This window comes from Paramesorhizobium salinisoli, assembly GCF_003335045.1.
GTDB lineage: Bacteria > Pseudomonadota > Alphaproteobacteria > Rhizobiales > Rhizobiaceae > Paramesorhizobium > Paramesorhizobium salinisoli.
In genome coordinates, this window is sequence record NZ_QOZG01000009.1 from 1 (window position 1) to 55,962 (window position 55,962).

The 55,962-nt window shown below is 59.8% G+C and carries 59 protein-coding genes and 2 pseudogenes (1 of these 61 only partly in view); 36 read left to right on the plus strand and 25 right to left on the minus strand.

The features are described 5' to 3' along the window. A partial coding sequence (locus tag DUT91_RS19075) for an IS5 family transposase (RefSeq protein WP_210207966.1) occupies positions 1-489 on the plus strand: 489 nt, incomplete at its 5' end. A 10-nt stretch (positions 490-499) separates the two neighbouring features. On the opposite strand, the gene DUT91_RS19080 is transcribed toward DUT91_RS19075, so the two are convergent. The 4 genes and pseudogenes from DUT91_RS19080 to DUT91_RS19095 all read right to left on the minus strand — a co-directional run bounded on the left by DUT91_RS19080 (position 500) and on the right by DUT91_RS19095 (position 2,780). Then, positions 500-868, minus strand: a complete 369-nt coding sequence (locus DUT91_RS19080) for a type II toxin-antitoxin system VapC family toxin (RefSeq protein WP_114442107.1) — start codon at positions 866-868, stop codon at positions 500-502. After that, positions 865-1,065, minus strand: coding sequence for a type II toxin-antitoxin system VapB family antitoxin (locus DUT91_RS19085; RefSeq protein WP_114442108.1), 201 nt, complete (start codon positions 1,063-1,065; stop codon positions 865-867). The genes DUT91_RS19080 and DUT91_RS19085 overlap by 4 nt, the downstream gene beginning before the upstream one ends. A 121-nt stretch (positions 1,066-1,186) precedes the next feature. Further along, positions 1,187-2,194 (minus strand): annotated as a pseudogene (locus tag DUT91_RS19090) (nucleotidyl transferase AbiEii/AbiGii toxin family protein). Beyond that, entirely contained in the window at positions 2,187-2,780 is a 594-nt protein-coding gene (locus DUT91_RS19095; RefSeq protein WP_114442109.1) for a DUF6088 family protein, read from the minus strand. Before DUT91_RS19095 ends, DUT91_RS19090 begins: the two are co-directional and overlap by 8 nt. Before the next feature lie 253 nt (positions 2,781-3,033). Here DUT91_RS19095 and DUT91_RS19100 point away from each other — a divergent pair, with 253 nt between their 5' ends. The 6 genes from DUT91_RS19100 (at position 3,034) to DUT91_RS25565 (ending at position 6,467) form a co-directional block, all read left to right on the plus strand. Next, complete coding sequence (locus DUT91_RS19100; protein ID WP_245419805.1) at positions 3,034-3,579, plus strand: hypothetical protein; 546 nt, start codon at positions 3,034-3,036, stop codon at positions 3,577-3,579. A 135-nt stretch (positions 3,580-3,714) separates the two neighbouring features. Continuing rightward, positions 3,715-3,948 carry a hypothetical protein gene (locus DUT91_RS26710; protein WP_245419806.1) on the plus strand — a complete coding sequence of 78 codons (234 nt, stop codon included), beginning with the start codon at positions 3,715-3,717 and terminating at the stop codon, positions 3,946-3,948. Between the two features lie 87 nt (positions 3,949-4,035). After that, the gene (locus DUT91_RS19110; protein ID WP_114442110.1) at positions 4,036-4,749 is read left to right on the plus strand and encodes an antitoxin Xre/MbcA/ParS-like domain-containing protein; all 714 of its coding nucleotides are present in this window, start codon (positions 4,036-4,038) and stop codon (positions 4,747-4,749) included. Beyond that, positions 4,746-4,967: a hypothetical protein gene (locus tag DUT91_RS19115; protein ID WP_114442111.1), complete on the plus strand. Its 222-nt coding sequence runs from the start codon at positions 4,746-4,748 to the stop codon at positions 4,965-4,967. Before DUT91_RS19110 ends, DUT91_RS19115 begins: the two co-directional genes overlap by 4 nt. Positions 4,968-5,376: 409 nt before the next feature. Continuing rightward, the gene (locus tag DUT91_RS19120) at positions 5,377-5,922 is read left to right on the plus strand and encodes a protease pro-enzyme activation domain-containing protein (protein WP_114442112.1); all 546 of its coding nucleotides are present in this window, start codon (positions 5,377-5,379) and stop codon (positions 5,920-5,922) included. A 47-nt stretch (positions 5,923-5,969) separates the two neighbouring features. After that, positions 5,970-6,467, plus strand: a complete 498-nt coding sequence (locus tag DUT91_RS25565; protein ID WP_147272214.1) for an Ig-like domain-containing protein — start codon at positions 5,970-5,972, stop codon at positions 6,465-6,467. 240 nt (positions 6,468-6,707) lie between these two features. Here DUT91_RS25565 and DUT91_RS19125 read toward each other — a convergent pair whose 3' ends face one another. Continuing rightward, positions 6,708-7,247, minus strand: a complete 540-nt coding sequence (locus DUT91_RS19125; RefSeq protein ID WP_147272215.1) for a hypothetical protein — start codon at positions 7,245-7,247, stop codon at positions 6,708-6,710. Positions 7,248-7,488: 241 nt separating this feature from the next. Here DUT91_RS19125 and DUT91_RS19130 point away from each other — a divergent pair, with 241 nt between their 5' ends. From DUT91_RS19130 to DUT91_RS19165, 7 genes are all read left to right on the plus strand, one after another. After that, positions 7,489-8,454 carry a phosphoribosylaminoimidazolesuccinocarboxamide synthase gene (locus tag DUT91_RS19130; protein ID WP_114442114.1) on the plus strand — a complete coding sequence of 322 codons (966 nt, stop codon included), beginning with the start codon at positions 7,489-7,491 and terminating at the stop codon, positions 8,452-8,454. 669 nt (positions 8,455-9,123) lie between these two features. Continuing rightward, positions 9,124-10,149 (plus strand): LacI family DNA-binding transcriptional regulator, encoded by a 1,026-nt coding sequence (locus tag DUT91_RS19140; protein ID WP_114442116.1) that lies wholly within the window; start codon positions 9,124-9,126, stop codon positions 10,147-10,149. A gap of 37 nt (positions 10,150-10,186) precedes the next feature. Beyond that, positions 10,187-11,134, plus strand: a complete 948-nt coding sequence (locus DUT91_RS19145; RefSeq protein ID WP_114442117.1) for a substrate-binding domain-containing protein — start codon at positions 10,187-10,189, stop codon at positions 11,132-11,134. Beyond that, positions 11,131-11,946, plus strand: a complete 816-nt coding sequence (locus DUT91_RS19150) for an ATP-binding cassette domain-containing protein (protein WP_114442118.1) — start codon at positions 11,131-11,133, stop codon at positions 11,944-11,946. The genes DUT91_RS19145 and DUT91_RS19150 overlap by 4 nt, the downstream gene beginning before the upstream one ends. Beyond that, positions 11,943-12,944, plus strand: coding sequence for an ABC transporter permease (locus DUT91_RS19155; protein ID WP_114442119.1), 1,002 nt, complete (start codon positions 11,943-11,945; stop codon positions 12,942-12,944). Before DUT91_RS19150 ends, DUT91_RS19155 begins: the two co-directional genes overlap by 4 nt. Positions 12,945-12,950: 6 nt before the next feature. Beyond that, complete coding sequence (locus tag DUT91_RS19160; RefSeq protein ID WP_114442120.1) at positions 12,951-14,015, plus strand: phosphotriesterase family protein; 1,065 nt, start codon at positions 12,951-12,953, stop codon at positions 14,013-14,015. A gap of 31 nt (positions 14,016-14,046) precedes the next feature. Then, on the plus strand, positions 14,047-14,817 hold the full coding sequence (locus DUT91_RS19165; RefSeq protein ID WP_114442121.1) for a glutamine amidotransferase: 771 nt from the start codon (positions 14,047-14,049) through the stop codon (positions 14,815-14,817). Positions 14,818-14,840: 23 nt separating this feature from the next. Here the strand turns inward: DUT91_RS19165 and DUT91_RS19170 are convergent, their stop codons facing one another. Beyond that, positions 14,841-15,752 (minus strand): ribokinase, encoded by a 912-nt coding sequence (locus tag DUT91_RS19170; protein ID WP_114442122.1) that lies wholly within the window; start codon positions 15,750-15,752, stop codon positions 14,841-14,843. A gap of 27 nt (positions 15,753-15,779) precedes the next feature. Here DUT91_RS19170 and DUT91_RS19175 point away from each other — a divergent pair, with 27 nt between their 5' ends. The 12 genes from DUT91_RS19175 to DUT91_RS19230 all read left to right on the plus strand — a co-directional run bounded on the left by DUT91_RS19175 (position 15,780) and on the right by DUT91_RS19230 (position 26,857). After that, positions 15,780-16,622, plus strand: coding sequence for a BtpA/SgcQ family protein (locus DUT91_RS19175; RefSeq protein WP_114442268.1), 843 nt, complete (start codon positions 15,780-15,782; stop codon positions 16,620-16,622). Between the two features lies 1 nt (position 16,623). Beyond that, positions 16,624-17,268, plus strand: a complete 645-nt coding sequence (locus tag DUT91_RS19180; protein WP_114442123.1) for a TenA family protein — start codon at positions 16,624-16,626, stop codon at positions 17,266-17,268. A gap of 11 nt (positions 17,269-17,279) precedes the next feature. Beyond that, positions 17,280-18,533, plus strand: coding sequence for a Zn-dependent hydrolase (locus tag DUT91_RS19185; RefSeq protein ID WP_114442124.1), 1,254 nt, complete (start codon positions 17,280-17,282; stop codon positions 18,531-18,533). Positions 18,534-18,685: 152 nt separating this feature from the next. Further along, positions 18,686-19,471: an SDR family oxidoreductase gene (locus DUT91_RS19190; RefSeq protein WP_114442125.1), complete on the plus strand. Its 786-nt coding sequence runs from the start codon at positions 18,686-18,688 to the stop codon at positions 19,469-19,471. Between the two features lie 16 nt (positions 19,472-19,487). Further along, the gene (locus DUT91_RS19195; protein WP_114442126.1) at positions 19,488-20,195 is read left to right on the plus strand and encodes a ribonuclease activity regulator RraA; all 708 of its coding nucleotides are present in this window, start codon (positions 19,488-19,490) and stop codon (positions 20,193-20,195) included. Then, positions 20,192-21,124, plus strand: coding sequence for a dihydrodipicolinate synthase family protein (locus DUT91_RS19200; protein ID WP_114442127.1), 933 nt, complete (start codon positions 20,192-20,194; stop codon positions 21,122-21,124). Before DUT91_RS19195 ends, DUT91_RS19200 begins: the two co-directional genes overlap by 4 nt. Before the next feature lie 314 nt (positions 21,125-21,438). Next, the gene (gene nanR / locus DUT91_RS19205; protein ID WP_114442128.1) at positions 21,439-22,143 is read left to right on the plus strand and encodes a transcriptional regulator NanR; all 705 of its coding nucleotides are present in this window, start codon (positions 21,439-21,441) and stop codon (positions 22,141-22,143) included. 37 nt (positions 22,144-22,180) lie between these two features. Further along, positions 22,181-23,152, plus strand: coding sequence for a sialic acid TRAP transporter substrate-binding protein SiaP (locus tag DUT91_RS19210; protein WP_114442129.1), 972 nt, complete (start codon positions 22,181-22,183; stop codon positions 23,150-23,152). 44 nt (positions 23,153-23,196) lie between these two features. Then, on the plus strand, positions 23,197-23,727 hold the full coding sequence (locus tag DUT91_RS19215) for a TRAP transporter small permease (RefSeq protein ID WP_114442130.1): 531 nt from the start codon (positions 23,197-23,199) through the stop codon (positions 23,725-23,727). Next, positions 23,728-25,008: a TRAP transporter large permease gene (locus tag DUT91_RS19220; RefSeq protein WP_114442131.1), complete on the plus strand. Its 1,281-nt coding sequence runs from the start codon at positions 23,728-23,730 to the stop codon at positions 25,006-25,008. It abuts the gene before it with no gap. Continuing rightward, positions 25,005-25,940 (plus strand): dihydrodipicolinate synthase family protein, encoded by a 936-nt coding sequence (locus DUT91_RS19225; protein WP_114442132.1) that lies wholly within the window; start codon positions 25,005-25,007, stop codon positions 25,938-25,940. Before DUT91_RS19220 ends, DUT91_RS19225 begins: the two co-directional genes overlap by 4 nt. Before the next feature lie 11 nt (positions 25,941-25,951). Then, complete coding sequence (locus tag DUT91_RS19230; protein ID WP_114442133.1) at positions 25,952-26,857, plus strand: N-acetylneuraminate lyase; 906 nt, start codon at positions 25,952-25,954, stop codon at positions 26,855-26,857. Positions 26,858-27,086: 229 nt separating this feature from the next. On the opposite strand, the gene DUT91_RS19235 is transcribed toward DUT91_RS19230, so the two are convergent. Together DUT91_RS19235 and DUT91_RS19240 are read right to left on the minus strand one after the other, a co-directional pair. Then, positions 27,087-27,449 carry a VOC family protein gene (locus DUT91_RS19235; protein ID WP_114442134.1) on the minus strand — a complete coding sequence of 121 codons (363 nt, stop codon included), beginning with the start codon at positions 27,447-27,449 and terminating at the stop codon, positions 27,087-27,089. A 19-nt stretch (positions 27,450-27,468) separates the two neighbouring features. Further along, positions 27,469-27,963 (minus strand): SRPBCC domain-containing protein, encoded by a 495-nt coding sequence (locus tag DUT91_RS19240; protein ID WP_114442135.1) that lies wholly within the window; start codon positions 27,961-27,963, stop codon positions 27,469-27,471. A 49-nt stretch (positions 27,964-28,012) separates the two neighbouring features. Here DUT91_RS19240 and DUT91_RS19245 point away from each other — a divergent pair, with 49 nt between their 5' ends. Then, positions 28,013-28,336, plus strand: a complete 324-nt coding sequence (locus DUT91_RS19245) for an ArsR/SmtB family transcription factor (protein ID WP_114442136.1) — start codon at positions 28,013-28,015, stop codon at positions 28,334-28,336. A gap of 61 nt (positions 28,337-28,397) precedes the next feature. On the opposite strand, the gene blaPAD is transcribed toward DUT91_RS19245, so the two are convergent. Then, positions 28,398-29,291, minus strand: a complete 894-nt coding sequence (blaPAD, locus tag DUT91_RS19250) for a PAD family carbapenem-hydrolyzing class A beta-lactamase (protein ID WP_114442137.1) — start codon at positions 29,289-29,291, stop codon at positions 28,398-28,400. Between the two features lie 150 nt (positions 29,292-29,441). On the opposite strand from blaPAD, the gene DUT91_RS19255 reads away from it, so the two are divergent. Continuing rightward, a complete protein-coding gene (locus DUT91_RS19255; protein WP_114442138.1) occupies positions 29,442-30,314 on the plus strand; it encodes a LysR family transcriptional regulator in 873 nt (290 codons plus the stop codon). Positions 30,315-30,328: 14 nt separating this feature from the next. Here the strand turns inward: DUT91_RS19255 and DUT91_RS19260 are convergent, their stop codons facing one another. Together DUT91_RS19260 and DUT91_RS19265 are read right to left on the minus strand one after the other, a co-directional pair. Further along, complete coding sequence (locus DUT91_RS19260; protein ID WP_114442139.1) at positions 30,329-30,532, minus strand: hypothetical protein; 204 nt, start codon at positions 30,530-30,532, stop codon at positions 30,329-30,331. A gap of 158 nt (positions 30,533-30,690) precedes the next feature. Then, positions 30,691-31,590 (minus strand): LysR family transcriptional regulator, encoded by a 900-nt coding sequence (locus DUT91_RS19265; RefSeq protein WP_114442140.1) that lies wholly within the window; start codon positions 31,588-31,590, stop codon positions 30,691-30,693. A gap of 104 nt (positions 31,591-31,694) precedes the next feature. Between DUT91_RS19265 and DUT91_RS19270 the strand changes: the two genes are divergently transcribed. Then, positions 31,695-32,684 (plus strand): zinc-dependent alcohol dehydrogenase family protein, encoded by a 990-nt coding sequence (locus tag DUT91_RS19270; RefSeq protein ID WP_114442141.1) that lies wholly within the window; start codon positions 31,695-31,697, stop codon positions 32,682-32,684. A gap of 6 nt (positions 32,685-32,690) precedes the next feature. Here the strand turns inward: DUT91_RS19270 and DUT91_RS19275 are convergent, their stop codons facing one another. From DUT91_RS19275 to DUT91_RS19325, 12 genes and pseudogenes are all read right to left on the minus strand, one after another. Next, positions 32,691-34,253, minus strand: coding sequence for an APC family permease (locus DUT91_RS19275; protein WP_245419807.1), 1,563 nt, complete (start codon positions 34,251-34,253; stop codon positions 32,691-32,693). Between the two features lie 311 nt (positions 34,254-34,564). Continuing rightward, positions 34,565-35,149 (minus strand): NUDIX domain-containing protein, encoded by a 585-nt coding sequence (locus DUT91_RS19280; protein WP_114442143.1) that lies wholly within the window; start codon positions 35,147-35,149, stop codon positions 34,565-34,567. A 208-nt stretch (positions 35,150-35,357) separates the two neighbouring features. Continuing rightward, positions 35,358-35,510 carry a hypothetical protein gene (locus tag DUT91_RS25845; RefSeq protein WP_160113675.1) on the minus strand — a complete coding sequence of 51 codons (153 nt, stop codon included), beginning with the start codon at positions 35,508-35,510 and terminating at the stop codon, positions 35,358-35,360. A 36-nt stretch (positions 35,511-35,546) separates the two neighbouring features. Beyond that, positions 35,547-36,397: pseudogene (locus DUT91_RS19285) on the minus strand (D-amino-acid transaminase). Positions 36,398-36,465: 68 nt separating this feature from the next. Further along, on the minus strand, positions 36,466-37,284 hold the full coding sequence (locus tag DUT91_RS19290) for a M55 family metallopeptidase (RefSeq protein WP_114442144.1): 819 nt from the start codon (positions 37,282-37,284) through the stop codon (positions 36,466-36,468). Next, entirely contained in the window at positions 37,281-38,360 is a 1,080-nt protein-coding gene (locus DUT91_RS19295; protein WP_245419808.1) for a DmpA family aminopeptidase, read from the minus strand. Before DUT91_RS19295 ends, DUT91_RS19290 begins: the two co-directional genes overlap by 4 nt. Positions 38,361-38,369: 9 nt before the next feature. Continuing rightward, positions 38,370-39,269: a glutathione ABC transporter permease GsiD gene (gene gsiD / locus DUT91_RS19300; protein WP_114442146.1), complete on the minus strand. Its 900-nt coding sequence runs from the start codon at positions 39,267-39,269 to the stop codon at positions 38,370-38,372. Positions 39,270-39,276: 7 nt separating this feature from the next. Beyond that, complete coding sequence (gene gsiC / locus DUT91_RS19305; RefSeq protein WP_114442147.1) at positions 39,277-40,197, minus strand: glutathione ABC transporter permease GsiC; 921 nt, start codon at positions 40,195-40,197, stop codon at positions 39,277-39,279. 80 nt (positions 40,198-40,277) lie between these two features. Next, entirely contained in the window at positions 40,278-41,831 is a 1,554-nt protein-coding gene (gsiB, locus tag DUT91_RS19310; protein WP_114442148.1) for a glutathione ABC transporter substrate-binding protein GsiB, read from the minus strand. Between the two features lie 37 nt (positions 41,832-41,868). Continuing rightward, entirely contained in the window at positions 41,869-43,770 is a 1,902-nt protein-coding gene (locus DUT91_RS19315) for a dipeptide ABC transporter ATP-binding protein (protein WP_114442149.1), read from the minus strand. Positions 43,771-43,786: 16 nt separating this feature from the next. After that, positions 43,787-44,758 (minus strand): isoaspartyl peptidase/L-asparaginase family protein, encoded by a 972-nt coding sequence (locus DUT91_RS19320; RefSeq protein ID WP_114442150.1) that lies wholly within the window; start codon positions 44,756-44,758, stop codon positions 43,787-43,789. Beyond that, positions 44,755-45,717: a MurR/RpiR family transcriptional regulator gene (locus DUT91_RS19325; protein ID WP_114442151.1), complete on the minus strand. Its 963-nt coding sequence runs from the start codon at positions 45,715-45,717 to the stop codon at positions 44,755-44,757. Before DUT91_RS19325 ends, DUT91_RS19320 begins: the two co-directional genes overlap by 4 nt. A 280-nt stretch (positions 45,718-45,997) precedes the next feature. Between DUT91_RS19325 and DUT91_RS19330 the strand changes: the two genes are divergently transcribed. The 5 genes from DUT91_RS19330 to DUT91_RS19355 all read left to right on the plus strand — a co-directional run bounded on the left by DUT91_RS19330 (position 45,998) and on the right by DUT91_RS19355 (position 52,549). Beyond that, positions 45,998-47,110, plus strand: coding sequence for an endonuclease/exonuclease/phosphatase family protein (locus DUT91_RS19330; RefSeq protein WP_114442152.1), 1,113 nt, complete (start codon positions 45,998-46,000; stop codon positions 47,108-47,110). A 111-nt stretch (positions 47,111-47,221) separates the two neighbouring features. Further along, positions 47,222-48,442 carry a chromate efflux transporter gene (gene chrA, locus DUT91_RS19335; RefSeq protein WP_114442153.1) on the plus strand — a complete coding sequence of 407 codons (1,221 nt, stop codon included), beginning with the start codon at positions 47,222-47,224 and terminating at the stop codon, positions 48,440-48,442. 331 nt (positions 48,443-48,773) lie between these two features. Continuing rightward, on the plus strand, positions 48,774-49,526 hold the full coding sequence (locus DUT91_RS19345; RefSeq protein WP_114442155.1) for a gluconate 2-dehydrogenase subunit 3 family protein: 753 nt from the start codon (positions 48,774-48,776) through the stop codon (positions 49,524-49,526). Positions 49,527-49,529: 3 nt separating this feature from the next. After that, on the plus strand, positions 49,530-51,296 hold the full coding sequence (locus DUT91_RS19350; protein ID WP_114442156.1) for a GMC family oxidoreductase: 1,767 nt from the start codon (positions 49,530-49,532) through the stop codon (positions 51,294-51,296). Next, the gene (locus DUT91_RS19355) at positions 51,293-52,549 is read left to right on the plus strand and encodes a cytochrome c (RefSeq protein WP_114442157.1); all 1,257 of its coding nucleotides are present in this window, start codon (positions 51,293-51,295) and stop codon (positions 52,547-52,549) included. The genes DUT91_RS19350 and DUT91_RS19355 overlap by 4 nt, the downstream gene beginning before the upstream one ends. A gap of 10 nt (positions 52,550-52,559) precedes the next feature. Here the strand turns inward: DUT91_RS19355 and DUT91_RS19360 are convergent, their stop codons facing one another. Next, complete coding sequence (locus tag DUT91_RS19360; RefSeq protein ID WP_114442158.1) at positions 52,560-53,459, minus strand: LysR family transcriptional regulator; 900 nt, start codon at positions 53,457-53,459, stop codon at positions 52,560-52,562. Between the two features lie 99 nt (positions 53,460-53,558). Between DUT91_RS19360 and DUT91_RS19365 the strand changes: the two genes are divergently transcribed. After that, the gene (locus tag DUT91_RS19365) at positions 53,559-54,302 is read left to right on the plus strand and encodes an SDR family oxidoreductase (protein WP_114442159.1); all 744 of its coding nucleotides are present in this window, start codon (positions 53,559-53,561) and stop codon (positions 54,300-54,302) included. A 24-nt stretch (positions 54,303-54,326) separates the two neighbouring features. Here the strand turns inward: DUT91_RS19365 and DUT91_RS19370 are convergent, their stop codons facing one another. Beyond that, the gene (locus DUT91_RS19370; RefSeq protein WP_114442160.1) at positions 54,327-55,763 is read right to left on the minus strand and encodes an MFS transporter; all 1,437 of its coding nucleotides are present in this window, start codon (positions 55,761-55,763) and stop codon (positions 54,327-54,329) included. A gap of 96 nt (positions 55,764-55,859) precedes the next feature. On the opposite strand from DUT91_RS19370, the gene DUT91_RS19375 reads away from it, so the two are divergent. Continuing rightward, positions 55,860-55,962 carry the 5' end (the start) of a helix-turn-helix transcriptional regulator gene (locus DUT91_RS19375; RefSeq protein WP_114442269.1) on the plus strand. 563 nt of this gene lie beyond the right edge of the window, so 103 of the gene's 666 nt are visible here — the first part of the coding sequence; it begins with the start codon at positions 55,860-55,862; its stop codon lies beyond the right edge, outside the window.

Here is a 55,962-nt window from a genome sequence, read left to right on the forward strand (position 1 = left end):
CATTGTCCGAGCACATCATTGTGCGGTCGGCATAAAAAGGGGACTCAGAAAGCCCAGGCGCTTGGCCGATCGCGCGGCGGCTTCACCACCAAGCTCCATGCCCGGTGCGATGCGCAGGGGCGGCCGCTCGGCTTCGTCCTGACGCCCGGACAAACACACGACAACCAGGGCTTTGTTCCGTTGTTCCGGATGATTTCCGACCGGATAGAGGCGTTCCTCGCCGATAAAGGCTATGACGCTGACGCCATTCGCGAAGAGATCGCCAGCGCCGATATCGAGGCGATTATACCCGCCAAAAGCAACAGACGCGACCCGATCCCCCATGACAAAACCAAATACAAATGGCGAAACCAGATCGAGCGCCTCTTCAACACGCTCAAGAACTGGCGGCGCGTTGCAACACGCTATGACAAGACCAAGGAATCATATCTCGGATTTGTCGCCATCGCAGCAGTCAAACTATGGATACCCTTTGTCCACGAGCGCTAGTTAGGTGTGTTCACTGCACATGAAGTGATGCGCCTGCCTTTTGAGCCGCTGCTGCTAGGCGCTTGTCTCTGGTCCACAAGGTCGATCGCCGGTCAAGCAGCGTCGAAGCTAGCAAGTGCGCATCCGTGTAGCCGATTCCCATGCTGAAGATCAAATGTCGATCAATCATCGTCATGACCTCGTCGTGCGTGGCGACGAATGCTTCCCGCTGTACTGCAAGGAAGGCCATCACAGCATCACGGTCCCGAAGACTGCCAAGCGCCAACTCGCCGATTACAAAAGGATGGCAGATTAGGCGATCTTCTTCAATAATTTTACGTAGCCCTGCGTTTCCATGGCGGAAGTGATCAATCCAGATTGAGGTGTCTACCAGTATCACTTGGCCGCTTCGCTCCGGCGGCGAGGAGCTGCCTCTGCGTCGGGCATAGTACCTCCGAGCGCGACGAGGCGCTTTCCAGACTCGACCCGCACAAGTGTTTCCAATGCTTGGCGGACAAGCGCAGCCGTTTCCTTCGTGCCGGTTAGGGATCTTGCCCTTTCCATGAGGTTATCGTCGAGATTAATGGTGGAACGCACGTTTAGACTCCTATGGGAAGTTCGTATATTAGCACCATTTGGTGCCAAAATCTACGCCTCGCTAGTGCGTTGCTGCTATGCTTATTTAGTCATCGATCAGAATTATCGCAGGGTCTTCGGTTCAAATACCTTCAAGGCGATTAAAGCTATTCGCCTGTATTCTCCGATCCCGATGTGTCGCGCGCGCCTGAATCTGCGCGCATCGCTCGATCAAGTGCTCGAACGGCTCGGAATCGCCGAGCAGCAAACCGTCGTCGACCATGCGCTCGTAATCCTCGCCGAGCGCACGGAGACCTTCTCCTGACGGTGTAAGAACCAGATTGCCGTTGACGGCTGCGGCGTAGTCGATCGGCAAGCGGTCAGCCGCCTTTTCCGCAAAGAACATGGATTTGTGTTTCGCCACTGCGTTGGCAAGCTCTCGATCCTTGAATGCTGCCTCGGCAAAGCCAGTGCCGTCCAACCGGATAACGTCGTGCCAGTGACGTGCAAACCGATCGCCGCGGAGGCGCTCCTGCAAACAGAAGACATGGATCGCGGTCGCTTTCTCCCAGAACGTCCGCTCGGCGTGCATAACGCGGGGACTCGCCTTCGGAAATTCGACACCATTCGCCGGTCGACGGTGCTCCGAATTCGACCGTGACGCTCGGGGCGACTTAGCCGGATCCGCTGCTCACCGCTTCATAGTCCAGGTAGAGCGTGTCGTCCTTGAGGCGGATTGCCGCCGGAAGAGATTGATCGCGCAGCGCGCCGGCGATAACCGGCTCGACTGACTCCGACACCCAGACCGGAAGCCGCTTTCGCACTTCGCTGGTCCAGCGTTTCTCCTCGCTGCGGGTTTCGGCAGCGCCTCATAGTTGTCGCCGATCAAATCCGGCGCCAAAGCCCTGATATCGTAGGTCAGATCTACATCCTCGGAGAACCTTTTGATGACGCCGTAAGCTTTCGAAAGTGGGGTGCCACCCTTGAAGACGAGATGCTCGCGGAGCATGGACGAAAAGAGCGTCTGCAGCTTCCAGACGACCCAGACATCCTTTTCGAGCAGATGAATGGGCCGTCCGGTGCGGTCGGCCGCTACGGCCAATGCTTCGCGCCGGTCATCCTTTGACAAGGTCAGGAATAGATCAGCCATGCGCAGCCTTTCCCACGCTTCTTGCCAGCCAGGTCGGGAACTGCGCCGCCGCCGCCACCAGCTCGCCGAACTCGTCCGGCGGCAGCTTTCGCTTGATCCTCGAAAGTGCTTCATCGGCCTTCTCCGGCCCAAGCCAGGCGAGCGCACGGACCGCCACGCCGGCAGGCCGATCGGCCAAGGCCAATTGCCAGCGAGGCACATGCCTGAGCTCGACCGTGTGCTTTCCAAGGTTCATCGTCCGGCTGCGGCCGGATGTCAGGTAGACGGAGCGGACCGGAATCTGGGTGGTCAGGCCCAGGGCATTCGCCGCGGCGGCGCCGTTTGAAACGATGACCTCGCCGCGATGCTGCGCCACTGCCTCCACCACCTGTTCGACCGTCGGCGGCCGGTTGCCAAAGCGGCCTTTGACAGGCCGCATATAGATGCCGCGACCGGCCCGGACGAGCTCGCCGCGCTCGGCCAGTCGCGAAAGGGCCTGGTCCAGGGCAGCACGATTTCCGAGATGCAGAAAGCTCTTTGCCGAAAGCGCGGATCCCTCCGGCAGTCGTCCGGCATGGCCCATAATTTGCGACGTCAGCTTTTGCATGGCATTTCTCCTGTCAGAAATATATTCAAATTTCTGACAGTTGCAACAGAAGGAGAAGGGCGGCGGACCCCGGCCTTGCTGACCAAATTTATGTCAAAGTATTGGTCAGTGGCCCGCTGGTCGCTCCACCAAGCGCTACTCACCTATCACGCCATCAAATACTTCCAACATCGCATCTCTGATGGCATTGCCGAGCGCGGCCACCGTACTCGAAGAGGCTGTTCACCCCCTCTCTCGGTCGGGAGAGCAGCAGTTGCAGGCGGTCGCCGCCCTCAACAAAGATTCTTGCGCGCGATGGATACGAGCTAGCGCAGGAAAGCGAACAGTCCGGTCACCCAATCTTCGTGTTCCGCCCCAGCTTGTCGCTTGGTGGGGGGATGTTACGCCGGGGGCCAACGCGGCAAATCTCGGAGCGCGTCTCCAAGAATCGCTAGCCTCAGAGGTAGAACACAAGCTCTTCGCCACATACTTCAAATCCTATCGATCCGTCCTCGGCGCGGCTCTGCCTGCACTGCTGCCGCAGGTCTATCTTCATTATGACCCAGCCATCGTGAAAACCCTGCGTCATCGCCTGCCTCTTCCGCGCCAGCGCATGGATTTTCTGCTGCTGCTCCCTGGGAGGCAGCGCGTCGTGATCGAGGTCGAATCGATCCTCCGTCGTGCCATCTTGGGCGGTTCATTCACCTACACGGCTCGTCCTGATCCAGTTCCTGGTGACCTTCGCATGTCATGGGGCATTGCCGTCCTTATCCTGGCCTTGTTCTACAGCCGTGGAAAAATCCAACTTCCAAAAGCTTGAGTTTCTGGCTCACTCGGTTCGGCTCCCGGAAGGTCGGGACGAAGACGCGGTCTCCTATCTGGGCAATATAAACCGACCGAAGTTTCAGTACGTGTCGAACCCTCCCTGAACCGCGCCGTAGCGTTAGCTCACGCCATGAAGCTGGTGAAGATCGACAAAGGGACATCAGTTTCGCTCACCGACCAAGGGATAAAGATGGCCCAAGCGATTCTGGAGGAGGGAGAGGCTTTGAGAGAAGAAGCAGGGTTTTTGAGCGAGGTGGCGCCTCGGATGACAGATGCGTTGATGAAGCGGGTGTGGCGGTTGCCGGGTCTGAAGAGCCGCTATGAGGATGCGGTCCTGTCGATAGCGAACCTAGCGTGGCCTTAAGGTGCCCGGGGTTGGGACAAATGGCTCAAACTGGACATTTGGGTGACTCGTATCTATATTCTCTGCAAAAGAAATGGAGCATGAGTCATGGTCAGCCCAAACACACAGATCGAGCGCCCACGCCGTGTCGCGCATCGTGTTGCAACCAAAGTCGCCAATGCACTTAAAACGGATGAGGCTTTTCAGTCAGGGTCCCTAGATCTGTCGGCGCACATTGCCGGCGCGGCCGCCGCTGCCGTGGTGAATCTGACGCCCGAGGCGCGGCTGGAACTCAACAAACATCGTACGGAACTCGGCAGGCGCATCCGCCAGCTGGTCGAGGCGTTCGGCGATGAACCAAAGAAAAAAATCATGCTCGAGGCCCCCGATGTAACCGAGGATGGCCATGGAGAGGGGCTTGGCGAGGTGGTCAGTGAGCAGCAGGGTGAAGGCACCCTTCGAGAACTAGCCGTAGCTCGTCGTCTGGAGGAGTGGGCTGGCGAAGTAGCCGGAGCAACCGAGCTGAGCCGAGATTACGGTGTTCCTCGGTCGAGCCTTAACCGCTGGCAACATGCCGGAGATGTCGTCGCCCTCCTCAAGGGGACAAAAAAGCATGTTTATCCAGTGGAACAATTTGTGGACGGGCGACCGGCGAGGGGGATTGGAGATGTCAGCCGATTGACGGCAAATCAACGTATCACTTGGGTCTGGCTAAGCCGTCCAAATCCGACCCTCGGCGGTCGAAAGCCGATCGACCTGCTGAAGCAAGAGCGAATTGATGATGTTCTCGAAGCGGCCAAGTCTTACTTCACGCCGCAATGACTCTGATTCAAGACGTCCTTCAAAAGCTTAGTGTTCGCATCAATGTCGGCAGCTACGTGCGGATCATAGCCCGACAGCATGCCGCGACGCCGCTCGGCATGGGCCATGGCAAGCCGAGCACCTGCGACATCGCGTTTACCACCGGCGTCGCTTTGAAAACGCTTGACGATCTGGTGCGGGCCGCCCATCTGGGCCGGCTGTTGGGCGCACCCGGCTAGCGCTGACATGCGCCGTGACGGCCATCCGGCTGATCTCCGCCCCCGTGAACGAGGCGGGCTTGCGCGAAGCCACACGTAGCCGCTCCTTTTTGCTTGACTGGAGCGGCCCCGTTACCGAAGGCTTGAGCCTAGGCGCCTTCAATGTAATCTTCTCATAGAGCAATAATTTTAGCTATAATAACGCTGCTTGTTTTAATCGATGTAAAAACGGCATTATGTACGAATGGATAATGACGACTCCTATATCTTTCATAAGATATCATGATCATATCGTCTTAACTGAACCAGAAACCATTCGTGGATTTGTTTTCTAATCGATTTTATGCTCACAAAATAACTGAATATATGCAGATTCACATGATTGGGGTGAGGACCAGCACCCAACATACATTTTACATTGGAGCGATCGATGCAACCTGAAATCAATGTTCACGGAAGACACACTCACGCCAAGCGTATCGTGAAACAACTGATTTTCGGGATGTTCTGCATTGCCTCGACGGCTTTCTGCTCCGTTGTGCAGGCGAATGAACCATCGCCGGCAAAACCGCTATTGCTTGAGCAACAAATTCCCACGGCCGTCATGTCAAAGGCAGCCCGCCTGCTGGGGGACCTGCCGGCAACGCTGAGGCTACCGCTCTCCATCGTCTTGCCGCCGCGCAATGAAGCGCAGATCGACGAATTGCTGAAGCAGTTGTATGATCCGCACAGCCCACAATATGGGCGTTATCTCACGCCCGAGCAGTTCACAGAACGCTTCGGTCCCACCCAGCGGGATTTCGACAAAGTTGTCGCGTGGGCCAGAAACAATGGCTTTGAAATCCGGCGCACCACGCCGTCCCGGCGCGTCTTGAGCATCACCGGCACGGTCGATACTATCAATCGTAGTATCGCAACGGTCCCGACGTTGCAGCCGAAGCAAGCAACAGTTTCACGGTTGAAGGACGGAAAATAAAATCTTTTGCGGGTACAAGTGTCGCCGCTCCCCGCTGGGCTGCATTTTTGGCATTGGTGAACGAGGCGCGTCAGAATAACGGCCAGCCTACGGTCGGCTTTGTCAATCCGCTGCTATATGGATTGGGCGTCAACCCGAAGAATTACCAGAATCTTTTCCACGACATCACAGACGGAAATAATGGCCATCCGGCCGTGCAGGGATACGATCTGGTGACCGGATGGGGAACTCCGAAGCCGAATTTCTTCGTGATCGGGCCGCGACCTCAGCCTCCGGTGATCCTTTCCCCAAAAGCCGAAGATTACGCATGGTTCAAACCTATTATGTTCTATGGCACCGGGCAGCCTGGAGCATCCATTAATGTAACTCTGGATGACAAATCGTTTTGCCAAGCGCAAGTTGGAAGCGATGGATGGTGGAGCTGCCCGACCCCGCGGCCGCCATTGTCCATAAGCAGCCATACGCTTTCTGCCACGCAGGGCATGAGCCCCATCATACAAAGCCCACCGGCACAGGTGAAGTTTGCCATAAAGCCAGGACCTTGATGGGAGAAGGGACAGCGACAGCCTGCATGCGCCGGAGGCCGAATGCATCGGCAAGCGCGAGGCGCACAGGCTGTACGAGTTCGGACCGGTCACTAAAAGGCAAAAATTGTGAATCTTCGCCAACAACCAGTTTCGCAAACCTCTCGTTCTGCCAGCGGATAGTCGTTCACGGCCTCAACAAGCTGCTTACCAGTTGTAGGGTCCCTATGGTCATTTGCACGGCCACGCTGATCTCCAGTGCTAAGGCTGATGCTCGACACCAGGACCTACGCCTTCGCAATCATTGAGTGGCACATAGGCTCGGCTGTTTCTGTCGCGCCAATCAAGCCTGGATTTGCCAGTCTTGCGCAGATAGGCTGCGGCTTGGATGAAAAGCGGATGATGTAAATCCCGCTTTGCCAGCAGATGGTTGTTGGGACCCTTGCTCCATACCATCAGCGCGGCCTTTTCAGGCTCATCGCTATAGGCGCGTGCCAGGAGTGTCGCAAACCCGTCCGTGAATTCAAATACATCGTATTCATAATGATAGTCGTGGAACCCTTCCGGGTCAGGCCCGGACGCATCGATGTGATGCGACACCTCCACTGTCAAGGGCCATGAAGGCACACTTAGCCCAAGAACGCTTCGGGTGCGCCACAGGGCCACTCGGGCCGGATAAATCAGCTTTTCAATCGGTGACATATTCACATTCCAGGAGGACTTGCCCGGCAGGGCGCCACCTTCAGGCCCTTGAACATCAATGGGGTGGGTATACGGCAGGCATATCAAATGATCAACCACGCCCTGCTTCCGGTCTCCTGACGGGGCCACAGTCGAAGGCCGCAGAAGGGTGAAAACCTGCAATGGACAGGCAGAGCACTGAATGGCCTCGTTTGCGGACTGTGCGGTCATTTGCTTCCCAAAGTGAATGGCTGGAACTTGGGGTTCATATAGTCCAAGATACTCTGACCTCCTGTGCAAATCTCATGCATGGGGCTGGTTCTGCCGCATCCCGAAGCATCCATTCCAGACGAAGGCTCTGATGATCATCCCAAATCGCGTCCTTGATCATGCCCACATTCCCGAACTGCCCAATCCCTATTTCGGCAAGGTTCGCGATTGCTACGACCTGCCGGATAAGCGGCGAATCCTTATTTCCTCGGACAGGATCTCGGCCTTTGATCGCATCCTAGCCGCAATCCCCTTTAAAGGGCAGGTTCTTACTCAAACTGCCCGTTTCTGGTTCGATCGCACCGGCGATATCTGCCAGAATCATGTGCTCGCCTATCCTGACCCTAACGTCGTTATTGGCCAACAGCTTAGAATCCTTCCGGTCGAAATCGTCGTGCGCGGATATCTGGCCGGAACTACCGGCACATCGATCCTGACACGCTATAAAAAGGGGGAGCGTTCGATGTATGGACATTGCTTCCCCGAAGGTCTTCGCGATAATGAAGCGTTGTCTGCGCCCATCATAACTCCAACCTCAAAAGCATTTGACGGTGGACACGACGAACCTCTGACCGCTACCGAGGTCGTCGCTCAGGGCCTGCTCAGCGCAGAGCAATGGGACCGCGTGTCCTCGATTGCCCTCGCCCTTTTTGACCGGGGCCAGAAAATGGCAGCGGACCGAGGGCTAATCCTGGCGGATACAAAATACGAATTTGGAACCGATGACGCCGGAAACATCATCCTGGCCGATGAAATTCACACGCCCGATAGCTCCCGCTTCTGGCTGGCTGATGCCTATGTACAAGCCCTGGAAAACGGCACCCGCCCGCCGTCTTTCGATAAGGATATCATCCGCGCCTGGGTCGATGCCCGGTGCGACCCCTATCGTGATCCGATTCCTGAAATACCGGCAGATTTGGTCACGGCCACCTCACAGGTCTATATCGACGCCTTCGAGGCAATTACTGGCCAAACATTTCGGCCGGATACGGCAGGCAAGACGCCATTGGCACGGATCCGTGCCAATTTGTTCCCCTATTTCACGACCCAGTCCTGACTCGCGGGGCAAAATTCAGGATGTTCTTTCGCCACTCATTGTCCTTGTTGCTGTCGGCTGCAAGGGGGCGGGAGCGGCCGAAGAAGCCGTGAAGCTGTCCGCCCTGCATGCTTCAAGGGTTCACGCTTGCGACCGGCGAGCAGTTTCTCGCCATCGGTTCTCGATTCGCCTTTCGCCTGACGAACCGGTAGCGCCTCTGCCGGGGTGATGCCGGGTTCCGCACACAGGTCAGCCAATTTTGTTTCCGGCTTGCCCATCGCCACACGGGCGAGCGGGAGCTTCGCCCCGTCATCTTGGCTTCATCTATCCGCCGATCGAGTGACGCCTTCGCCGCGATCCCGGAGGGTCACTTCCAATTTTCGTGCAAGGCGAGCGAAGCCGTTGCGAACTCTCTTGATCGTCGGGACAATTAAGTTACCTGGGTCATCTCCTTGATAGCACGTCGCCCCCTACAAGGTGGCCGCAGCCGCATTTGCGAACAAGATGGCACGCACCATTTGGGCGCTGCTTGTTAAAGGCGGTACCTATCAACAACCGGAGACACTGGTGAAACAAGCGGTGCTCCTCCAGCCACAGGAGGCTTGACAGATGGCGAGATCGTGGCATGGTAAAGCGATTTAGTAAATCGGTTTACTAAATCGAGTCAAACGTCCCTGAGGTTCCGGAAACATGACGTCGACGAAGCGTGCCACCAGCTTGAAGGACGTCGCCGACGCCGCGGGCGTATCGGTAACCACGGTGTCTCGCCTCCTCAATGGCTCGCTTCAGCTCCCGTCCGAAACGAAGCTACGCATCGACAAGGCGATCCAGGACCTCAAATACGAGCCAAATCCTCATGCCCGCCGCTTGAGCCGCGGCCGCTCGGAGACGATCGGGCTGGTCGTCCCTGACATTGCCAACCCCTTCTTCGCGACGCTCGTCTCGGCCGTCGAGGCGGCGGCGGACACACGTGGTCTCGCGCTCTCACTTCATGCGACCCTCAATCGCCCCGGCCGTGAAATCGCCTATCTCAGGTCACTGGCCCGCAATCACGTCGACGGCCTGCTCTTCATCACAAATCACCCTGATGACGGGGAACTCGCTGCACTGATCAATCAGACGGGCAAGGTCATTGTTGTCGATGAAGATGTGCCGAACGCCAGGGTGCCAAAGCTGTTTTCCGATAACGAGCTTGGCGGTTATCTCGCCGGCTGCCATCTGGCCGATCACGGCCACCGGCGCGTCATCTATATCGGAGGACCGCAGGAGATGATCAGCACCCGCCGGCGCTCGATGGGGCTCGAACGGGCTCTGCGGGAGCGCGGCGGCCCGTTTCAAGTCTTTCGTTACCAAGGCAACTATACCGTGGAGTTTGGACGGGAAGCAGCGTGCCGTTTCCTTGATGAAGGCATACAGGGGACGGCGATATTCGCCAGCTCCGACGAAATCGCCATCGGCCTCATCGAAGTTCTGCGCGCCCGAGGGATATCCGTTCCCCATGATGTTTCGGTGATTGGCTTCGATGATGTAGGGCCATTGCACCTCTTTGCGCCGCCACTGACCGCGATCCGCCAGCCTGTCAGAGCGCTCGGTGAACGGGCGCTGGCATTACTTCTGGAAACAAACTGGGCGGAACCGGAAAGTCTGGCTTTCGAAGAATTGCTGCCGGTCGAAATCGTCGTGCGAAACTCCGTTGCACCGCCGTCGAAATCATAAAAAGCAACGGCCATGAACCCAACCAGAGGACGAACACATGATTATTCTGAAACGCAGAATGTTGACCGCTGCCGTGGCAGCAACCGTCTTTGCAGGCATTTCGTTCGGCAATGCCTTTGCCGCTGAGAAGACCTTCGCGCTTGTCCAGATCAACCAGCAGGCGCTGTTCTTCAACCAGATGAATGAAGGCGCACAGAAGGCGGCCGACGCTGCCGGCGCCAAGCTCGTCATCTTCAACGCCAACAACGATCCGGCCGCGCAGAACAGCGCGATCGAAACTTATATCCAGCAGAAGGTCGACGGCCTTGCGGTTGTTGCCATCGACGTCAACGGCATCATGCCCGCCGTGCAGCAGGCGACCGCTGCCGGCATCCCGGTCGTGGCGATCGACGCGATCCTGCCGGATGGCCCGCAGAAGGCGCAGATCGGCGTCGACAATGCCACGGCCGGCGCCGACATGGGCAAGTTCTTCCTCGATTACGTGAAGAGCGACATGGGCGGAAAGGTGAAGTACGGCGTCGTCGGCGCGCTGAACTCTTTCATTCAGAATGTCCGCCAGGAAGGTTTTGAGAAGACCGTCAAGGGCGCCGGAGGCGTCGAAACGGCCGGTGTCGTCGATGGCCAGAACATCCAGGACAACGCGCTTGCCGCTGCCGAGAACCTGATCACCGGCAATCCGGACATGACCGCCATCTACGCCACCGGCGAGCCGGCGCTGATGGGCGCGATTGCTGCTGTCGAAAGCCAGGGCAAGCAGTCTGACGTCAAGGTCTTCGGCTGGGACCTCACCGCTCAGGCCATAGCCGGCATCGATGCCGGCTATGTGGCCGCCGTCATCCAGCAGGACCCGGCCGCCATGGGCGCTGCCGCGATCGACGCGCTGAAGACAATCTCGGACGGCGGTAGCGTCGAGAAGACGATCTCCGTCCCGATCACCATCGTCACCAGGGAGAATGTCGAACCCTACCGGGCCGTCTTCAAATGATCTATGACCGACAGCCTCCAACCGCTGTCGCAGGGGCCGGGGGAGGAAATATCCTCCCCCGGCAGCCCGGCGAAGGCGGCATTCGCCAGCCCCGAATTTCGTTGAGGGGCATCCGCAAGAATTTCGGTTCGCATCAGGCGCTGCGTGGCGTCGATCTCGACATCTATCCGGGCGAATGCCTGGGCTTGGTAGGGGACAACGCCGCCGGCAAGTCGACGCTGACCAAGATCATTTCCGGCACCTATATTCCGGACGACGGAACGATCTCGATCGAGGGACGGGAGGTGCGTTTCAGCGGTCCGGCCGACGCTCGCGACCGCAATATCGAAATGGTATTTCAGGACTTAAGTCTCTGCGACCACGTCGACGTCGTCGGCAATCTGTTTCTCGGCCGCGAGCTGACCAGGGGGCCGTTTCTCGATCGACGACGCATGGAAGCCGAAGCCCGCGCCATGCTGGATGCGCTCGAAATCCGCATTCCGCGTCTTGGCGCCAAGGTGGAAAAGCTATCGGGCGGCCAGCGCCAGGCAATCGCGATCGCGCGTGCCGCATCCTTCAATCCGAAGGTGCTGATCATGGACGAGCCGACATCGGCTCTGGCAGTCGCCGAAGTGGAAGCCGTGCTTAACCTGATCAACCGGGTGAAAGCCAAGGGCGTCTCGGTGATCCTGATCACTCATCGCCTGCAGGATCTCTTCCGCGTCTGTGACCGTATCGCCGTGATGTACGAAGGCACCAAGGTTGCCGAACGCGATATCGGCAAGACCGACCTCCAGGACCTCGTGCAGCTTATCGTCGGAGGCAAACATTGAGCGCCTATAGCGAACGCGCCGCCGGCTCCCCGGTCGCTGACTTGCTTTCCGAACACGCGCAGGTCCTGTCGATCGCCGTGTTCTTCCTCGCCTGCCTTATGTTTTTTTCCGCCACCACGGACACGTTTCTGACGCTCGGCAACATTTTGAACGTGCTGCGCCAGGCGGCTCCGATCCTCGTCGTGGCGGTGGCGATGACACTGGTTATCATCACCGGCGGCATCGACCTTTCGGTCGGTTCGCAGGTGGCACTGATCAACGCAGTCGCTGCGGTCATAATGGCCATGGGCTATCCTTGGCCGATGGTGGTCATCGGCATGATTGCCTTCGGCGCCCTTCTGGGCATCGCGCAGGGCTGGTTCGTCGCATATCAAGGCATTCCTGCCTTCATCGTGACGCTTGCCGGCCTCTCGATCCTGCGTGGCTTCGCGCTCTACCTCACGCAGGGCTATTCGATCCCGATCAAGGATGTGCCCGGTTTCTTCTGGCTCGGCCGTGGGGAATTTCTGGGTCTGCCGGTGCCGGCGATCATCGCGATCCTTGTGGCGGTGATCGGCTACGTGATCATCGCCTATACGAAATATGGTCGTCAGGTCGTTGCCGTCGGCTCCAATCTGGAGGCCGCCCGCCGCGTTGGCATGCCGGCGAAGTGGATCGTCGCTTCGGTCTACATGGTTTCGGGCATAGCCTGCGCGCTGGCGGGTCTTCTGATTGCCGCGCGTCTGGGTTCCGGTTCGTCCAACGCTGCCGTCGGTTTCGAGCTGCAGGTCATTGCTGCCGTTGTGCTCGGCGGTACATCGCTGATGGGCGGACGCGGCAGCATTCTCGGCACTGTGCTCGGCACGCTGACCATCGCCGTCATCGGCAATGGGCTGATCCTGATGCATATCTCGCCCTTCTTCACGCAGATCGTGACGGGCGCGATCATCCTCGTGGCCATCTGGCTCAACACGAAGATATTCACCACCAATTTCCGCTTCGGCGGAAAGAGGAAGTGAGGCGGCATGAGCGAACTTTCTGAAGCCAATATCCGTTCGGGCAAGGTGATGACGGTAGCGGGGGCAATTCCTGTCTCCGATCTCGGCGTCACCTTGATGCACGAACACATCCTCAACGATTGTCGCTGCTGGTGGCATGCGCCCAAGACGCCGGAACGTCAGTATCTGGCGGAAGGCTTCGTCTGCATCGAGATACTTGGCGAGCTGCGTCAGGATCCGTTCGTCAACAAGCATAATATCACGCTGGACGATGAGCCGCTGGCGATCACCGAGCTCAAGTATTTCGCCAGACATGGCGGGAACACGGTGGTCGAGCCCACCTGCCAGGGGATCGGCCGCGACCCCCGTGCGCTGAAGCGGATCTCGCAGGGCACGGGGCTCAATATCATCATGGGCGCCGGATATTATCTCGGCTCCTCGCATCCGGCCAAGGTCGTCGGGATGACGATCGACCAGATCGCCGACGAGATTGTTCAGGAAGCGAATGTCGGTGTCGATGGCACCGACATCAAGGTCGGGCTCATCGGCGAGATCGGCGTGTCCTCGGATTTCACCGATCAGGAGGAGAAGTCCCTGCGGGCAGCGGCGCGGGCGCAGGCCCGCACCGGCCTTCCCCTGATGGTGCATCTGCCCGGCTGGTTCCGGCTCGGGCACAAGGTCCTGGACATCGTGCAAGATGAGGGGGCGGAGCTGCGCCATACCGTGCTCTGCCACATGAACCCTTCGCATGACGATCTCGACTATCAGGGCGAGCTTGCCGCGCGGGGGGCCTTCCTCGAATACGACATGATCGGCATGGATTTCTTCTATGCCGACCAGCAGGTGCAGTGCCCGAGTGACGAGGAGGCAGCCCGTGCCATCGTCAAGCTGATCGAATGTGAGTATATCGACCGCATCCTGCTTTCCCACGACGTCTTCCTGAAGATGATGCTGACGCGGTATGGCGGCAACGGATACGCCTACATCATCAAGCACTTCCTGCCGCGGTTGAAGCGCCACGGACTGAGCGACGCTCAGCTCGATATCCTTATGCGGGACAATCCGAGATCTGTGTTCGCGGCCAAGGTCTGAGCACGCATACGACTACAGAAATGGAAAGAAAATGAACAAGAAAGTCCTCCTCGTCGGTGAGAGCTGGGTCAGCTCCGCCACCCATTACAAAGGTTTCGACCAGTTCGGCAGCGTTACCTTCCATCTCGGTGCCGAACCGCTCGTGAAGGCGCTGGAAGGCAGCGAGTACGAACTCATCTACATGCCGGCTCATGAAGCAGTGGAAAAATTCCCCTTCGAGATGGAGGGTCTCGATGCCTATGACGTCATCATCCTGTCGGATATCGGCGCGAATTCGCTGCTGCTGCCGCCGGTCGTCTGGCTGCATTCCAAGACCGTGCCAAACCGCCTGAAACTGATCAAGGCCTGGGTGGAAAAGGGCGGCGGCCTGCTGATGGTCGGCGGCTATTTCTCCTTCCAGGGTATCGACGGCAAGGCGCGCTGGCGCCGCACGGCTGTTGAAGACGTGTTGCCGGTAACCTGCCTTCCCTATGACGACCGCGTCGAAATTCCGGAAGGGGCGACCGCCGTCGTCACCAAGGCGGACCATCCGACGGTTGCCGGCATAACGGGCGAATGGCCGCTGCTGCTCGGCGTCAACGAGGTGGAAGTGCGCGACCGTGCCGATATCGAAGTCGTTGCCCGCCTGCCGGAAGATCAGGGCGGCCATCCGCTACTCGTCACCGGTCGTTTCGGCAAGGGACGCAGCGCCGCCTGGACTTCGGATATCGGACCGCATTGGCTGTCGCCGGCCTTCTGCGAGTGGGAAGGCTATGGCCGCCTCTGGAAGAACATTCTGGGCTGGCTGAGCGATAAGAGCTGAGAACGACCGGCTTGTGGCGCGTATCAGCGCGCCAGGATCGCCTGCAGTTCGTCACTGGTCGGAAAAGCTGATCGGGTGCCGCGGCGGCTGACGGTGAGGGCGGAGGCAGAGGCGGCATGGCCGATGGCGCGAATATCGAGTTCGACGTCGCGCAGTGCTGCCGAGGCCAGCGCGACCGCCATGAAGGTGTCGCCGGCGCCGGTGGTGTCGATGGCTCGGGTCACGACAGCCGGGATGGCGGCGATTGCTGTGCCGCGGCTTGCAAGCATCGCGCCCTCGCCGCCGAGCGTCAGAACGACGTGGCGTACGCCGGACTGCAGCAGCCGATCGGTCGCTGCCATATCGGACGAACCGGTGAGGCTCTGAGCCTCGCCCCGGTTCAGGAAGGCGATGTCGATGAGCGGCCAGAAGCCGGTGAAACAGGGTCGCAGCGGCGAGGGGTTGAAGGCGGTGACGAGGCCGCGGTGCCGGGCTTCGTCGAGCAGGCTGCGGGTTGTTGTCTCGCTCAAGTTGCCCTGCAGGACCATGAGGTCGCCGGCGGTGGCAGCGCCGATTGCTGCGATCGCTTCTGCCGGCGACAGCGAACCTGCGGAATCGGTGGTGGTGACGATGGCGTTTTCGCCATCCGGAGTAGTGAATATGATGGAGAAGTCGCTGGAGCGGTCAGCAAGCGTGATGAGCGTCGCCTCGACCGGTTCCGGCGCCAATTGATCGCGGATCGTCCGGGCGCGGAAATCCGCGCCCACGGCCGCGACGAGGGTCGTGGGCAGGCCGGTACGGGCCATGACGACGGCCTGGTTCGCACCTTTGCCGCCGAGATCGAAAGTTTCTTCGCGGCCGAGGATCGAAGCCCCGGCTTCCGGCATGGTCGATACGGATATGGTTTCATCGATGGCGACGTTGCCGATGACATGAGCACGAACAGGGACAGACATGGCTGGCCTTTGCAAAAGAGGATGAAAATGCAAACGATATCAGACAACAATTCGAGCGCCATAAGGGAAATATTCGGTGCTGACAAGGCGTTGATCGGCATGGTTCATTGCCTGCCCTTTCCCGGTGCTCCACGCTATCGTGGCGCGGCGATGAACGCGCTCTATGACGCCGCAATGCGCGATGCCGAGGCGCTGATCGAGGGCGGGATGCACGGCCTGATCATCGAAAATCATGGAGATATTCCGTTCTCAAAGCCCGACAATATTGGCCCGGAAACCTCTGCCTTCATGTCGGTCGTCACCGATCGGATCGCACGGGCAACCGGCATTCCGATCGGCGTCAACGTGCTGGCGAACGCGCCGATCCCGGCGTTTGCCATCGCCATGGCAGGCGGGGCGAAGTTCATCCGGGTCAACCAGTGGGCCAATGCCTATGTCGCCAATGAAGGCTTCATGGAGGGCCGGGCGGCGGAAGCGATGCGCTATCGCTCGCTCCTGCGTGCGGAGCATATCAAGGTCTTCGCTGACAGCCACGTGAAGCACGGCGCGCACGCGGTCACAGCCGACCGCTCCATCGAGGAGCTGACACGCGACCTTGCCTTTTTCGACGCCGACGCGATCATTGCCACCGGCCAGCGTACCGGCCACTCGGCAAGCATCGAGGAGATCGAGACGGTGGGTGCAGCCACGCACTTGCCGTTGCTGGTCGGTTCGGGGGTTACCAGGGACAATATCGTCGAAATCCTGAAGCGGACGGATGGCGTGATCGTCGCATCATCGCTCAAGGAGGGGGGCGTCTGGTGGAACCCGGTCGAACTCGCTCGCGTCAAGGCCTTCGTCGAAGCTGCCCGTCCCGCGCTGGGTGCTTGAGATGGCGGAGTCACTTTGCGAGCAGATCATGCGCGAAAACAAGGACGTCTTCGTTGCGATGGTCGGTCACCGCTTTGTCGAGGACATCAAGGCGGACCGGCTTTCGAAGGATGTCTTCGAACGATATCTTGTGTTCGAGGGCGCTTTCGTCGACACGGCGATCTCGATCTTCGCCTTCGCTGTCGCCAAGGCCAAAACAATCGACCAGAAGCGCTGGTTGATCGGCGTTCTGAATGCGCTCGCCAACCAGCAGATCGCCTATTTCGAGAAGACCTTCGCGGAGCGCGATATCGATGCTGCGGCTTTCGACACGTCCATCCCCGAGGTCACAGCCTTCCGCGAAGACATGCTGGCGATTGCCCGCGACGGTGAATATATCGACACGATTGCCGCGATGTTCGCGGCGGAGTGGATGTACTGGATCTGGTCGAGAGAAGCCGCCCGGCACCCGATGAGCGATCCGCTGATGAAGGAATGGGTGGATCTTCACGCACACGAGGATTTCGCCGCACAGGCGCGCTGGCTGAAGGCCGAGCTCGACGCCGCGGGTGAGGGGATGAGTGCTGAGGAACGCTCACGCCTCAGCGGCATTTTCCGCAGGACGCAGCTCCTGGAAATCGCCTTCCACGACGCGCCTTATCTTTGAGGGGAATCCATATGATAGAGATTGATGGCGAACGTCTGAATGCCCGGCTTGATGCCTTTGCCGCGATCGGTGCCACAGCAAGCGGCGGCGTCAACAGACAGGCCCTGACCGAGGGCGATCGCCAGGCGCGCCGCCTGCTGGCCGACCTTGCCTGGAAACGGGGCTTTTCGGTATTCCAGGACCCGATTGCCAACCTCTTCATTCATCGTGCGGGACGCGACGACAGTCTGCCGCCCGTGATGATTGGCAGCCATCTCGACAGCCAGCCGGCCGGCGGCCGTTTTGACGGTGCACTCGGCACGCTGTCAGCTTTCGAGGTGCTCGAGAGCCTTGATGATGCCGGTATCGAGACCGAGCGTCCCATTGTCGTTGTTGCGTGGACCAACGAGGAAGGTTGCCGGTTCGCACCGGGCTGCATGGGGTCCACAGCGTTTTCGGCGGGCGAGATTCCGGTCGGTTGGCAAGAAAAAATGACGACCGACGGGGTATCGTTTGCCGACGAACTGAAAGTCACGATTAAAAGCCTGCAGACGGCGCAGATGCTTCCGTTGGGTTTCTCGGTCCACGCCTATTTCGAAGTCCATATCGAGCAGGGCCCATCCCTGGAGGCGAGCGACATCCCGATCGGTGTCGTCGTCGGCATCCAGGGTACGCGCTGGCTTGAGGTCATCGTCAAGGGGCAAACGGCCCATGCCGGTACGACGGGGCTTTCCTTCAGGCGTGACCCCCTGCGCGCACTCGCCGGCTCTCTTTCGAGCCTTTACGAGACAATCATGCCTGCGGACCCGGATGCGCGGTTCACCGTCGGGCGGATTTCGGTCGATCCGGGTTCGGTGAATGCCATCCCTGACGAGGTGTACTGCACGATCGACATGCGTCATCCCAATCCGGCGCGCCTGGACGAAATCGAGCAACTTGCAAGGTCAAGCATTGCTGGAGAGGCTGCACGGCAGGGCTGCGTGGTTGCGATCTCGCGATCCTTCGACATGGCACCTTGCACGTTTGCCGCGGATCTGCAGCAGGCGATCGAACGGGCAGCGGCGGCGCGTGGGTTCAAAAGCACGCGCATGATGTCGGGCGCCTTCCACGATGCGCTGTTCGTCAATCGCATCGCGCCGGCGGCGATGGTCTTCGTTCCGTGTCGCGACGGGCTGAGCCATAACGAGGCGGAGCATGTCAAACCGGAGCACGCGGTTGCCGGCTGCCAGGTGCTGGCGCACGCGACACTTTTGATTGCCACCGGACCCGGCCGGGCGGGGAGCTGAAGGTTCACTAAAGAAACCCCGGGGGCAGCCGGCTCCGGTCAAACGTGATCTGACACAGCCGGTTATAGGTTCTTTATCGTTTGAATGCACAGAAAAGAAGGTATTAGTTTTTCCTGGGCGCTCCATAGTCGGTACAAAAGCGGGAGAAAATCGTGGATCTTGGATTGAATGACAAAACGGCACTTGTGTTCGGCGCCGGTGGTGGGCTGGGCGGCGCAATTGCCAGGTCGCTTGCGGCAGAAGGTGTTTGCGTCATCGTCGCCGATATCGACGGCACAAGTGCTGAAGCCACGGCGAAGGCGATCGTCAGCGAGGGTGGCCGCGCCATCCCGATGATCTGGGACATCGGCGATATTTCGCTGATCGAGGGCAAACTCGCTGAAATCAAGGCAGCTTTTGGTCCCGTCGATATCCTCGTCAACAATACTGGCGGCCCTCCGCCGACATCCGCCACGGGGCAGTCACCGGACATATGGTCCAAATATTTCGACATGATGGTGCGATCGGTGATCGCGGTCACAGATGGCGTGCTGCCGTCCATGCGCGAGCGCAAATGGGGACGAATCATCACCTCCACCTCGTCGGGTGTCGTGGCTCCGATCGCCAATCTCGCGATATCCAACAGCCTGCGCCTTGCATTGGTCGGCTGGTCCAAGACCCTGGCGCGTGAAGTGGGACGCGACGGCATCACGGCGAATATCGTACTTCCCGGACGGCTCGCTACCGGACGGATCGTCTTCCTGGACGAGCAAAAGGCCAAACGCGAAAACAGAGCCGTGTCCGATGTCACGACGGAAAGCACAGCGTCCATTCCGGTTGGTCGTTACGGCGATCCGAAAGAATACGGTGATACCGTCACCTTCCTGGCCAGTTCGCGGGCCTCCTACATCACGGGTTCCGTCATCCGCGTGGATGGCGGCCTTATCAACAGCATCTGAGACATAAGGATTCCGTATGTCCCTTGACTCCAAAGTCATCGAAATCTTGCAAGGCGTTTCCACCGCCACACTCACCACTGTGCTTCTGAAGAAGGGGCTGAGGAATGTCTGGATGCGCGGCACCAGGCCGCTGAAGCCTGGTCAGGGACGCCTTGTCGGAAAAGCCTTTACACTGCGTTTTGTTCCCGCCCGCGAGGATCTTGCCACGCCGGAGAGCTGGGCTTCGCCGATTTCCACCCGTGCGGCCATCGAGGCCATGCCAGAGGGATGCGTCGTCGTGGCCGATGCCCTTGGTGTTTCCGATGCCGGCATTTTCGGCGATATCCTTTGCGCCCGGATGGTCAAGCGCAATGTCGCGGCGCTTGTCACCGACGGTGTGATGCGCGATGCGGAAGGCGTCCTTGGCACCGGCATGAACGTCTGGTGCAATGGCGTGGCCGCTCCGCCATCCGTCGCCGGGCTCACTTTTGTAGGCTGGCAGGAGCCGATCTCATGCGGCGGCGTAGCGGTCTTCCCGGACGATATCGTCGTGGTGGACGAGGATGGAGCGGTGCTCATCCCGGCAAAGTTCCTCGATGCGGTTCTTGCCGAAGCGCCTGAACAGGAACTGATGGAAGGATGGATCATGAGCGAGGTCGATCGCGGCGTGCCATTGCCCGGCCTTTATCCGATGAATGCCGAAACAAAGATTCGCTACCAGGCTTGGAAGGATGGCCGGAAATGACATTCGGCGTTGCTTCCAGGGGCGTTTACGCGATCGCAACCACGCCTTTTCTGAAGGACGGGTCGATCGACTTCACCTCGATCGACCGGCTCACCGACTTCTATGAGGAAAGCGGCTGCACCGGCATCACCATTCTCGGCATCATGGGCGAGGCACCGAAGATGGAGCCGGACGAGAGCCGGGCGATCGTCAAGCGCGTGGTATCACGGGCAAAAGTGCCGGTCATCGTCGGCGTCTCGGCACCAGGTTTTGCCGGCATGCGCTCCTTGGCGCGCGACAGTATGGCTATGGGTGCGGCTGGCGTCATGATCGCTCCGCCGCCAGCGTTGAGGACTGACGACCAGATCGTCAACTACTTCTCGGGCGCCGTCGAAGCGGTGGGCGAGGACGTGCCCTGGGTGTTGCAGGACTATCCATTGACTCTGACCGTGGTCATGTCGCCAGGCGTGATCGCCAGGATCATCACCAATCACCCCTCCTGCCTGATGCTGAAGCACGAGGATTGGCCGGGCCTTGAAAAGATTTCAAAACTGCGCGCCATGCAGAAGGCTGACGAGCTGCGCCTGTTCTCGATCCTTTGCGGCAATGGCGGCATGTTCCTCGATTTCGAACCGGAACGCGGTGCCGATGGTGCGATGACCGGCTATGGTTTTCCCGATATGCTCGCCGAGCTGATCGGTCTTTTCGCTGCCGGAAAACGCGACGAGGCGCATGATCTTTTCGATGCCCATCTTCCGCTGATCCGCTACGAGCAACAGCCTGGCATCGGCCTTGCGATCCGCAAGCACGTGCTGAAACGGCGCGGCATCATAACCTGCGATACGCAGCGCAAGCCGGCGCAGATGCTGACGCCTGCCGCCAGGGCGGAAGTCGACTACCTGCTCGCTCGGCTTGCAAGACACGACAAACGCGCAGCACTCTTCGAATAATCCCGGGTTTCGTAGACCCGTGGGGTTGCGTTTTCCGTGGCCGCTTGAGAACGGGACGGGCGACGGCATTCCGGCTCTGACGCGCTTGCGTATCGGAATGCAGAAAATTTTCGAACACGTCGTGGCGGGCTTTGTCCTGAGAGCGGCGGACCCTGCGGCCGCCTCAGTGCCTCCCTGGCGCAGGGCGCGGCCGCTTATAACATGCCGCGCTCTCCGTGACGCGAACCAGCTCCCGTTCATGCCGTCTGATCAGCCGTTCTCAGGAAGCGGGGCTTCGGTTGACTCCGCTGGTATAACACCTTAACAGTTACACCATGACTACCGCGCTCGCTATTCGCAAGAAACTGTCCGATGAAGTTCGGCTCAAGCTCGAGGAAATGATCCGCGAGGAGGTCTATCCCGTGGGGACGGCGCTCCCATCCGAACGGGATCTGATGGAGATGTTTGGGGTCGGCCGCCCGTCGATCCGCGAGGCGCTCTATGCGCTGGAGCGTATGGGCCTCGTGAAGATCAACACGGGTGAACGTGCCAAGGTGACACGGCCGACACCCGATCACTTTCTGTCCTCGCTCGCCGGTGTGGCGCGCCAGTTGCTCGTCCGGCCGGAAGGTGTTGCCAATTTCGAGCAGGCGCGGCTCTTCCTGGAGGAGGGCTGCGCGCGTCATCTCGCGGTGCATGTCACCGCGGAGCAGATCAAGGCGATCGAGGCAGCGCTTGCCCGCAACGAGGCGGCCATCGGCAAGGCCCGCGCCTTTGCCGTCACCGATGTAGCCTTCCACCGGACACTGACGGAGATGGTTTCAAATCCCATCTTCGTCGCAGTTCACGATGCATTCGTCGATTGGCTGATTGGCCAGCGGCCACTGCCTGCCCGGCCGGAGATCTCGAACAGGGAGAGTTTTGAGGGGCACGTCGCGATCGTGGACGCAATCCGGGTCCGCGATCCAGAGCGCGCCGGGCGTGCCATGCGTGACCATCTGGAGAGTGCGGAACGCAAATACAGGCAATCGGGTCCCTAGAGGAGCCGATGCGACTGGAATAAGGGAGGAGTATCCAATGAAAACAGGTTTGATTTCGCTCGTGCTTGCGGGTCTCGTGATGGCCTGGCCGGCCTCGGCACAGGAAACGCGCACGCTGCGGCTTGGGATGCAGGGAACTGCGGGCGACCCGCAGTTCCAGGGCGTCACCGAGGCGGCGCGCATCATCAAGGAGAAATCCGGTGGCCGGCTGGCGCTGGAAATATTCCCCAACTCGCAATTGGGGACGTTCACCGAGATGATGGAGCAGGTCACGCTCGGCGAGCTCGATTTCACGCTCAATCCATTCGGCGGGATGGATGCCTGGGTTCCCCCCGCGGTGCTTGCCAGCACGGCCTATGTGGTCGGCGATTTCGACCATCTGCAAAAGATCATTGCCTCCGACTGGGGGCAGGGGATCGTCGAGGAGATGCGAACGAAGCACAATTGGCGAATGGTCGATTCCTGGTATTTCGGAACACGGCACACGACAGCGAACAAACCAATCGAAAAGCCCACCGATTTCGCAGGCATGAAATTGCGCGTGCCGAATTCGGCGCCGCTTCTCAGTTGGGCAAAGGCGATGGGCGCCAGCCCGACGCCGGTGGCTTTCGCCGAGGTCTATCTCGCTCTTCAGACCAATCAGGTCGACGGCCAGGAAAACCCGCTGCCGATCATCGATGCGATGAAGTTCACCGAAGTGCAGTCGCATGTCTCGCTGACGGGGCATCTGGTGCAGGACCAGCTTATCCTCATGTCGGAAAATACCTGGAACGCACTTGAACCCGCCGACCAAAAGATCGTGGTCGAGGCCTTCGAGACGGGTGGTGCGGTAAACAACAAACTGGTCACGGACAAGGAAGCAGGCCTCGTCGACGCCTTCCGCGCGCGCGGCATCATTGTGGTCGAGCCCGACAAGTCGGCGTTCCGCGACGCGATGAAACCCGTCTATGCCGATCTCGACAAGCAGTTCGGCGCCGACACGGTGCAATCGCTGCTCGGTCTTCGTTAACATCGGGCAGCGTCGCAGCGCTGCCCCCATCGGGATAATCAGCAATGGTCAATCCAAACAGCTGGCCGGCCCGCTGGCGGAACCTCGCCCACGTTGAAGAGACGCTGGCCGCAATCCTCCTGGTCTTCGCTTTTGTCGTGATCGCGCTGCAGATCATTACCCGCTTCGTCTTCCACGATCCGTTATTTTGGACGGAGGAAGCAGCGCGCTATGCCTTTGTATGGATCGTAGCACTCGGCGCGGCGGAAGGTGTCACCGCACGGACCCACATTACGATGGATATCGTGCCGCTGATGCTGCCGGAGCGGGCCCGGCTCGGGCTGCGGCTCGTTCTGGATATTCTGGTCCTCGCAGCGCTCCTTATCCTTGTCTATTACAGCATCTTCGGCGCGATGCGGGCTCATAAGGTGATGTCAATTGCGATCGGTGTGCCGGAATCCTGGCTCTACGGTGCCCTGCCGGTATTCGGCGTGCTTGCGGCGATCCGGATCGCGCTTGTCATGGCGCGGGATGCCCGCACCCTCTTCGGCGGCGGGCATGATGCCACGGACATTCCACCTGAAAGGTATCTCTAGATGACGGCCCTCTTCGGCGGATGGTTCGCTCTTCTCGTCTCTGGCATGCCGGTGGGGTTCACGCTCATCGTGGCGGCGCTTGCCTATATGCTGTGGCAGGGGACGGGTCTCAATTTCGCCGGGCAGCGTATGATCGCCGGTCTCAACAGTTTTCCGCTCCTTGCCGTGCCATTCTTCATCCTCACGGCTCAACTCATGAACCTTTCCGGCGTCACCGAACGCATCTTCGATTTCGCCAAAGCGCTGGTCGGCCATATTCGTGGCGGGCTCGGCCATGTGAACATCATGGCGAGCGTTATGTTCTCGGGCATGTCCGGCTCGGCAGTCGCCGATGCGGCAGGCCTTGGCCAGCTTGAGATCAAGGCCATGCGGGATGCCGGTTATGACGAGCAGTTTGCCGGATCGGTAACAGCCGCTTCCGCCATTATCGGGCCACTCATCCCGCCCTCCATTCCGCTTGTTGTCTATGGTGTGATCGCCAACACGTCGATCGGAGGCCTTTTCCTGGGCGGCATCGTGCCGGGTCTGCTCTGTGCGGGCTCGTTGATGGTGATGGTCTATTTCATTGCCTGGCGTCGCAATTATCCGACCGAGTCGCGCGCCGATCTTCGCCGGATCTGGTCCACCTTCTGGCGCGCGATCCTCCCGCTCATGACACCATTCATCATCATCGGCGGGATTTTCGCCGGGATATTCTCGCCGACCGAAGCCGCCGTTGTCGCTGCCAGCTATGCTCTGTTCCTGGGGGTGGTGGTCTATCGCGAGATCACCTTCGCCAAGCTCGTGACGGTGCTGCGCGAGACGGTGAGCCATACGGCGGCCGTCGGCCTGCTCATCATGGGCGTATCGCTGTTCGGTTATGTGATCGCGCGGGAGCAGGTGCCGCAGCATGTGGCCTCGTTCTTCCTGACCTATTCGAGCGATCCGCTCACCTTCCTGATTCTCGTCAACCTCATGCTGCTCGCGCTTGGCACCTTCATCGAGGCGCTGGCGATCCTGCTGCTCATCGTGCCGGTGCTGGTGCCGACGGCACTGCAATTCGGCATCGATCCCGTGCATTTCGGTGTCATGGTGGTGTTCAATTTGATGATCGGCATATTGACGCCGCCGATGGGCGTGGCTCTCTTCGTGGTCTCGAAGGTCGCCAATATTCCTTTCGGCGTGCTCGCCCGCGGCATCGTGCCCTTTCTCATTCCGCTCATTATCGTCCTGATGCTGATCATCTTTTTCCCACCTCTCGTCACCTTCCTTCCCGACCAGATGCTCGGAGCGGAGCGGTGAGCCTTTCCGCCCAAACTCTCGAAGGCATCTGGGGGGCGGTGCTCCTGCCTTTGGACCGTTCCGGCGGGATCGAATGGGCCGCTTTGAGCGAGCAGCTATCCGCACTTCATGAAAGCGGGCTTCACGGCGTCTACACCAACGGCACGGCAGGCGAATTCCATAGCCAGACGGAGGAGGAATTCGATCGGCTGAGCGAGACGGTCGCCATCTTCTGCCATGCCGCTGCCCTGCCTTTCCAGATCGGTGTTTCGAATATGAATGCCCGGGTCGCGCGCGAGCGGCTTGTCCGCATCGGAGCACTGCGGCCTGACGCTGTCCAGATCACCCTGCCGGACTGGTGGCCGCCCGGCTACGACGAGGCGGAGCATTTCCTCGCGGGCATGGCTGAGGCTGCGCCCGGCATTCCGCTGGTCCTCTACAATCCGCCACATGCCAAGCGCCGGCTGGAGCTCGACGAGATCGCGAGGCTGAAGCTTACAGTGCCCATGCTCATCGGCGCCAAGCTGCCGGGAGGCGATGAAGCCTGGTATCAAGAGCTTCGCCAGAAGCTGCCCGACCTCGCCGTTTTTGTCCCCGGTCATTTCATGGCGAGCGGATGCCTGGCAGGTGGGCGGGGCTCCTATTCGAATGTCGCATGCCTGAGCCCGGCGGGCGCCGTGCGATGGTGGCGGCAACTTGACGAGGATCCCGCGGGGGCACTTGCTTTCGAGCCGCGCGTCGTCCGCTTCATGAAAGAGCATGTCCTGCCGCTCGCTGCGGGTTATGGCCTGTCGAACGCGGCGCTTGACAAGGCGATGGCGGCGGCCGGCGGCTGGTGTTCCATCGGTCCGAGGCTGCTTTGGCCCTACGCTTCCGCACCCCATGAAATCGTCATGCAGCTTGGCGACACAGCTCGCCGCGAGCTGCCCGAACTCTTTTCCACCCGCCTCTGAAAGCGATCAAAATGGCAAAACTAGAAGGCATCTATTCGGCCCTCCTGACACCCTTCTTGGAAGACGAGACCATCGACCGGCGGGGCATCGGGCCGCTCGTCGATTTTCAGGTCCGGCTGGGGGTCGACGGCCTCTATGTGGGTGGCAGCTCGGGTGAAGCGATGCTGCAGTCGCTTGAGGAGCGGGCCGCCTGTCTCGCCGACGTCGCCGCTGCCGCTGACGGAAGGTTTGATCTGATCGCCCATGTCGGCACGATCGCGACGAAGGACGCGTTGCAGCTTTCGGAACATGCTGCCAAATCGGGCTACCAGGCGATCTCCGCCATCCCGCCCTTCTATTACGATTTTTCCCGGTCAGAGGTGATGGCGCACTATCGAGCGCTGGCCGATGCTTCCAGCCTGCCGCTGATCGTCTATAATTTCCCCGCCCGCACCAGTGGCTTCACGCTCCCCGAACTGATCGATCTCCTCTCACATTCCAACATCATCGGCATCAAGCATACATCGAGCGACATGTTCCTGCTCGAATGTATCCGCCATGCCGTGCCGGAGGCACTGGTCTATAACGGCTATGACGAGATGTGCCTCGCCGGCTTCGCGATGGGCGCGCAGGGGGCAATCGGCACGACCTATAATTTCATGGGGGACGTGTTCGTCGCCCTGCGCACTGCAATGGCGGAAGGCCGGATCGGCGAGGCCCGCAAGCTGCAGACCATGGCCAATCGCGTCATCCAGGTGCTGATCAAGGTGGGCGTCATGCCCGGGTCCAAGGCGCTGCTCGAAATCATGGGCGTGGTTTGCGGGCCATCGCGGCGTCCCTTCCAAAAGATGGAGTCCTTGGATCGCGCGGCCCTGCGCGACGCCATAGCGCCGGTTCTGGCATGGCGTGACGATAGCGCGGGAGCAAACCGAGGCTAAGCCTTTCAGGTTTTGACGAAAGCGTATCTTGCCAGCACGCCGAGAAGGGTCAGCGTGCACCGGTGCAGGACAAAGCCGCGCAGGCGTTTGGTTCGCGGCCCACAGCCCAGCAGCAGCGCCATTTTCCTTCCAGCATGCCCGCAAGCTGTCCGTCAGCAGGTATCCGGTTGCCCTGGCGGTGCCCGCCACACCGTGATGAGCAATTTGCCGAGCAGGGCTCGATTTGCCTCTACCAGGCGTCCGGTTCGCGCAGCATATGCACGATGCCTGCCGGATTTGTGATCCAGCCGCCCTTGAAATTTTCGGGCAATTGTTCGATGGCGTCGCAACGGACCGCGCCTGCCTGCGCGAGATGATCGGCCGCTCCGTCGAAATCATCGGTGAAGAACTCCAGCCAGACTTCGGCCTGGCTCATCGCTGGCGCCTCATCGATCCATAGCTTGTTGGGCCCAAACTCGAAGCCCACGGCAGGGGCCTTGGCGGTTATCGGCTCAAGCCCGATCACATCGCGATAGAAGGCGATGGTGGATTGATACTGATGCGGTGGCACCTTTATGGCGATATCGACGCCGCCGTAGATTTTTGCAGCCATTGCTCTTTCTCCCATGGGGTCACTGAATTTCCGGTTTGGGCTCGCACGCATAGTCGCCTCTCAGCTCACTCTGGTAATAACCTTCGCGCAGGTTGATGCCATGTTCGACGAAAGCCTTCATACAGCACAGCATCTGCGTCCAGCCTTCGCAGTTGCGATATGATGCCCGCTGACCTTCCGGGTCCTCGCGCCATCCCGTTTCGGCAATGGTGACGAGAGTTGCGCCGTCCTCGAGTGGCTCGAAATTCATTTCAATCCTCGTCTTGTAGGCGGTCTTGCCGTCGGTTGCATTCGACGCATCCCAACGCAGCACGATGCGCTTGTCTGCCAATACTTCATCAACCTCGACGGGAACTTCACCCCACCACACGACCGTCGCCCCGGGGGTGAGCGGCGCGCTGGCGCCTTTCATGGTGGTGAAATAGCTGCTGAGCTTCGTGGGGTTCACGACTGCATCGAAGACTTCGGCGATCGGCTTTGCTATGCGCGCCGAAACTCTGAATTCGGGCTTCATGATCAAACTCCCTGTTGCATGAAAAGATGATATGTTATAAAAACATAACATGTCAACCGGTATCAAAGACGATCTGATTTTCAAGGCGCTGGCACATCCGCGCCGCCGCTCCATGCTCGATCAGCTGAAGGACGAGCCACATACGACGGGGATGCTGTGCCAGGCGTTTGCGGATATGGACCGCTGCACTGTCATGCAACATCTCAAGGTGTTGGAGGAGGCCGAACTGATCATCGTCAGGCGTGAGGGGCGGGAGCGATGGAACCATCTCAACTCGCTGCCGATCAAGCAGATCCATGACCGTTGGATCAGCCAGTATGCTGCCCACGCGCTATCCATTCTCGACCAGATGAAAGCCGATCTGGAGGATTAGGTGCCGCCCTGCCTTGCAACTGCATCGGCGCCTCCCCGCCGATGCAGTTTCGTCTCTGACCTCATAGCTGCGCTGCGATCCGTCCAATCTCAGCCAGAACCGCAGCGCGCACCTTTTCGGAAACCGACGGTATCTCGCAATAGGCGGTGATCATCACGGCGCCGCGATCCGGGGACCAGGCGATGGCGACATCATTGCTATTGCCGAATTTGTCGCCATTGCCGCCCGTCTTGTCAGCGATTGTCCAATCATCGGGAAAGCCGGCCCGCAATTTTGCGTCACCTGTCTTGTTCATGATCATCCAGGCTGCGAGCTGCGCGCGTGAGGATCGTGACAGCACATTGCCGAAGAGGAGTTTCCGTAGCGTCTCCAGCATGGCAGCGGGTGTTGTGGTGTCGCGCAAGTCACCGGGTGTCTCGTGCACGTTCAAATCGGTTTCGAAACGGTCAAGCCTCGTGATCTCATCGCCGATAGAACGCAGGAAGCCGGTCAGTCCCGCCGGTCCGCCAAAGCTGGCGAGCAGAAGATTGGCGGCGGCATTATCGCTTAGAGTGAGCGTCGCCTGGCAGAGTTCCGCCACCGACATGCCGGTGCCGCCAATGCGCTCTTGCGTGGCGGGTGACCCGACAACGATGTCTTTTTTCGAAAAAACAATCCGCCGGTCAAGCTGCTCTTCTCCCTGGTCAACACGTGCAAGGATGAATCCCGCCGTCAAAGCCTTGAAGGTGCTGCACATCAAGAAGCGCTCATCGGCTCGATGCATGAGCCGCTGGCCCGTCGCGAGATCAAGCACGGCAACCCCGATGCGGCCCCCGTGTCTGCGTTCAAGCTCGGCCAACTGACCCTCCGGCGCCTCCCCGGTTTGCGCCCGTGCTGCGGCTGTCAGGGAGGTGAGCGCTGGAATGGCAAGCAAGCTGCCGGCAAGGGCTCGCCGGCGTGATATCGATGTCGTCATGTCTGTCTCTTTCTGGTGGGATGTCGGCGCCAGCTCCCGGCATTCCATCAGTTCGTCGGCGCTGGCAGGGCGAATATGGGCAAGGCATCAGTTCTGGACAAACGATGATTTCTGCCCTCTGATATGAGAAAAACTTGGGCTAGTAATGTCATGCATATATCGCAATTACCCCTTAACGCGCTTCGGGCTTTCGAGGCCTCCGCGCGACATGGCAGCTTTACGCGCGCTGGCCTGGAACTCAGGGTTACACAGACCGCCGTGAGCCATCAGGTGAAGTCGCTGGAGGAGATTCTGGGCGTGACCTTGTTCACGCGCCTCCCGCGTGGGCTTGCCCTGACCGACGAAGGCCATGCATTGCTGCCGGTGCTCACCGATGCGTTCGGCCGCATGAGCGCGACGCTCAGCCAGTTCGAGGAAGGCAATTATCAGGAGGTGCTGACCATCGGCGTGGTCGGTACCTTCGCGATCGGCTGGCTGTTGCCACGGCTGAAGTCATTCAAGGAGCAGCATCCCCATGTGGATCTTCGCCTCAAGACGAACAACAATCGCTCCGACATTCTTCTCGACGGTCTCGATTTCTTCATCCGTTTCGGCGACGGTGCCTGGCATGGAACGGATGCGGTTCATCTCATGGACGCTCCGCTGTCTCCCGTCTGTGCGCCCTCGCTTGCCCGGCGTCTTCAGAACCCCGGGGATTTGGCGAATGAGGAATTGTTGCGATCCTATCGCATGGACGAATGGGCCATCTGGTTCAGGGCTGTCGGCATGCCGCCGCCAAGCCTGCGGGGCTGGATGTTCGACTCGTCGCTGACGCTTGTTGATGCCGCAGCCCAAGGGGTTGGCATTGCGCTCGTTCCCATTTCGATGTTCCTCCGCCAGATTGAAGAAGGGCGGATCGTGCAGCCATTCGAAATAACCGCATTAACGGGAAGCTATTGGTTGACCCGCTTGAAATCCCGCTCCGAAACGCCGGCAATGCGAGCCTTTCACCAATGGCTGTTGCAAGCAGCCGGGGCGGATTAGGCAAGCTTTCCTGATCAAGATGGCGCAGCAATGGCGAGCGCTATGGCGATCAGCAGCAGCAGAGGCCCCATCCATTTGAAGTGGGTCACGAGACGCGCCCACCATGCTTGCTCGCCCGATTGGCCTTGAATGGGCGCCCGGAAGAACCCGAAGCCCACCCCGGACATCCATAGTCCGGCACATACCATGATGAATTCGTCTATGTAATCTGCAATCATGTTGGGTAATCTGCAATCATGTTGATGCTCTATATCTCGGATATGCCCACGCAAGCATACCTGCCGCTCACTGACAAGCCTTGGAGGAGCACTGCCTGCCTCGATTGGACCAAGCCTGTGGATCCGGGCAGTTGACGTGACTGACGCGGCATCAGATTTCACGTCATGTATTTGGGCAGCTCAGCCGCCACCGCATCGATAGCCAGGCGCGTCTTCAGCGGCAGGTGCGGCGCCTGCAGCCACAGTGCGTAATTGTCGAAAACATATGCCGGCTGGTCCGGCAACAGCGGGACAAGCGCACCGGTCTTTATGCGCTCACGAATGAGCCAGGATGGCAGCCAGGCGAGCCCCATTCCGGCAGCCGCGGCATCGGCAATGGCATCAAGATCGTCGAGCCGCAGACGGTTCACCGGTGTGACCTCCATCGGTGGCGCACCATCTCTGGGAAATAGCCACGAATGGACCCAGCCAGGCCGGCTATAGATGATGGCGTGATGGGCGCTGAGATCCTCGATGTGCTTGGGCAGTCCGTGCTCATCGAGATAGGATGGCGCCGCGCAAACGAGCATCGGATGTCGTGCGATGCGTCGCGCCATGATACCTGTCTTGTCTTCCAGACTGCCGGTCCGGATGGCAAGATCATACCCGTCCTCCACAAGATCGACGATGCGGTCGCCGAATGACAGATCAAGTTCCAGCATCGGATATTGCCGGGCTAGCCCCAGGAGGATCGGGGCAATACACCGCCGGCCCAACAATGCGGGCATGGTGATGCGCAGCCGTCCCCGCGGTTGGGAAAGCTGATCGGTCACGAGTGAATCCGCCGCTTCGGCTTCTGCAAGCACCAGTCGGCAGCGTTCATAATATGCGCGTCCGAAATCCGTCAGGCTTTGGCGGCGCGTCGTCCGGTTTATGAGGCGCACCTCAAGGCGATCCTCAAGAAACCGGATGTGCTTGCCGACCATCGGCCCGGATAAATCGAGCGCTTCAGCGGTGGCCGAAAACGAGCCAAGATCAACGGCTTTGACGAACACGGCCATGCTCGTGAGACGATCCATATTCAAAACTCTCAGTTTTTAGTGTTCTGCACACATGTCTATTTATCCGGTAAATCCCTGAAGGCATAGATCATTCCATTCAATCATTTTGGAGTTTCAGCCCGATGGCAAAGATTGTCCGCTTTCATGAGTTCGGTGGTCCTGAGGTTTTGCGCATCGAGAACGCCGATGTTGCGGGCCCTGGTCCCGGTGAGGTTCAAATTCGTGTCAAGGCATTGGGCCTCAACCGCGCCGAGGTGTTGTTGCGTGCGGGCACTTATATCGAGACCCCACCATTGCCCTCCAGTCTGGGACTCGAGGCCGCGGGCATCATCGAAGCGGTCGGCGAAGGTGTTGGCGGTATGGCTCCGGGCGATGCTGTCAGCATCGTGCCGCCGATGTCGATGGTCCGGTGGCCCGCTTATGGTGAATTTGCAACATTTCCTGCCGAACTCATTGTCAAGCACCCGCCATCGCTCGGCTGGGAAGAGGCGGCAGCAATATGGATGCAATATCTCACCGCCTATGGTGCGCTGATCGATATCGCCAGGCTTGGCAGAGAGGATTTCGTCGTCATTACCGCTGCATCGAGCAGCGTCGGGCTTGCCGCTATCCAGATTGCCAACATGACGGGTGCGACCGCAATCGCAGTCACGCGAACATCCCGCAAAAGGCAGGCTTTGCTTGACATGGGCGCAGCTCATGTCATCGCCTCCGCGGAGGAAAATCTGGAAGAGCGGCTAAAGGAAATTGCCGGGCCGGAAGGCATACGGGTGGTGCTCGACCCGATCGGCGGTCCCATATTCGAACCTCTCACAACTGCCATGGCGCGGGGCGGCATTCTCATAGAATATGGCGGGCTGAGTTGCGAGCCGACACCGTTCCCGCTGTTCACAGTCCTATGCAAGAGCCTGACGTTGCGGGGTTATCTGGTCCATGAAATCATCGGCGATCCGGTACGGCTGGAAACGGCCAAGGCGTTTATCCTCGAAGGGCTGGAGTCGCGTGCGCTAAAACCGACCATCGCCAGGATTTTTCCCTTCGATCAGATCGTCGAGGCACATCGCTTTTTGGAATCGAACGAACAGTTGGGCAAGATTGTCGTGACGGTTTGACCGCGTTCACTCTTTCTCGCCGGGCTCTCCGGATGGTGGCATGACGGCTTTGAGCGCCTTTATCTGCTCGACACATCGTTCGGCAGGCAGGCGGCATGCGATCGCCATAACGAAGATGGCGATCGCGAAGACCGTGATTGCGGCAATGTCCCAGCCAAATGGCAATATGCCGAGCCCGCCGAACGTGCCGAGATAAGAGAAGATTCCGATGCCCACCAGATATGGAAGGAGCCAGGCTGCTTCGCGAAAGTCGAGCGGGCCATGGGGACGCCACCGCGCGTGGGCGAGAAAGAGCCCGAATCCTACCAGCAGCGCCAGCCCCAGCCGCCACAGCGTGTCCCATCCGCTCCAGTAGATGATCAGCGTCGCCACCACAAATGCCGGTGTGGCTATCCACGTCACAGCCGCCAGGCGCAAGGGCCGCGGCTGGTTCGGCAGCAGATGGCGCAAGGCGACGACTGTCACCGGTCCGACGACGAAGGACAGAACGATCGCGGAGCTGTTGAGCTGCACCATCTCCTGGAAGGGCATCAGCAGAAAGACCAGCGCGCTGAAGACGAAATTGACCAGAAGTGCCGCCAGTGGAATGCCGCGCCTGGAAAGTGTCGTGAGGATTTTGGGAAAGAAGCCATTCCTCGCCAGCGCATAGGCAAGGCGCGCATTGGAGCCCGTGGACACCAGGCCGCCCCCGAACGGGCCGATGACGGCGCCGACATTGAGCAGACTGATCAACCACAAAAGGCCAAGCGAAGTGGCAATTGCCTCGATCGGCCCTAGGTCGGCCTTTAACAGAAGGCCATTCCAGCCATTGGACAGCATCCCGGCAGGCAGCGCGCCGATAAAGGCGATCTGAAGGCTGCCATAGACAAAAAAGCAGATTACGACCGACAGGATCAGCGCGAGCGGTATGACGACACCGGGACGGTGGACCTCCCCGGCCATATCGATCGCATGCCGAAAGCCGATGAAGGAAAAGATGATGCCGCCCGTCGACACGGCGGCAAAGATCCCGTGCAGGCCATAGGGCGAAAAGCCCCCTGCGCTGCTAAAATTGGCAGTATCGAAGCGTGTCCACAGGAGCGTGACGATGATGATCAGCGGAATGGCGATCTTGACCCAGGTCAAGGTGGAATTGACCCTGGAGAAGAATTGTACACCCACGGCATTGATAAGCGTGAAGACAGCGAGAAATCCCATCGCCAGCAAGAGGGTCGGCCAGTGCGACAGGTCGTTGCCGGCCCAGCCGAGATGAGGCGCAAGATATCGCAGCATCGCCGCCACTTCGACAGGAGCCGTGGTGTTATAGCCAATCCAGGCACTCCATCCCATCGCCATCGCCACCACATTGCCGTGGCTGAACTGCGGGACCCGGGCGATCCCTCCCGGCACCGGCAGCATGGCGGAAATCTCGGCGAATGTGAGCGCGATCAGGAGCATCGCAACTCCGCCGATGGCCCAGGCTATAATTGCCGCCGGCCCGGCCTGCTCACTGGCAAGAAGCGGTGCGAACAGCCATCCTGAACCCAGGACGGCGCTCACGGCAACGAATGTGAGGCCGATCAGCCTCATTTCTCGTTTCATGTGTCGGGTTTTATTCACGATGACTCGAAGGCTACAGGTTCATTTTTGCAATTGCACGCTCATTCGTAGCAATTCAAAGAGAGATCGAGGACATGGTGAATTTGTGCAAGAAAAGCTTTAACAAACGTCTACTTTTATTGCACAAGATGCAGGATTCCATCCGCTTGATGCGTTAGCTTGTGCAGGCATGGCGGGAACGACTTCAATGGAACTTGGTCGAGAAATACAGATTCTATTTATCGCAATTGAAGCGGCGATGGTCATTTATTGACGGCTGCTTCACAAGCTCTTGATCTAGCCTATACCCGGAAGATGCGCAGCGCGGCGTGCTGGAGGAGCATGATGGTCTTACCGTCGACGATCTCACCACTGGGGATCATCGCAAGCGCCTCATCAATGGTCACTTCCATGACCTCGATATCCTCGCCCTCGTTGGCGACGCCGCCGCCATCGGAAATGCGGTCCTTCGGCTCGTATTCGCCGACGAAAAAATAAAGGCGCTCGGTGACGGAGCCGGGACTCATGAAGGCCTCGAATACCTTCTCCACCTTGCCAATTCGGTAGCCTGTCTCCTCCTGGGTTTCTTCCTTGATACGTTCTTCCGGGCCCATCTTGTCGAGAAGCCCCGCTGGCGTCTCGATCATCAAATCGTCATAGCCGCTGACGAAAGCGGGAAAGCGGAACTGTCGGGTCAGGATCACCGTGCGGCGCGCGCGGTCATAAAGAAGAATGGTTGCGCCATTGCCGCGATCGTATGTTTCGCGGCTTTGTACCTGCCACTCGCCATTCGAGCGCTGGAAGGCAAAGCGTGTCTTCTTGAGAACGTACCAGTCGTCCGACAGCAGAGAGACTTCTTCAATACGAACGCGGTCGGCTAGACTCATGGCGGTTCCTGTGTGTTGATGGCTCATGGGGTGCGAACCCGGATGGTTCACGGACGGAAGGCGATAACGAGGCCCTGCAGGGAAGCTGCGAACAGGTCCTTGGTATCATACGGCAAATGCGCCGATCGCAGGAGGAGATTGCGCGCCGTGCGCCAGCACGAGCGCGGGTCTAGAGCGAGGCGCCGGCCCGAGCGCCACAATGTCGTGATCACGGGAATCCAAGCTCAGGCGTGGCTGCCTTCCCATTCTCATCAGCCACGGTGCTCGGTTTGGTGTCGCTCTGCAGCTTGTGCTTGGCCCAAACTGGCATGAGGACGCCAAGATCCAGCGTCTGCATCGCTGAATTGAGTTCATATTGCATCGGTTCGTCCCGGCACGATCATTGTCGAACCTGATATCACAGGTCTGCCTTATCGGCTACAAGACATACAACGAGCAGGGTTTCGATATAGAGCTCACGCAATTGCAGGGCCAGCGGCCCAGGCTTGCCGTTGCCGATGATCTGGCCGTCGATGGAGACGACAGGCGTAACGATGGTTGAGGCGCTGGTGAAGAACGCCTCGCGTGCGCGCAGTGCTTCTTCAACCGTGAAAGTGCGTTCGACGAATGTCAGGCTTCTTTCTTCCACAAGGCGCAGGACGGCGCGGCGCGTGACGCCGGGGAGAACCGCATGGGAGAGCGGACGGGAGACAATTTCGCCGGCTCAGTAACGATGAAGGCTGTCGATGAGGCTCCCTCGGTGACGTTTCCATCCTTGACCATCCAGGCCTCGTTGGTGCCGGCTTCGGCAGCTGCCCGCTTCGCCAGTACCTGCGCCAGCAGCGAGTTTGATTTGATGTCGCACCTTGCCCAGCGCAGATCGGGCACGGTGATCACATCGGCGCCTTTGGACAGGGCGGCATTGGCCCGCACCGATTTGGCCCGGGTAAACATCACCACGGTCGGCTTCAGATCGGCGGGACTGAGGAAATCGCGCTCAAAGACGCCGCGCGTCACCTCGATATAGATGAGCCCTTCGGTGAGGCCATTGCGCGTCACCAATTCCTGCTGGATCGCCGCCCATTGCTCCAGCGAATGCGGGTTGGGAATTTCGATCTCGCGCAGCAGCGAGCGATCAAGTCGTCGCAGATGCGCCTCATTGTCGGCCAAACGGCCCTCGATCAGCGCTGTCGCCTCGTAGATGCCATCGCCGAACAGGCCCCCCCGATCCATGATTGGAATAGACGCGGTCTCTACCGGGAGGTAGATGCGTCTGCCATGGGAGGACTTTTTGCTTCGTTAGCTGAATGAATGGGGCGAGGCGCCTTGCTGCGGGTTTATCGCAGCAAGGCCGACATTGCGGACAGGCAGTTGATGATACGCACCGCCGCCTCGACGGTCGGCGCACGAAAGCCCACCTCGTCGCCGGAAAGCCGGTCGAGATCGGGCCATTGGCAAAACAGATCGGCCAATGCTGGCGTCTGGGCGCGAATGCGCGCATCAATTGCGCCTGAGAGTTTGAAGGGCTGCGCCATTTCCGTCCGGCTTAGGGACATCTTCATGCCGTCTCGGATGGCCTTGCGTGCGTGTGCCGGGGACAGGCTCGTTCCGCTGTTGCACCCATGGGCGCGCTTGGTTTCCACGAAGATGGTATGCGCAAAGAGATCGCGGTTTTCGGCAATGAACACATCGTCGCCGCTGGCCAGGACGACTGGGACGCCATACTCTCCGGCAAGCGCGCCGTAGATGCCGGCTTCGCCGAGTTCCATCCCGTTGAACTCGATACGGGCAAAGGCGAAACTGTTGATCGTATGGGCGAGAATGCCGCGACCATGCGCGCGCGAATGATATCCTAACAGGCAGACGGCATCCACACCCTGCTCGACGCCGGCCATCATGCCGAGATATCGCGGCTTGCCCTGCACGACCAGTGCGCGCGGATCAATGAGATCAGGAGGCATATTGCGGAAGCCGCCATGGGAATCATTGACCAGAACTTCCGTCGCGCCTGCGTCGAAAGCGCCTGCGATTGCCGCATTGGCCTCCTCAGTCATAAGCAGGCGCGCGCGCTCATACTCACCGTGGCCGGGGCGGGTCTGCTCGGGGTGATAAACGCCAGCCACGCCTTCAATGTCGACAGAGATAAGAATTTTCACAGGGATTGCTCCGAAAAGGCCGGAATGTAGTCGGCCATCAGATCGAGAAATGCTTGGCGATGGTGCCCGTCGCGGCCAACGACCGTTGCGGCGCGCCAGAGCGAATGGACGATCGCCTGTTCGGTGCTGTCGGCGACCGCCTGGAACAGCGGGTCGAGCAGCGCGTCGTGCAGCATGGCGATATCGGGCATGGCGCGACCCACATCCTGCGGCAGCGTATAGGCGGTGGAGAAGGCGAGCGCGATATCGCCGCTGCCATGGCCGAAGACTGAACCGGTGCGTGCCAGCCCCGCTCCGGCACGCAAGGACAAGCGGCGCAACTGGCGCGCGTCGAGCGGCGCATCGGTGGCGATGATGAGGATGACGGAACCTTTTTCCGGGCCGTTCTGCGCCTGTGTCGTTGAAGCCAGTCTTGTCTCCAACGAAGGCCCGATGCGTCGGCCGGCGAGGGTCAGCTGTGATGGCCTTCCGAAGTTCGAAAGCACCAGCGCACCGACGGTGTACTGAAAACCATTGGCAATCGGCGTGTAGCGCGACGCGCTGCCAATGCCCCCCTTGACGCCGAAGCTCGACATGCCGCGCCCGGCACCCACGGCGCCTTGTACAAAAGTCGAACCAGCCGCGGCACAGGCGTTGCGATAGTGCTGTTCGGCAATTGCCATTGCCTGGATATCGTTGAGATAGCCGTCATTGCATTCGAAGACGAGCGGATTGACCGTTGGAAGCCGCTGTCCGCATTGCGGATTGGCCGCCACGCATTGGCGTATCTGTGCCTGCGCTATTGTCCCGACGGAAAAGGTGTTGGTGAGTGCGATTGGCGTTTCCAATACGCCGAGCTCTTCCACTTGCATCAGGCCGATGCTCTTTCCAAAACCGTTCAACACGGTAGCGGCTGCTGGAACCCGATCGCGATAGATATCGCCCGGATGCGGGAGCACCACCGTTACACCGGTCTGGATCGGCCCATCGGCCAGCGTCGCGTGGCCGACAGTGACATCAGCCACATCGGTGATCGCATTGCGCGGGCCGGCTTTCAGCCCGCCGATATGCGGCGGCAGGACAGGATCGTGCTTCAACGCCATCTCCTACATGCGATCGATCTTGGGATCGAGCGCATCACGCAAGCCATCTCCGAGCAGGTTGAATGCCAACACGGTGAAGAAGATAGCGAGGCTCGGAAACAGCGCCACATGCGGCGCGTTGACCATATCGGCGCGCGCATCATTGAGCATGGCGCCCCATTCCGGCGTTGGTGGCTGCGCACCCATGCCGAGGAAGGACAGGCTCGCGGCTGTGATAATGGAGGTGCCAAGCCGCATCGTGAAATAGACCACGATGGACGAAATCGTTCCAGGCAGGATGTGGCGCACGAGAATGGTCCAGTCCGACGCGCCGATGCTTTTGACTGCCTCGATATAGGTCATGTGCTTGAGCACCAGCGTGTTGCCGCGCACGAGGCGGGCGAAGGCCGGCACGGAGAACACCGACACCGCGACAACCACGTTGATCATGGAACTGCCGAGGATGGCGACGACGCCGATGGCGAGAAGAATACCGGGAAAGGCGAACAGCACGTCGGAAATCCGCATGACGATACGGTCCCACCAGCCCTCGTAATAGCCGGCGAGCAGGCCGAGCGCCGTGCCTACCAGGCCGCCGAGCGCCACCGACAGCAAGCCGGTCGCCAGCGAAATGCGCGCGCCCATCAGAATGCGGCTGAAGATATCGCGCCCGAGCGGGTCAACTCCCAGCCAGTGCGACCAGGAGGGACCGGCATTGATCTGATCGTAATCGAAATAGTTCTCCGCATCGTAGGGAACGATCCAGGGGGCCAGCACGGCGAGGACAATCAGGAGCGCCACGAAACCAAGGGCGGCAAGCGCCACCGGCTGTTTGCGGAACTTGCGCCAGAATTCACTCCACGGTGTACGGACGGCTTCGGAGGCGGCGACAGCGCCAGGGTCGAGCGAGGCGGTTTGTGTCATGGTCGTCTCATCTATAGCGGATGGTTGGGTTGATAAGGCCATAAAGCACATCCACGATGAGGTTGATTATGATGAATTCCAGCGAGAACAGGAGAACCAGTGCCTGGATCACTGGGTAATCGCGTTGGTTGACAGCGTCGACCAGCAGGCGACCGAGGCCTGGCCAGTTGAAGACCGCTTCCACGACGATCGAGCCGCCCAGCAGGAAACCGAACTGCAGGCCCATCATGGTCACGACAGGGATCAGCGCATTGCGCAGGCAGTGCTTGGCGATCACGACACGTTCGTTCAGGCCCTTGGCCCGTGCGGTGCGCACAAAATCTTCCTGGATCACGTCGACGAAAGAGGCCCGCGTGAAGCGTGCCATGACGGCGGCAACCGCTGCACCGAGCGTCAGCGATGGCAGGATATAGTTCTTCCAGCCATCGGCGCCAACAGTCGGCAGCCAGCCGAGCTGCACCGAAAAGACCTGCATTAACAGCATACCCAGTGCGAAGGCCGGAAACGAAATGCCGGATACTGCCAGCGTCATGCCGAGCCGGTCGGGCCACTGGTTGCGATAGACGGCTGAGATGATGCCAATCGCCATGCCGAAGGCAACGGCCCAGATCATGCTGGTGAGCGTCAGGAGTAGCGTCGGCATGAAACGCTCGGCGATCTCGGTCGAAACCGGGCGGCGCGTACGGATAGAGGTACCCATATCACCTTGAAGCAAATGACCGAAATAGGTGACGAATTGTTCGGGCAATGGCCGGTCAAGCCCCAGTTCGCTGCGCACCAGCGCTATCGTCTGCTCGTCGGCATCCTGTCCCGCCGCAAGCCGCGCCGGATCACCCGGCAGCATATGCACGAAAAGGAACACGAGCACCGAAACGATCAACAGCGTCGGGATCAAGCCCATGAGCCGTTTCAGCAAATATTGGAGCATAATTCAAGCCTTGGATGAGGGAGAAGCCCGGCGCGCACCACGGGGGGTTGCGGTGCGCGCCGGCCCAGCGGGAATGCCCTTTACTCGGAAACTGCAATCTCGCTGGAATTGATGTTGCCGTCGGGCTGGACATAGACGCCCGACAGGCGTTTGGAGGTAGCGTAGAGGATATTCTCCGTCACCAGCGGCGCCCAGGGCAGATCCTTCATGACCTGCTCCTGGGCCTGCTTGTAGAGATCGGCTTTCTCGTCATCCTTGGTCGTGCGCAAGGCCTTGGCAAGAAGCTCATCCACCGTCTTGTTGCTGTAATAGGCGGTGTTGCTGAGACCCGGTGCCCAAGCTTCGGTCGCGAGCAGCGGACGCAGCGCCCAGTCGGTTTCACCCGTCGAAGACGACCAGCCGATATAGTACATGCGAACTTTGGCGGTCTTCGGATCGGGCCAGCCATTGACCAACTCGGTACGCTCGCCGGGCTCGAGCGCCCGGATGGTGACCTTGATGCCGACCTGTGCCAGCTGCTGCTGCAGGAACTGAATCGTCTTCTGCGCGGTGGTGGTGTTGTAGCCGCTCCACAGCGTCGATTCGAAGCCGTTCGGGAAGCCCGCTTCCTTCAGCAGTTCCCGCGCCTTGGCCGGATCGTAGGGCAATGGTTCCATCTTGGAGGCGAAGGCCACGCCTTCCGGCACGAAGCCTTGAGCCGGCACCGCGAAGCCGTTGAAGGCCACCTTGGCCAGCGCTTCCCTGTTGATGGCATAATTGATCGCCTGGCGCACGCGGATGTCATCGAATGGCTTTTGCAGCAGGTTGAAGCTGACATAGCGCAGGATGATCGAGGGGGCGACCGTCACATTAAGCTTGTCGTTCGCCTGCAATGTCTTCGCCTGCTCGTAAGGAAGCGTGTAGGCGAAATCTGCCTCGCCCGTCTGCAGCATGGCCGAGCGGGTGTTGTTCTCGGGGACCGGCTTCCAGATGATGGCATCGACTTTCGGATAGCCCTTTTTCCAGTATCCGTCGAACTTCTTGCCCTTTATATGGTCGGTCTGCTTCCATTCCTCGAAGACGAAGGGACCGGTGCCGACCGGATGGAGGGCAATGTCCTTGTTGCCATATTTTGCGAGCGCAGCCGGCGAGATGATCGCCGCCGAGGCATGGGCGAGCGTGTTGATGAAGGGGCTGAACGGCTCCTTCAGGGTGATCTTGACCTCGTAAGGCCCGGTCGCCTCGACTTTGGCGATACGGTTGAACTGGTTGTAGCGCAGAAGCTTGTTTTCCGGGTTCATCACCCGGTCCAGCGTGACCTTGACGGCTTCCGAGTTGAAATCGGTGCCGTCATGAAACTTCACGCCCTCGCGCAGCTTGAGCGTATAGACGAGGCCATCGTCGGAGACGGTGTAGCTCTCGGCCAGCACCGGCTGGACCTTCAGATCCTTGTCGAACCCAAACAGTCCCTCGTAGAACGATTTGGTGACGGCGGTCGTCAGCGTCGTGTTGGTGTTATAGGGATCGAGCGTCTCGGGCGCCAGATAAATTGCAAGGACGGGGGCCTTCGCTGCAAGCGCCGGTCCGGCACCCAGCGCCGCCAGGGCGAGAAGTCCCAAAGCCAGTTGGCGACCTCGATAGAGCAGAGTTTTCATTGCATTGTTCCCTCTGTTGTTGGTGGTTGAAGTTGCGTCAGCGGTCGAAGACGCCGATCGGGTGATGGGCTACGAAATGGCCGGGGCCCACCTCGATGAGAGGTTCGACCACGGGCTCATCGCCGATAGTGCGTACTGGGCTTGGCAATTCGTCCGTTGCCAGATCGCGGCGGAGATGGCGGCGGCCCGGATCGGCGACCGGAACGGCTGCCATGAGCTTGCGCGTATAGGGATGTTGCGGGTTCTCGAAAATCGTGCGGCGCGGGCCTATCTCGACGATCTGGCCAAGATACATCACCGCCACGCGATGGCTGATGCGCTCGACCACGGCCATGTCATGCGAAATGAAGAGATAGGCGACGCCGAGCTCGCGCTGCAGGTCGAGCATCAGATTGACGATCTGCGCCTGGATCGAGACATCGAGCGCGGAAACTGCCTCGTCGGCAATCACCACTTTGGGATTGAGCGCGAGAGCGCGGGCGATGGCGATGCGCTGGCGCTGGCCGCCGGAAAACTCGTGCGGATAGCGCTGTGCGTGGGCAGGCGACAGGCCGACCTTCTCCAGAAGCCATTCTACCCGTTCACGCGCCTTGGAACCGCTGGCAATACCATGCACCAGAAGCGGCTCCATGATCGAGAAGCCGACGGTGACGCGGGGGTCGAGCGAGGCGAATGGATCTTGAAAGATGAACTGGATGTTGCGCCGCAAATTGCGCAGCTCGCGCTTGGGCAGGTCGAGAACATTACGGCCGTCGAATTCGATCACGCCGCTCTGACTGTTGACGAGACGCAGGAGCGAACGGCCGGTGGTGGATTTGCCGCAACCGGATTCCCCGACCAGCGACAGCGTTTCCCCGGGATAAAGATCGAAACTGACCTTCTCGACGGCATGAATCCTCCGCCTGACGCGATTGAAGAAGCCGTCGCGCAAATCAAAATGCGTCACCAGTTCCTTCACACGCAGGATCGGCTTGGCGTCCGGCATCACCGTATCTTGCGGGGGCGCTTCCTCGGTGGGGGCGTCGGCATCGGTGCTCAGCAAGTCGAATTTGCGGGGCAGGTCCGCTCCTGTCATCGCGCCAAGCCTCGGGACGGCCGACAGGAGTGCGCGCGTATAGGGATGGCGCGGCGCAGAAAACACCGGTTCAGAGGATCCTTCCTCCACCTTGTCGCCATGGCGCATTACCAGCACGCGGTCGGCGACCTCGGCGACGACGCCCATATCATGCGTGATGAACACAACGCCCATTTTCATCTCGTCCTGCAGCATGCGGATCAATTGCAGGATCTGCGCCTGGATGGTGACGTCGAGCGCAGTCGTCGGCTCGTCGGCGATCAGCAGTGACGGCTTGCAGGAGAGCGCCATCGCGATCATCACCCGCTGGCGCATTCCGCCCGAGAGTTGATGTGGATAACGGTCGAGCACGTTGCGCGCTTCTGGAATGCGCACCAGATCCAGCATGCGCAAGGCTTCCGCACGCGCCTCGGCGACGCTCTTGCCCTGGTGCACGCGGATCGCCTCGGCGATCTGGTCCCCGGCGGGGAAAACCGGGTTGAGCGAGGTCATCGGCTCCTGGAAGATCATCGCGATGTCGGCGCCGCGAATGGAGCGCATCGTTGCATTGTTCGCTCGCGCCAGATCCAGCACCGCGCCAGACCGGCGGCGCAAGATCATGCTGCCGGAAGCGATGCGACCGCCGCCGTGCTCCACGAGGCGCATCAGGGCGAGCGAGGTCACGGATTTGCCGGAACCGGATTCACCAACGATCGCGAGGGTTTCGCCATGCGAAACGTTGAAGGAGAGATCGCGCACCGCCGTCACCGTGCGCTCGGATGTCGAAAAGCGCACCGCGAGGCCTTTGACTTCCAGAACCTGGCCCGCCGCCAGGACGGGCGGGCGGATCGGAAGGGGAACGGTCAAGGTTGCAGAGGAAGTCATGGACGATCACACCCGGTCAGGACGAGGAAGCATCGGAAGGATGCCCGAAGATTGCCGTATGAGGGGGCTCACCGACGCGGGCATAGCCGCGATACATCCCCTCGGTGTTGAAGCGCTGCGAAACATTGCCCTTCGCATCAACCGCGATCAGGCCGCCGCTCCCGCCGATGTCAGGCAGTCGCTCCATGACGATCTGACAGGCCGCCTCGTCCAGCGTTGCGCCGGCATAGGCCATGCGTGCGCAAAGATCGTGGCTGGCAACGATGCGAATGAAGGCCTCGCCCGTGCCGGTGCAGGATATCGCCGCCGTGCGGTTGTCGGCGTAGGTTCCGGTGCCGATCATCGCCGAGTCACTGATGCGTCCCGGCTGCTTGTTGGTCATTCCGCCCGTGGAGGTGGCAGCGGCGAGATTGCCGTAGGCATCAAGCGCGACGGCGCCGACCGTGCCGAATTTCCTGTCCTCGTCGAGAGGCGCGCCGCCGTCGTGGTCGAGAACGGTCGTTGCCGTGCCCTGGACACGACGAAGCTGTTCGCGCCGGAACGCGGTGGAAAAGTAGAGGGGCTCCACCATCTCCAATCCCAGTTTGCGAGCGAGCGTTTCCGCTCCGCTGCCCGCCATCAGCACATGTTCGCCCTGGTCGAGGACCGCACGCGCGGCAAGAATCGGGTTGCGGATATGGCTGACGCCTGCGACGGCGCCGGCGCGCAACGTCGCTCCATCCATTATTGCGGCGTCGAGCTCATGGGTGGCGGCACGGGTGAACACGGAACCGTGGCCCGCATTGAAAAGCGGATGATCCTCCAACCGCTGCACTGCGAGGCCGACCACGTCGAGCGCCGCCACGCCATCGCTCAGCGCCTGCTGCGCTTCAGCAAGAATCTCGGCGAGCACCTCATGATACGCTGCTTCCTGCGCCGGCTCGATGGCAGTTCGGGTGAGAGTGCCGGCGCCCCCGTGAATAGCGATAATTGGTTGGATCGGGGTCATTCAGGTTCCTTGCTGGCCAATTTCTTGCGAGATACGGCGGTTTCATCGCGCTCTTTGGAAGCCGGTCCTTCGGCGACGGGGCGTAGCCTGCCGGAGTGGCTGCCGTGCAGCCAGGGAAGCACGGCTTCGGTCAGTTGTTCAGCGGCTTTGACCGATCGCTCAGAGGCATGGGCCACGGCACTGCTGAGCGCCTCGATCATGGCCAGCGCGCTTGCCTCGGAGTTGGCGTAATATTGGCTATCGGCATTGGCATAGAGCGCGATGCTCGACATTGACGCGATAGGAGAATTGGCGCTGTCGGTCAGCGCCAGCAGGCCTATTCCGGCCTCGTGCGCGCGGCTTGCCAGCAGCACCGTATCCGAGAAATAGCGTGGGAAGGCGATCGCAATCACCAGATCGTCGGGTCTCAGCCGGTGAAGGGCCCGCGCTGCATAGGAAGATCCCTCGATGCTTGTGAGCAATTGCACGTTCTCGCAGTAAAGCTCGAGATTGCGCAGGAGCAGACCACCGAGCCAGCTGCTGCTGCCGAAGCCCACGATGAAGACCCGTGACGCGCCGAGAATGGCTTCGACGGCGCGCGCGCATTCCTGCCTATCCAGCCCCTGGCGTGTCCTCTCGATGTTGCCGGCCATGTCGGCGAGCACCGCAGCAAAGACATCGGCCACGCCAGCTGACTGGTCCAGTCTGCTTCGCAGCTTTTCGACCGGCGCCAGGGCGCTCTCGAAGCCCAGCACCAGTGCCGCGCGAAACTGTGCATAGCCCTCGAAGCCGAGAGCGCGGGCAAAGCGGTTGGCCGTGGCAATCGAAACACCGGTCACCGATGCCAGTTCGTCAATGGGCATGGCGGCGACACGCAATGGATGGTCCAGCACATAATCGGCGATCTGCCGATGCGATGGCGACAGCGCGGCATGTGCAATGCGTTGTGCAATGGACGGATTGCCAGGGAGCGTCGCCATCAATGTTTTTGTTCCACCTCGCATACGCCAGTTACGAGCGTATGACCAAAAATTTTCATTTTGCAATTAGTAACGATATTTTTTTATCGTCTGCAACCGAAAATTCACCAGCTGTGCACAGGGAAGCGATGCGGCTATTTCAGGCGGATATGAGCGGGCAATGTTCAGCGGGCCAAGGCCTTTGCCCGTGCGCGGCATCGTACTGCAAATCTTACTCGCTCGACTGTCGCACCGTTGAAATATAACGATGCCACTATCCTTCGCCGCTGAGGAGAAGCGAATGCGACTTGCCGTTTACAATGTGGAAAACCTGTTTGACCGGGCCAAGGTGATGAACCACGGAAGCTGGGAAGACGGGCGTCCCGTTCTCGACCGTTTCGCTGCGCTGAACGGTCTGCTCGGGCAGCTGAGCTATGATGAAAACGACAGGGCTGGAATGGCAAGGCTGATGATCGAACTCGGGCTGGAGAAATCCGACACCGGGCCATTCGTTCTTTTGCGCCGCAATCGCGGTGGCCTGCTCAAGCGGCCGAAGACGGGCGGCATCGAGATTGTCGCCGAAGGTCGCGCCGATTGGGTCGGGTCCCTGGAACTTCGCGACGAGCCGATCAACGAGCATGCCATGCGCAATACCGCGCGGGTCATGAGCGATCTGGATGCCGATGTGCTTGGTGTTGTTGAAGCGGAAAACCGGCCGGTATTGTCGGCATTCAACCGCGAAATCCTGCCGGCGATCGGTGGTACGCCTTTTCGCCATGTGATGGTCATCGATGGCAATGACGAGCGCGGCATTGATGTCGGGCTGATGAGCCGCCAGAATTATCCGATCGGCGCGATGCGCAGCCATGTCGACGATTACCTCCCGAACGGAGAGCCCGTCTTCTCGCGCGATTGCCCCGAATTCGAGATCGTGACGCCCAGGCGCGCGCGTCTCATCGTCATGGTCAATCATCTCAAGAGCAAGGGCTATGGCGGAAAGGCCGCGTCCGACGCAAAGCGCAGGGCGCAGGCGGAGCGGATCGCGCAGATCTATGAAGGCCTCATCCGTGCGGGCGTCGAATATGTCGCCGTCATCGGCGACCTCAATGACACGCCCGGCAGTGATCCCTTGAAGCCGCTGATCGAGGGCACGTCCCTGACTGACGTGTTTGAACATGGTGCCTTCAACGACGGCGGTCATCCGGGCACCTACGGCGCGTGCACCGCCCGCAACAAGATCGACTACATGCTGCTCTCGCCGGCGCTTTACGGCAAGGTTGAGGGCGGCGGGGTTTTCCGGAAAGGGATGTGGCCCGGCGTGCGTCCGAAGAAGTGGGATACGTATGACGAACTGAAGCGCCCGGAAGAGGCGGGTTCGGACCATGCGGCGCTCTGGGTCGATCTCGATATCTGAATGCCGCTCGGCAACAGGTATGCTCGCCTTCCTCGACTAATCAACCCGAGCGACGCTCTTGGCGCTCGCGAGCTCGTCCGATACGTTTTCAACAACAGAAACGATGAAAACATGAATGATACAGCAATGGCGACTGCCGGAGATCGGGGCGACCCGAAAGGGAGCGCGGCTGAGGTCTTCGCGGCTTTCCTCAAGCTCGGCCTGACCTCCTTCGGCGGCCCGATCGCGCATCTCGGCTATTTTCGCGACGAGTTGGTGGTTCGGCGGCGCTGGATAGATGAAAAGGGCTATGCCGATCTGGTTGCGCTCTGCCAGTTCCTGCCGGGCCCGGCATCAAGCCAGGTTGGGTTTGCAATGGGCCTTCTGCGCGGCGGTCCGATGGGTGCCGCCGCTGCGTGGCTCGCCTTCACTTTGCCGTCGGCGATCCTGCTCATGCTGTTCGCCTTCGGTGCTGCGTGGTTCGGCGGCACGATCGGCTCGGGCATTATCCATGGACTCAAAATCGTCGCTGTCGCCATCGTTGCCCAGGTGGTCTGGGGCATGGCGAAAAACCTCTGCCCCGACAAGGAGCGCGCCAGTATCGCCCTGGTCGCGCTCCTCATCGTGGTTCTCGTCGCCGGATCGGTCGGACAGCTCGCGGCCATCATCGCCGGCGGCCTTGCCGGGCTATGGCTATGTCGCGCCCCGGTCGAGGCGATCACCGGTCATATGCGCTTTCCTGTTTCGCGTGCCTGGGGCGCGGCAGCGCTGGCTATTTTTTTCATCCTGCTCATCGGCCTGCCCGCCATCGCGGCCTTCTCGCAAGGCTTGGCGGTCTTCGATGGCTTCTATCGCGCCGGATCGCTGGTGTTCGGCGGCGGCCACGTCGTGTTGCCGCTTCTGGAGACGGAAACCGTGCGCTCCGGCTGGGTATCGCAAAGCCAGTTTCTCGCCGGATATGGTGCTGCTCAGGCGGTGCCCGGGCCGCTGTTCACCTTCGCCGCCTATCTCGGCACCGTGCTTCAACCCGAACCCAATGGCCTGCCCGGCGGCCTCATTGCGCTTGTCGCGATTTTCCTGCCTGGCTTTCTGCTGCTGATCGGCGTCATTCCATTTTGGGACGAATTTCGTGCGCGAACCAGCGCCCAGGCGCTTATGCGTGGCGCCAATGCGGCGGTCGTCGGCATTCTCGGTGCGGCACTTTACAATCCGGTCTGGACCAGCGCCATTGTCGGCCCCTATGAGTTTGCGCTGGCGATAACCTGCTTTGTCTTGCTTATGGCCTGGAAGTTTCCACCATGGATCATTGTGCTTGTCTCTGCGGCGGGCGGAGTATTGATCGCAATGGTGTAGTCAAGGGCGGGGGTGCAAGGTGAAGAAACATTCCTCCTCCATACACCTCGTCTGCTGGCAAGCAGAAAAATCCGGGCTCGGCTTCCAGGGATGATCGTCCGGCGGAATGCGGACAGACGACAGCTGCAATACGCTGTCTATATGATTGATCCTGCTGATAATATTTTCGATCATGGTCGGGATTATCATAAAATCTTTACTGATGCGCAGTGTTCTGCGGTTGAACTTAAATAACTCAAAGTATTTTCACAGCTTTTAGCATGGAGTAGCTTGCAAAGAGTTTCATCTCTCTTGTAACGTCTTCATCAGCCACCTCGAATCGGGGAAGCCGATGAAGAAAATTTCTGGTTCCACTTTGAGCAGGAGGCAATTTCTTGCCTCTACCGTTGTTTCAATCTCCTTTGCCTCGACCCCCGATGCTCTGGCCCGGTCCTTCTCCGGACAACTGCCCTGGAGCCCGTTTGCCGCCGATCCGCCGACACCGGCGCGACCGGGGCCCTGGCTTTTTTTTACACATGATGAAGCGCAGACGATCGAAGCAATCGTCGACCGGCTCATACCCGGAGACGATCTGAGCGTCGGCGGCAAGGCTGCCGGTTGCGCGGTTTTCATTGATCGCCAGCTTGCCGGCTTCTTCGGCAGTTCCGAACGGCTCTATATGAAAGGCCCGTTCGTTCAAGGGCTCCCGCAGCAGGGGCTGCAATCGCCGATCCTTCCGAGCGAGCGGTATCGTGCAGGCATCGCGACACTCGACGATTATTGCAGCAAGACATTCTCCGGCAGGACATTTCCCGCCCTTGCGCCGAAGGAGCAGGACGAGGTGCTGCAGGGTCTGGAGAAAGGCTCCATCGATCTCGGCGATGCCGATGCGAAGACATTTTTCGAACTGGTGCTGCAGAACACGATGGAAGGCTTTTTCGCTGATCCGATCTATGGCGGCAACAAGGACATGGCGAGCTGGAAGATGATCGGCTTTCCCGGTGCGCGATATGACTATCGCGATTTTGTCAACAAGCACAATCAGCGCTATCCGCTCCCGCCGGTCAGCATCATGGGTCGTGACGACTGGGGCGGGAAGGGGTAAGACATGGCCAGGAAACTTCCGCGCAGGGATGTCGTGATCGTTGGTCTTGGCTGGACCGGCTCGATCCTCGCCAATGAATTGACCGACGAGGGGCTGGATGTCGTCGCCATCGAGCGCGGCCCCTGGCGCAACACCGCAACCGACTTCAATGCCGGCTATATGCAGGATGAATTGCGCTATGCGATCAGAAAGGACCTTTTCTTAAGGCCGGCACAGAATACCCTGACTTTTCGCAATAATATCGATCAGGAGGCGCTGCCGGTTCGCGATTTTGGATCCTTCCTGCCGGGCAATGGTGTCGGCGGTGCGGGCGTGCACTGGAACGGGCAGACCTGGCGATTCCTGCCCAGCGATTTTCGCTGTCGCAGCCATCTCGTGGAGCGTTATGGCGCAAAAATCATTCCCGATGAATTGGCGATTCAGGATTGGGGTGTCACCTATGAGGAGATGGAGCCTTATTACGACAAGTTCGAATATCTTGCCGGCACGTCCGGCAAGGCTGGCAACATCAACGGCAAGCTGCAGGAAGGGGGCAATCCGTTCGAGGGATCGCGCGCCCGCGACTATCCGCTGCCACCGCTCGAGATGCCCTATGGACCCATGTTGTTTGCGCAAGGCGCACGCGAGGCGGGTTACCATCCTTTCCCGCAACCGGCATCCAATGCATCGCGCAACTATACCAATCCGCTGGGCATAGAGATGGGCGCTTGCAGCTATTGCGGCTTTTGCGAGCGTTTCGGATGTGCCAATTACAGCAAGGCGAGCCCACAGACGACCATTTTGCCGGTACTGATGCGCAAACCCAATTTCGAGTGCCGCACGAATAGCGAAGTGGTCAGGATCAATCTGGATAGGTTGGGCACACGGGCTACCGGCGTCACCTATGTCGATGCGCAGGGACAGGAATGGGAGCAGCCGGGCGACCTGGTGCTCATCTGCGCCTTCATCCTTTTCAACGTGCACCTGATGCTCGTATCCGGGATCGGCAAGCCCTACGATCCAAAAACAGCGACAGGCGCGGTCGGACGCAATTACGCTTATCAGACCTTTGCCAAAGTGGAGATGTTCTTCGATAACAAGAACTTCAACCCTTTCATCTCAACCGGCGCCATGGGGCAATGCATCGATGATTTCAACGGCGACAATTTCGACCATTCCAGCCTCGGTTTCGTCGGCGGCGCCGGCATCATGTGCGCCGGGACCAATGCTCGCCCCATCTTAATGCGCCCGACGCCGCCGGGAACGCCCCGCTGGGGTTCGACATGGAAGAAGGCCACCGCCGATAATTATCTAAGCAGTCTTTACCTTAACGCCCAGGGCTCAAGCTATGCCACGCGCGGCAATTATCTCGATCTCGATCCTACCTACAAGGATCGCCTGGGCCGGCCGCTCCTGCGCATGACGTTCGATTTTCCCGACAATGACATCCGCATGATCAACTACATGGCCGATAAAGCGGCGGGAATCGGCAAGCACATGAACGCGCGCCAGATTGTGCCGCATTATCAGAAAAAGCCGTACGATGTCGTGCCTTATCAGAGCACCCACAATACCGGTGGTGCGATCATGGGCAGCGATCCGGCAACGAGCGCCGTGAACAAATATCTACAAAGCTGGGATGTGCCAAATGTCTTTGTCGTTGGTGCTTCCGCCTTTCCGCAGAACGCCGGCTATAATCCGAACGACACGGTCTGCGCGCTGGCATTTAAGGCTGCGGACGCTATTCGCACCCGTTATCTGAAGAACGAAGGTCCGCTGGTGCCGGCATGAAACGAAATCTTGCTCTATTCACCGCGCTTTTGCCGCTTACGATGGCGGCTATCTTCAGCGCTACTGCCCCGGTCATGGGGCAGGGGGGGACGGACAGTCAGTCCTTCGAGCAGATCGAGCGCGGCCGCTACCTGGCGACGGCGGGTGATTGCGTCGCCTGCCATACTGCCCCGGGCGGCAAGCCATATGCCGGTGGACTGGCGCTCGAAACACCCTTTGGCAAGCTTCTTGGGGCGAATATCACCCCGGACCGGGAGACCGGCATCGGCAATTGGACCGACGACCAGTTCGTGCAGGCGATGCAGCAAGGCATTGCACCGCGCGGCCATCTTTATCCGGCGATGCCCTATCCGGCCTTCACCAAGGTGAGCCGCTCGGATATTCTCGCCATTCGTGCCTATTTGAACACGCTTGAGCCGGTGAACAATCCGATCGAGACAAATCTGCTTCCTTTCCCGTTCAACATCCGCTCGAGCATGCTGGCGTGGAACGCGCTTAATTTCACGCCAGGTGAATTCAAGCCCGATTCGGACAAATCGGCCGAATGGAACCGCGGCGCCTATCTTGTGGAGGGGCTCGGCCATTGCGGCACCTGCCACTCGCCCAAGACGATCCTCGGCAGTGCCAGGAGCGGCGATGCCCTGGAGGGATCGGTGCTGCAGAACTGGTTTGCTCCTAATATCACCAATACGATGCACAAAGGCCTGGGTGGCTGGTCGCAGGCAGATATCGTCCAGTACCTGAAAACAGGCGCGAACCAGTTCACCATTGCATCGGGACCGATGGCGGAAGCCATTACAAATTCGACCTCGAAACTTTCCGACCCTGATCTGCACGCGATCGCTACCTATCTCAAGAACATGCCGTCGGATGGCAATGCCGCTCCCGTGCCTGTTGTGGGGAGCGACAAGCGGATGATCGCCGGCCAGGCGATTTACCGGGACACGTGCAATGCCTGCCATCGGGATTCGGGCGCGGGCATTCCCCGCCTTTTTCCCACGCTTGCGGGCAGCGCAGTGGTTCAGTCGGATGATCCGACGACACTCATCCGCGTCGTACTGCAGGGTTCGCAGGGTGTGGCCACGGCGGCGGCCCCGACTGCGCCCGCCATGCCTTCCTTCGCATGGCGCCTGAGCGACGAAGAGGTGGCGTCGCTTCTCACCTATGTGCGCAACAACTGGGGCAATGCGGCGGCACCCGTTACGGCGGCGGATGTCAAGGCGCTTCGCCAAAGCCTGACGAACACCGATTGAGGTCCAGGTGCTAAAGAGATGAAGATGGGAACAATCCCGCGGTCCAGTCGATGAAGACGCGCAGACGCGGCGAAAGCTGTTTGCTGCGGGGATAAAGCAGCGATACGGGGGTCGGGGATGGCGGATAATCCTCCAGCAGGGGAAGCAGTTCTCCCGATGCGAAATAGCTTTCAAGACGATAGCGCGGCGCCTGGATGAGACCGAGGCCGGCCAGGGCCGCGGCCGTATAGGTCTCCGCGCCCGTGACGGTCATTGGAGCTGAAAGCATGATCTTGCGCAGCGATCCGCCAGCTGAAAATTCCAGGGGCAGGATCGCACCAGTCGCGGAGGAACGGAAGGCCACCATGCGATGACCGTTTCGCTCAAGATCGTCGATACGGACGGGTATTCCGTATCGTTCGCAATAGGACGGCGAAGCGCATGTGACTTCCGCAAGCATCGCCAGCCGCCTGGCTATCATGTCGCTGTCCTGCAACTCGCCGACGCGCAGCACACAATCCACACCTTCCCGCACCAGATCGATGAAGCGGTCCCCTTCGCTGATATGCAGTTCGATCTCGGGATAGCGGGAGAGGAATTCAGGCAGGCGGGGCACGACAAAATGCCGGGCAAGCGTTCCCTGGACGTCGATGCAGAGAAGCCCCGTGGGCTTTACCGTGGCGAATGCGCTTTCCGCGTCTTCCATATCGGCGATCAGTTGCAGGCAGCGCCGGTAATAGGCTTCGCCATCAAGGGTCGGGCTGACATGTCGTGTGGTACGCTGGAGCAGCCGAACGCCAAGCCTCGCCTCCATCCGCTTGATCGCATCCGTCACTGTCGTTCTTGGCAGCCCGAGGTCTTCGGCCGCGAGCGTAAAGCTGCGACGTTCCACAATTCTTGTGAAGACGCGCATGGCGTCGTAGCGATCCATTAGACGAAAATCCGAATAGTCATGTCGGTTTTTAGCTGATTATTCTATCCTTGTGGAGGCTTATTTTCCTTCTATCGAGTTTCAGCGCAGGAGAAGGCAATGAGCAACAATGCGGAAAACAAGGTCGCCATCGTGACTGGTGCATCGCGCGGCATCGGAGCCGGGATAGCCGAGGGACTGGCGAAGGACGGCTTCATGGTCGTCATCAATTATGCCGGTAGCCACCGGGAAGCCGAGGCGCTCGCAGCAAAGATCGAGACCGGCGGGGGGCGGGCCGTCACGGCGCAGGCCGATATCAGCGATCCGGCAGCTGTCATACGCATGTTCGACGCTGCGGAGACAGCGTTTGGCGGCGTCGATGTTCTCGTCAACAATGCCGGTGTGATGACGCTCAGGCCGATCGCCGAAAGCGATGACGCGCTCTTCGACCGCCAGATCGCCATAAATCTGAAGGGCAGCTTCAACGGCATGCGCGAGGCCGCGCGGCGGCTGCGCGATGGCGGGCGCATCATCAATTTCTCGACCAGCGTCGTCGGCTTGCGGCTTGAGAACTATGGGGTCTATGCGGCCACCAAGGCAGCGGTGGAGGCGATGACCGCCATTCTCGCCAAGGAGATGCGCGGCCGCTCTATCACCGTCAATGCGGTAGCGCCGGGACCGACCACCACGGCTCTCTTCCTCGACGGCAAATCGCCGGAACTGATCGAACGCATGGCGAAGATGAACCCGCTGGAACGCCTCGCCACGCCTGACGATATCGCGGCTGTCGTGTCTTTCCTCGTCGGGCCGGATGGCGGCTGGATCAACGGTCAGGTGTTGCGCGCCAATGGCGGCATGATCTGACACCGGAACCCTCCATGGACGGTATCAAGGCATCTGTGCTTCCTGCCGGACCCCCAGAAGGGTTTTCTTGCGCAGCGGCAGTGCATAGCCGGCAATCATGGCGCCGATTCCGATGATGGTTGAAACGGCGAAGATTGTCATTGTGGCGCTCCGCAGGTCATCCGGGTTCGTGGCGAGCGGATATCCCGCCACGTTGGCGGCCAGCCCGGCAAGAGCGGCGCCTATCGCATAACCCGCCGATTGCAGGGTGGGCAGCAGCGCCGAAGCGCGATCGCGTTCTCCGTCGCGGGCGGATTCCATGACGGTCTGGCTCAGGAAGCCCCAGCTGACGCCAAAGCCGGTGCCGATGAGGATCTGACCGGCCATCACGACGAATGCCGCATCGAGGGAGAAGCCGAGAACAAGGATGGCCAGCCCACTGACCAGCAATGTGGGACCAAGGCGTATCATCCATGAGCGGTGCCGGGGATCCCCGATATTGGCCACGAGAATTGCACAAAGACTCCACGCGATGGCGAATGTGGCGCTGAACGCGCCGGCCTTCGTAGGCCCATAGCCCCACAAATTCTGCAGAGTCAGCACCAGATAAACCGAGGTGGAAGATTGGGCGACGGGCATGAGCAATACGATCCAAAGGCCGATGCCGACGGTGGAATTGAGAGCGAACGCATCCGATGGGAACAAAGGCGTCGCGCTTCGCCGGTCGATCACGACGACGGACGCCAGAACGATCGCAGCACCCAGGACAAAAAGCACTTCGAGCGACACTGCCTGCATGATGCTGGCAAGCGCCACGAACATGATGCCGGTGCCGATAGCCACAAGCCGCATGAAAGGCACCGTCAGGCGATCCGTCTCACCCGAAAATCTGGGAACGATGCGAAACACCAGGGCGATGAATATCAGTCCCAGGGGGACATTGACGAGAAAGGCTGCGCGCCAGGACACATGCTCCGTCAACATACCTGATACCAGCGGGCCGCCAAAGGCAGCAAGCGCCCAGACGACAGCCTCCGCGCCGAACACCTTGGCGACAAGTCGGGAGGGGAACAGTTCCGGTATCAAGGCATAGCAAATGGCCGCAATGACCCCTTCGCCCAGGCCTTGCAGCGCTCTGCCGATGAGGACTTCGGTCATCGAAGAGGCAAAGGCCGCAATCAGTGTGCCGGCAAGGAAGACAAGCGCTGACGCGACGAGAGCCATGCGCGCGCCGAACCGCGCCTTCAGAAGCGCCGCGCTTGCGCCGCCGATGATCGAAAGAACGAGATAAAGGGTGAAAGCCCATGAGATGAGTTCGAGCCCGCCGATTTCACCAACGGCAGTTGGCAGGGATGTCGAGACCAGAAAACCATTGAACGCGAACAGCGCTACGCCGAGGCATAGCGTCGTCGTGGCGGTCGAATAGTCGGCAGTCAAAAGTTCGGACCAGCTTGCGCCGCGGCTGTCTAAAGGGGCGGTCATGGGGCACCTCATTAAATAAGTGATATGTTTTTATATCTGCCCTATAAAACAAGCAATAGGTATTTTAATTTTTCGATTTTGCGCTATAACGCCATTATGCAGGATCGAACGACCAATCGCATGCTCTATTTCCTGAAGGTTGCGGGACCTCAGACCGCGGCTTCGCTGGGACAGCGTCTCAATGTGACCCCCGTGGCGG

Coding starts and splice junctions, on each gene's coding strand:
- DUT91_RS19095 (WP_114442109.1), bottom strand. CDS start 2,780: ATGCAAAAGCTGACGTCGCAAATTATGGGCCATGCCGGACGACTGCCG.
- DUT91_RS26710 (WP_245419806.1), top strand. CDS start 3,715: ATGAAGCTGGTGAAGATCGACAAAGGGACATCAGTTTCGCTCACCGAC.
- DUT91_RS19110 (WP_114442110.1), top strand. CDS start 4,036: ATGGTCAGCCCAAACACACAGATCGAGCGCCCACGCCGTGTCGCGCAT.
- DUT91_RS19115 (WP_114442111.1), top strand. CDS start 4,746: ATGACTCTGATTCAAGACGTCCTTCAAAAGCTTAGTGTTCGCATCAAT.
- DUT91_RS19120 (WP_114442112.1), top strand. CDS start 5,377: ATGCAACCTGAAATCAATGTTCACGGAAGACACACTCACGCCAAGCGT.
- DUT91_RS19130 (WP_114442114.1), top strand. CDS start 7,489: ATGATCATCCCAAATCGCGTCCTTGATCATGCCCACATTCCCGAACTG.
- DUT91_RS19140 (WP_114442116.1), top strand. CDS start 9,124: ATGACGTCGACGAAGCGTGCCACCAGCTTGAAGGACGTCGCCGACGCC.
- DUT91_RS19145 (WP_114442117.1), top strand. CDS start 10,187: ATGATTATTCTGAAACGCAGAATGTTGACCGCTGCCGTGGCAGCAACC.
- DUT91_RS19150 (WP_114442118.1), top strand. CDS start 11,131: ATGATCTATGACCGACAGCCTCCAACCGCTGTCGCAGGGGCCGGGGGA.
- DUT91_RS19160 (WP_114442120.1), top strand. CDS start 12,951: ATGAGCGAACTTTCTGAAGCCAATATCCGTTCGGGCAAGGTGATGACG.
- DUT91_RS19165 (WP_114442121.1), top strand. CDS start 14,047: ATGAACAAGAAAGTCCTCCTCGTCGGTGAGAGCTGGGTCAGCTCCGCC.
- DUT91_RS19170 (WP_114442122.1), bottom strand. CDS start 15,752: ATGTCTGTCCCTGTTCGTGCTCATGTCATCGGCAACGTCGCCATCGAT.
- DUT91_RS19175 (WP_114442268.1), top strand. CDS start 15,780: ATGCAAACGATATCAGACAACAATTCGAGCGCCATAAGGGAAATATTC.
- DUT91_RS19180 (WP_114442123.1), top strand. CDS start 16,624: ATGGCGGAGTCACTTTGCGAGCAGATCATGCGCGAAAACAAGGACGTC.
- DUT91_RS19185 (WP_114442124.1), top strand. CDS start 17,280: ATGATAGAGATTGATGGCGAACGTCTGAATGCCCGGCTTGATGCCTTT.
- DUT91_RS19195 (WP_114442126.1), top strand. CDS start 19,488: ATGTCCCTTGACTCCAAAGTCATCGAAATCTTGCAAGGCGTTTCCACC.
- DUT91_RS19200 (WP_114442127.1), top strand. CDS start 20,192: ATGACATTCGGCGTTGCTTCCAGGGGCGTTTACGCGATCGCAACCACG.
- nanR (WP_114442128.1), top strand. CDS start 21,439: ATGACTACCGCGCTCGCTATTCGCAAGAAACTGTCCGATGAAGTTCGG.
- DUT91_RS19210 (WP_114442129.1), top strand. CDS start 22,181: ATGAAAACAGGTTTGATTTCGCTCGTGCTTGCGGGTCTCGTGATGGCC.
- DUT91_RS19215 (WP_114442130.1), top strand. CDS start 23,197: ATGGTCAATCCAAACAGCTGGCCGGCCCGCTGGCGGAACCTCGCCCAC.
- DUT91_RS19220 (WP_114442131.1), top strand. CDS start 23,728: ATGACGGCCCTCTTCGGCGGATGGTTCGCTCTTCTCGTCTCTGGCATG.
- DUT91_RS19230 (WP_114442133.1), top strand. CDS start 25,952: ATGGCAAAACTAGAAGGCATCTATTCGGCCCTCCTGACACCCTTCTTG.
- DUT91_RS19235 (WP_114442134.1), bottom strand. CDS start 27,449: ATGGCTGCAAAAATCTACGGCGGCGTCGATATCGCCATAAAGGTGCCA.
- DUT91_RS19240 (WP_114442135.1), bottom strand. CDS start 27,963: ATGAAGCCCGAATTCAGAGTTTCGGCGCGCATAGCAAAGCCGATCGCC.
- DUT91_RS19245 (WP_114442136.1), top strand. CDS start 28,013: ATGTCAACCGGTATCAAAGACGATCTGATTTTCAAGGCGCTGGCACAT.
- blaPAD (WP_114442137.1), bottom strand. CDS start 29,291: ATGACGACATCGATATCACGCCGGCGAGCCCTTGCCGGCAGCTTGCTT.
- DUT91_RS19255 (WP_114442138.1), top strand. CDS start 29,442: ATGCATATATCGCAATTACCCCTTAACGCGCTTCGGGCTTTCGAGGCC.
- DUT91_RS19260 (WP_114442139.1), bottom strand. CDS start 30,532: ATGATTGCAGATTACATAGACGAATTCATCATGGTATGTGCCGGACTA.
- DUT91_RS19265 (WP_114442140.1), bottom strand. CDS start 31,590: ATGGATCGTCTCACGAGCATGGCCGTGTTCGTCAAAGCCGTTGATCTT.
- DUT91_RS19270 (WP_114442141.1), top strand. CDS start 31,695: ATGGCAAAGATTGTCCGCTTTCATGAGTTCGGTGGTCCTGAGGTTTTG.
- DUT91_RS19275 (WP_245419807.1), bottom strand. CDS start 34,253: ATGAGGCTGATCGGCCTCACATTCGTTGCCGTGAGCGCCGTCCTGGGT.
- DUT91_RS19280 (WP_114442143.1), bottom strand. CDS start 35,149: ATGAGTCTAGCCGACCGCGTTCGTATTGAAGAAGTCTCTCTGCTGTCG.
- DUT91_RS25845 (WP_160113675.1), bottom strand. CDS start 35,510: ATGCAATATGAACTCAATTCAGCGATGCAGACGCTGGATCTTGGCGTC.
- gsiD (WP_114442146.1), bottom strand. CDS start 39,269: ATGACACAAACCGCCTCGCTCGACCCTGGCGCTGTCGCCGCCTCCGAA.
- gsiC (WP_114442147.1), bottom strand. CDS start 40,197: ATGCTCCAATATTTGCTGAAACGGCTCATGGGCTTGATCCCGACGCTG.
- gsiB (WP_114442148.1), bottom strand. CDS start 41,831: ATGAAAACTCTGCTCTATCGAGGTCGCCAACTGGCTTTGGGACTTCTC.
- DUT91_RS19315 (WP_114442149.1), bottom strand. CDS start 43,770: ATGACTTCCTCTGCAACCTTGACCGTTCCCCTTCCGATCCGCCCGCCC.
- DUT91_RS19320 (WP_114442150.1), bottom strand. CDS start 44,758: ATGACCCCGATCCAACCAATTATCGCTATTCACGGGGGCGCCGGCACT.
- DUT91_RS19325 (WP_114442151.1), bottom strand. CDS start 45,717: ATGGCGACGCTCCCTGGCAATCCGTCCATTGCACAACGCATTGCACAT.
- DUT91_RS19330 (WP_114442152.1), top strand. CDS start 45,998: ATGCGACTTGCCGTTTACAATGTGGAAAACCTGTTTGACCGGGCCAAG.
- chrA (WP_114442153.1), top strand. CDS start 47,222: ATGAATGATACAGCAATGGCGACTGCCGGAGATCGGGGCGACCCGAAA.
- DUT91_RS19345 (WP_114442155.1), top strand. CDS start 48,774: ATGAAGAAAATTTCTGGTTCCACTTTGAGCAGGAGGCAATTTCTTGCC.
- DUT91_RS19350 (WP_114442156.1), top strand. CDS start 49,530: ATGGCCAGGAAACTTCCGCGCAGGGATGTCGTGATCGTTGGTCTTGGC.
- DUT91_RS19355 (WP_114442157.1), top strand. CDS start 51,293: ATGAAACGAAATCTTGCTCTATTCACCGCGCTTTTGCCGCTTACGATG.
- DUT91_RS19360 (WP_114442158.1), bottom strand. CDS start 53,459: ATGGATCGCTACGACGCCATGCGCGTCTTCACAAGAATTGTGGAACGT.
- DUT91_RS19365 (WP_114442159.1), top strand. CDS start 53,559: ATGAGCAACAATGCGGAAAACAAGGTCGCCATCGTGACTGGTGCATCG.
- DUT91_RS19370 (WP_114442160.1), bottom strand. CDS start 55,763: ATGACCGCCCCTTTAGACAGCCGCGGCGCAAGCTGGTCCGAACTTTTG.